Annotated in this window: 35 protein-coding genes and 1 tRNA gene (1 of these 36 cut by a window edge); 21 read left to right on the forward strand and 15 right to left on the reverse strand. The window is 36.0% G+C overall.

Going from position 1 to position 46,196, the window contains the following annotated elements; all coding sequences use genetic code 11:
- A protein-coding gene (locus EKL96_RS11760; protein WP_126462541.1) for a SusC/RagA family TonB-linked outer membrane protein crosses the window boundary here: on the reverse strand, positions 1-952 show its 5' end (the start). The gene continues 2,069 nt to the left of window position 1, outside the view; 952 of the gene's 3,021 nt are visible here — the first part of the coding sequence; the start codon lies at positions 950-952; its stop codon lies beyond the left edge, outside the window.
- 667 nt (positions 953-1,619) lie between these two features.
- Between EKL96_RS11760 and EKL96_RS11765 the strand changes: the two genes are divergently transcribed.
- The 3 genes from EKL96_RS11765 (at position 1,620) to EKL96_RS11775 (ending at position 5,447) form a co-directional block, all read left to right on the forward strand.
- A complete protein-coding gene (locus EKL96_RS11765) occupies positions 1,620-1,835 on the forward strand; it encodes a hypothetical protein (protein WP_126462544.1) in 216 nt (71 codons plus the stop codon).
- Between the two features lie 189 nt (positions 1,836-2,024).
- Positions 2,025-4,553: a serine hydrolase gene (locus EKL96_RS11770; protein ID WP_199739621.1), complete on the forward strand. Its 2,529-nt coding sequence runs from the start codon at positions 2,025-2,027 to the stop codon at positions 4,551-4,553.
- A gap of 42 nt (positions 4,554-4,595) precedes the next feature.
- Entirely contained in the window at positions 4,596-5,447 is an 852-nt protein-coding gene (locus EKL96_RS11775) for a cyanophycinase (RefSeq protein WP_126462550.1), read from the forward strand.
- 645 nt (positions 5,448-6,092) lie between these two features.
- Here the strand turns inward: EKL96_RS11775 and EKL96_RS11780 are convergent.
- Positions 6,093-6,878 (reverse strand): pseudouridine synthase, encoded by a 786-nt coding sequence (locus EKL96_RS11780; RefSeq protein ID WP_126462553.1) that lies wholly within the window; start codon positions 6,876-6,878, stop codon positions 6,093-6,095.
- 128 nt (positions 6,879-7,006) lie between these two features.
- Positions 7,007-8,542, reverse strand: a complete 1,536-nt coding sequence (locus EKL96_RS11785) for a YifB family Mg chelatase-like AAA ATPase (protein WP_126462556.1) — start codon at positions 8,540-8,542, stop codon at positions 7,007-7,009.
- Between the two features lie 233 nt (positions 8,543-8,775).
- Between EKL96_RS11785 and EKL96_RS11790 the strand changes: the two genes are divergently transcribed.
- The 4 genes from EKL96_RS11790 (at position 8,776) to EKL96_RS11805 (ending at position 15,155) form a co-directional block, all read left to right on the forward strand.
- Positions 8,776-11,772 (forward strand): amidohydrolase family protein, encoded by a 2,997-nt coding sequence (locus EKL96_RS11790; protein ID WP_126462559.1) that lies wholly within the window; start codon positions 8,776-8,778, stop codon positions 11,770-11,772.
- Between the two features lie 44 nt (positions 11,773-11,816).
- Positions 11,817-13,121, forward strand: coding sequence for an amidohydrolase family protein (locus tag EKL96_RS11795; RefSeq protein ID WP_126462562.1), 1,305 nt, complete (start codon positions 11,817-11,819; stop codon positions 13,119-13,121).
- 8 nt (positions 13,122-13,129) lie between these two features.
- Entirely contained in the window at positions 13,130-13,507 is a 378-nt protein-coding gene (locus EKL96_RS11800) for a PH domain-containing protein (RefSeq protein WP_126462565.1), read from the forward strand.
- Between the two features lie 331 nt (positions 13,508-13,838).
- Positions 13,839-15,155, forward strand: a complete 1,317-nt coding sequence (locus tag EKL96_RS11805; protein WP_126462568.1) for an ammonium transporter — start codon at positions 13,839-13,841, stop codon at positions 15,153-15,155.
- A 250-nt stretch (positions 15,156-15,405) separates the two neighbouring features.
- Here EKL96_RS11805 and EKL96_RS11810 read toward each other — a convergent pair whose 3' ends face one another.
- A complete protein-coding gene (locus EKL96_RS11810; protein ID WP_126462571.1) occupies positions 15,406-17,253 on the reverse strand; it encodes a CocE/NonD family hydrolase in 1,848 nt (615 codons plus the stop codon).
- 495 nt (positions 17,254-17,748) lie between these two features.
- On the opposite strand from EKL96_RS11810, the gene EKL96_RS11815 reads away from it, so the two are divergent.
- The 5 genes from EKL96_RS11815 to EKL96_RS11835 are packed head-to-tail and all read left to right on the forward strand — an operon-like array spanning position 17,749 to position 23,011.
- Complete coding sequence (locus tag EKL96_RS11815; protein ID WP_126462574.1) at positions 17,749-19,221, forward strand: sodium:solute symporter; 1,473 nt, start codon at positions 17,749-17,751, stop codon at positions 19,219-19,221.
- Positions 19,202-19,636 carry a GNAT family N-acetyltransferase gene (locus tag EKL96_RS11820; protein ID WP_126462577.1) on the forward strand — a complete coding sequence of 145 codons (435 nt, stop codon included), beginning with the start codon at positions 19,202-19,204 and terminating at the stop codon, positions 19,634-19,636. Before EKL96_RS11815 ends, EKL96_RS11820 begins: the two co-directional genes overlap by 20 nt.
- 6 nt (positions 19,637-19,642) lie before the next feature.
- Entirely contained in the window at positions 19,643-20,797 is a 1,155-nt protein-coding gene (locus EKL96_RS11825) for an amidohydrolase (RefSeq protein ID WP_126462580.1), read from the forward strand.
- A complete protein-coding gene (gene alr, locus EKL96_RS11830; protein ID WP_126462583.1) occupies positions 20,787-21,938 on the forward strand; it encodes an alanine racemase in 1,152 nt (383 codons plus the stop codon). Before EKL96_RS11825 ends, alr begins: the two co-directional genes overlap by 11 nt.
- Positions 21,938-23,011, forward strand: coding sequence for an alanine/ornithine racemase family PLP-dependent enzyme (locus EKL96_RS11835; RefSeq protein WP_126462586.1), 1,074 nt, complete (start codon positions 21,938-21,940; stop codon positions 23,009-23,011). The genes alr and EKL96_RS11835 overlap by 1 nt, the downstream gene beginning before the upstream one ends.
- Positions 23,012-23,183: 172 nt before the next feature.
- Here the strand turns inward: EKL96_RS11835 and EKL96_RS11840 are convergent, their stop codons facing one another.
- From EKL96_RS11840 to EKL96_RS11850, 3 genes are read right to left on the reverse strand one after another with little or no spacing between them, the layout of a single operon-like run.
- A complete protein-coding gene (locus EKL96_RS11840; RefSeq protein WP_126462589.1) occupies positions 23,184-25,217 on the reverse strand; it encodes a protein-disulfide reductase DsbD family protein in 2,034 nt (677 codons plus the stop codon).
- The gene (tilS, locus tag EKL96_RS11845) at positions 25,217-26,527 is read right to left on the reverse strand and encodes a tRNA lysidine(34) synthetase TilS (protein WP_126462665.1); all 1,311 of its coding nucleotides are present in this window, start codon (positions 26,525-26,527) and stop codon (positions 25,217-25,219) included. Before tilS ends, EKL96_RS11840 begins: the two co-directional genes overlap by 1 nt.
- A gap of 27 nt (positions 26,528-26,554) precedes the next feature.
- Positions 26,555-27,841, reverse strand: coding sequence for an anthranilate synthase component I family protein (locus tag EKL96_RS11850; RefSeq protein ID WP_126462592.1), 1,287 nt, complete (start codon positions 27,839-27,841; stop codon positions 26,555-26,557).
- Between the two features lie 142 nt (positions 27,842-27,983).
- Between EKL96_RS11850 and EKL96_RS11855 the strand changes: the two genes are divergently transcribed.
- Both EKL96_RS11855 and EKL96_RS11860 read left to right on the forward strand, forming a co-directional pair.
- Entirely contained in the window at positions 27,984-28,388 is a 405-nt protein-coding gene (locus EKL96_RS11855; RefSeq protein ID WP_126462595.1) for a VOC family protein, read from the forward strand.
- Between the two features lie 36 nt (positions 28,389-28,424).
- On the forward strand, positions 28,425-28,805 hold the full coding sequence (locus EKL96_RS11860) for a DoxX family membrane protein (RefSeq protein ID WP_126462598.1): 381 nt from the start codon (positions 28,425-28,427) through the stop codon (positions 28,803-28,805).
- Positions 28,806-28,882: 77 nt separating this feature from the next.
- Here the strand turns inward: EKL96_RS11860 and lpdA are convergent, their stop codons facing one another.
- From lpdA to EKL96_RS11870, 3 genes are all read right to left on the reverse strand, one after another.
- Complete coding sequence (gene lpdA / locus EKL96_RS11865) at positions 28,883-30,286, reverse strand: dihydrolipoyl dehydrogenase (RefSeq protein WP_126462601.1); 1,404 nt, start codon at positions 30,284-30,286, stop codon at positions 28,883-28,885.
- Between the two features lie 127 nt (positions 30,287-30,413).
- Positions 30,414-30,569 (reverse strand): hypothetical protein, encoded by a 156-nt coding sequence (locus EKL96_RS14230; RefSeq protein ID WP_156063275.1) that lies wholly within the window; start codon positions 30,567-30,569, stop codon positions 30,414-30,416.
- Between the two features lie 416 nt (positions 30,570-30,985).
- Positions 30,986-31,444, reverse strand: a complete 459-nt coding sequence (locus EKL96_RS11870; protein ID WP_126462604.1) for an Lrp/AsnC family transcriptional regulator — start codon at positions 31,442-31,444, stop codon at positions 30,986-30,988.
- Positions 31,445-31,724: 280 nt separating this feature from the next.
- Here EKL96_RS11870 and EKL96_RS11875 point away from each other — a divergent pair, with 280 nt between their 5' ends.
- The gene (locus EKL96_RS11875; protein WP_126462607.1) at positions 31,725-32,930 is read left to right on the forward strand and encodes an aminotransferase class I/II-fold pyridoxal phosphate-dependent enzyme; all 1,206 of its coding nucleotides are present in this window, start codon (positions 31,725-31,727) and stop codon (positions 32,928-32,930) included.
- Positions 32,931-33,034: 104 nt separating this feature from the next.
- Here the strand turns inward: EKL96_RS11875 and EKL96_RS11880 are convergent.
- The 4 genes from EKL96_RS11880 to EKL96_RS11895 all read right to left on the reverse strand — a co-directional run bounded on the left by EKL96_RS11880 (position 33,035) and on the right by EKL96_RS11895 (position 35,467).
- Positions 33,035-33,110, reverse strand: a tRNA-His gene (locus tag EKL96_RS11880).
- A gap of 74 nt (positions 33,111-33,184) precedes the next feature.
- Positions 33,185-33,901: a bacillithiol biosynthesis deacetylase BshB1 gene (bshB1, locus tag EKL96_RS11885; RefSeq protein WP_126462610.1), complete on the reverse strand. Its 717-nt coding sequence runs from the start codon at positions 33,899-33,901 to the stop codon at positions 33,185-33,187.
- A gap of 52 nt (positions 33,902-33,953) precedes the next feature.
- Positions 33,954-35,030, reverse strand: a complete 1,077-nt coding sequence (locus EKL96_RS11890) for a chorismate-binding protein (RefSeq protein ID WP_126462613.1) — start codon at positions 35,028-35,030, stop codon at positions 33,954-33,956.
- Positions 35,030-35,467 carry a PaaI family thioesterase gene (locus EKL96_RS11895; protein WP_126462616.1) on the reverse strand — a complete coding sequence of 146 codons (438 nt, stop codon included), beginning with the start codon at positions 35,465-35,467 and terminating at the stop codon, positions 35,030-35,032. The genes EKL96_RS11890 and EKL96_RS11895 overlap by 1 nt, the downstream gene beginning before the upstream one ends.
- A 115-nt stretch (positions 35,468-35,582) precedes the next feature.
- On the opposite strand from EKL96_RS11895, the gene EKL96_RS11900 reads away from it, so the two are divergent.
- The 6 genes from EKL96_RS11900 to EKL96_RS11925 all read left to right on the forward strand — a co-directional run bounded on the left by EKL96_RS11900 (position 35,583) and on the right by EKL96_RS11925 (position 45,965).
- Positions 35,583-37,109, forward strand: a complete 1,527-nt coding sequence (locus tag EKL96_RS11900; RefSeq protein WP_126462619.1) for a hypothetical protein — start codon at positions 35,583-35,585, stop codon at positions 37,107-37,109.
- Positions 37,110-37,260: 151 nt separating this feature from the next.
- Positions 37,261-39,036 carry an endonuclease gene (locus tag EKL96_RS11905; RefSeq protein ID WP_126462622.1) on the forward strand — a complete coding sequence of 592 codons (1,776 nt, stop codon included), beginning with the start codon at positions 37,261-37,263 and terminating at the stop codon, positions 39,034-39,036.
- Between the two features lie 311 nt (positions 39,037-39,347).
- A complete protein-coding gene (locus EKL96_RS11910) occupies positions 39,348-41,183 on the forward strand; it encodes an endonuclease (RefSeq protein ID WP_126462625.1) in 1,836 nt (611 codons plus the stop codon).
- Positions 41,184-41,274: 91 nt separating this feature from the next.
- Positions 41,275-45,027: a phosphoribosylformylglycinamidine synthase gene (purL, locus tag EKL96_RS11915; RefSeq protein ID WP_126462628.1), complete on the forward strand. Its 3,753-nt coding sequence runs from the start codon at positions 41,275-41,277 to the stop codon at positions 45,025-45,027.
- Positions 45,028-45,300: 273 nt separating this feature from the next.
- Positions 45,301-45,654: a type II toxin-antitoxin system RelE/ParE family toxin gene (locus EKL96_RS11920; RefSeq protein ID WP_126462631.1), complete on the forward strand. Its 354-nt coding sequence runs from the start codon at positions 45,301-45,303 to the stop codon at positions 45,652-45,654.
- A gap of 5 nt (positions 45,655-45,659) precedes the next feature.
- Positions 45,660-45,965, forward strand: coding sequence for a helix-turn-helix domain-containing protein (locus EKL96_RS11925; protein WP_126462634.1), 306 nt, complete (start codon positions 45,660-45,662; stop codon positions 45,963-45,965).
- Between the two features lie 5 nt (positions 45,966-45,970).
- Here the strand turns inward: EKL96_RS11925 and EKL96_RS14235 are convergent, their stop codons facing one another.
- Positions 45,971-46,126: a hypothetical protein gene (locus EKL96_RS14235; protein WP_158615229.1), complete on the reverse strand. Its 156-nt coding sequence runs from the start codon at positions 46,124-46,126 to the stop codon at positions 45,971-45,973.
- Positions 46,127-46,196: the final 70 nt, after the last annotated feature.

Genomic DNA, 46,196 nt, shown 5'->3' on the forward strand with positions numbered 1-46,196 from the left:
CTAAATCTTGCCAATCCGTATCAACTTCATTAATTCTCCAATTTTTACCATTCCCCTGTTGATCAAAAACACCTCCAGGTTCCGTTAACCATAAATCCGCAGCTCCATAACTATTTGCAGAAGCTTCGGTAAAAAGCTCCGTATATTGTGCTGTATTTAACCAGCTCATTTTATTGGTTGCTTCGCTCCAACCTGCAGAGGTGTTCAAAGAGATTTTCGTTTTCCCAGATTTCCCTTGTTTAGTTGTAATCAAAACAACTCCATTCGTTCCTCGAGCTCCGTAAATGGCGGCAGATGAAGCATCTTTTAATATTTGAATAGATTCAATATCATTAGGATTTAATGAAATTAAAGGATTAATAGGGGCGCTTCCCGTACTTTCATTATCATTTATCAATGGCAACCCATCGATTACGTATAAAGGCTCTTGAGACGAAGAAATACTAGAAATTCCTCTTATTCTCATTTTCACACCACCTTCTACTTTACCATTTATTTGAGTAATTTGGACACCCGCAGCTTTACCAACAAGTGCATTTTGCAAATTTGCTACTGGAATTTGATTAATTTGATCAGAAGAAATAGAAGCGATGTTATCCGTTAATTTACGCTTGGATTGTTTTCCAAAACCAATTACTAGAACTTCTTTTAGCTCAGCCGAATCTTCTTTTAAAATTAAATTTAGGGTACTTATCCCTGCTACACTTAATTCCTGAGTTTTTAATCCAATGTAACTAAAGATTAAAACGGCATTAGAGCCAACATTTTTAATCGTAAAATTTCCATCCATATCTGTAAGTACGCCATTGGTTGTTCCTTTAACTAAAATAGTGGCTCCTGGAAGGGGACCATTAGAATCCGACACTCTACCAGAAACCTCTTGTGAATAGGTCATAGTAGTACAAAACATCGTTAGAAACACCATCAAGCCTTTGAGTAGACTATTTTTCATAAATAATAAATAAGTTAGTTAATACCTGTTGTTATTTGTTATAATTTTAACAAATATACACAAATAAGTTAAGAAAATATTAATTGATAGCTGATAATAATCAAAAGAGAAGGAATTAAATTTAAAATAGGAAATCATTTACCATGCGTTAAAGAGTATCGCTTTGAATGAAAAAATTTAAGCAATAAAGCCTAAAACATTAAAAATCATAACTTTAGAATACAAAACAAGGAGGTGATAATTTGTTTTTATAAGGTATAAAAATCTTAAAAAATTATACTCATTTTTAAAAAAAATGAATATAATATAGGTTAGCACGTGTTAAAATAATAAAATATGAAATTAAAATTTGGTATTCATACAAAAAAAAGAAAATATCGTTTACATTTTTTAACAAAAAACAAAGTACTATTAAATAGTAAATTTCCGTTTTTCCGTGAGAATTCAGAACAAGAGAATAATCAGTCATAATGTAAATCCCTTTCTTTTTGAATCGATTGCAAAACTGACTGTATTCTCTAATTTATTTTTAATTTTATGCTCTACAAAACCATAACTCTTATACTCTTTTGGAACATAAACCAGAATTAAATGTTTTTTAAAGCGAATAATCTCTGTTGTTTGTTTTAAAACGGAAATATTTATTGCCTAAACCAAAAGATATCGGATGCCTTACATCCAATACATTTTCTATGACTATGCCGATGAAAGTGGACATTCTATAACATCTCCACGAATTGAGGCTGAAATGGTTGTGTTTTTTGCTTTTTTACAAACTGCAAAACGCTATTTTAATTTCACATCGAATCCTGTTTTTTTGATTACTTTTATCATTTTCTCATTCGAAAAGAATCAATGCAGGCTTTTAAACTTGGAGGAATAGAATCCAATAATTACAAAAAAAAATAAAATATAGAAAAAATAATGTTCACTTTCTTTAAACATCAGTTTTTCTACTTGAAAGCTAGTCTTGTATTAAATTTAAAAGTCTTGTATTAAAAAATAAATTGTATTTTGGATCAATTCGATAGTTAATCCCATAGAAATTAATTGTAATTTTTTAACTAAAAAGATGAAAAATGTTGTAATAAACTCGATACTGATTATGAAAAAACTGTTATTTCTTCTACTGTTTCTTGTTCCCATTATCATTTTTTCACAAGAATCCAAAAAAATTGCTCATATTGATTCAGTACTGAATTATTTGCATCAACGACAACTTTTTAACGGCAGCCTATTGATTGGAAAAGAAGGAAAAATCCTTTATAAAAAAACATTTGGCAATGCAGACCCAAAAAATGACACTCCCTTAAATAATTCTTCAGCATTCAACCTTGCTTCTGTCTCCAAGCAGTTCTTTTCGATGATGATTATGATATTAAAAGAACAAGATAAATTAAATTATGACGAATCTGTACAAAAATATTTACCAAACTTTCCATACAACAACATCAGCATTCGTCAACTGATGAATCATACTTCGGGACTTCCCGATTATTTCGAAATAGCGAAAGGCGACATGACATTGCTCGATACACTCAGCAATAAATCGCTGTTGGAATTACTAGCCCTCAAAAAACCAAATCTTGTTTTTCAGCCAGGAGAAAAATGGCAGTACTGCAATACTAATTATACAACGCTTGCCTCTGTATTGGAAAAAGTTTCTGGTACCACATCAGACAAATTCTTTCAGCAATATATAGCGGTTCCTCTTCAAATGAACAACAGTTATATCTATAATTTGAAGATGAAAACCTATCCGCCATCACGTGTTTTTGGCATGCGTTATGAAGGAGGAAAGCCTGTGTCTAATGACCTGATTCGGTTTGATGGCGTTGTTGGCGATGGTAATGTGTATGCTTCGGCAGAAGATCTATATAAATGGGATCAGGCACTCTACACCGAAAAACTTTTGAAGAAATCAAGCTTTGCAGAAGCAATTACAGCCGGAAAACTGAATAATGGTGCCGAAACTAAATATGGTTTTGGCTGGAGCATAATAGAACCCGGAAAAACGGTGGCACACACCGGTAATTGGGTTGGTTTCAATACTGCCATCATTCGATACATCGATAAAAATCAAACGCTAATTGTACTTGATAATTCTTCCAATTCTTTTGCAAATAACTTGATTCGGGATATTTGGGAAGAAAAAACTATACGACTTCCCGTTACACAACTTATCACCAATGTAAAAGTAATTGATGGAACGGGTCTTCCGGCTTATGCCGCTAATGTTCGCCTTGTGGATGATCGCATACAAGACATCGGATCACTAAAGGTTTTCAAGAATGAAAGTACTACCGACGGAAAAGGAAAAGTACTGGCTCCTGGTTTTATTGACAGCCATAGTCATCATGCCTCAGGACTTGATGAAAAACCTGAAGGAATCGCAGCAACAAACCAAGGTATTACAACTATTGTAATAGGGCAAGATGGAGAATCAGTACCCATCGACACAATACTTTCATCGATAAAAAAAATCCCCGTAAGTATAAATATCGCTACATACACCGGACAGGCTTGGTTACGCGAAAAAATAATGAAGGATGATGTAGGTAGAAAAGCTACTACTCTTGAAATTGATGCTATGAAAATTTTGCTAGCATCTGAGATGGATAAAGGTTCGCTTGGACTTAGCACTGGACTTGAATACGAGGCAGCTTATTACAGTAGTCGCGATGAAGTAGTTGAACTTGCCAAAGTAGCTGCCTCCAAAGGCGGGCGTTACATTAGCCACATTCGTAGCGAAGATATGCATCTCGATGAAGCTATTGATGAAATTATTGATATTGGAAGAGAGGCAAAAATTCCTGTTCAAATCTCTCATTTAAAAATTGCCATGCGTAGTAGATGGGGCAATTCTGGTCTTATTCTTAAAAAATTACAACAGGCACGACTCGAAGGTATCAATATCACAGCCGATGTATATCCTTATACCATGTGGAATTCTACGCCGAGGGTTTTATTTCCAGAGAAAGATTTTGACAATCTCGCCAGTGCTGAATTTGCAACACAAGAATTGTTTGATCCTGCTAATTCAGTAATGGTCCGTTACGCACCAAGTCCTACTTGGCAAGGAAAAACGGTGACCGAAATTGCTGCAATAAATAATGAAACTGCTGCGCAGGCGCTCTTGCGCATCATTCGCGAGACATCAGCAATCGGTCAGGATGGAACTATTGTGGCAAAATCAATGAGTGAAACTGACATCAGCAATTTCCTCAAGTGGCCTTTTAGCAACGTCTGTTCTGATGGGTCGATGGGTGGACATCCTCGTGGACATGGTTCTTTCTCCCGAGTGCTGGGTCGCTATGTCCGTGAGCAAAAACTGATACCACTAGAAACGGCCATACAAAAGATGACTAGCTTATCTGCAGAAAACGTAGGCATAAAAAATCGCGGACTCATTGCCACAGGTTACTTTGCCGATTTAGTCTTGTTTGATCCTAATACTATAATGGATAATGCCACAGTAAGCAATCCTACGGCTCTTTCCACAGGAATACAGAGCGTATGGGTAAATAGAAAACTAGTTTATAACGAGCAAAAATCAGTTCCGAATTTTACGGGTAAGTTTATTAAAATGGAAAAAAATTAAATACAAAAAAGCAATCAAAATAATTATAAAACACCTAAAACCATGAACAAATCTATTTCAATTTCTAAATTTCATTTTATAATTTTTCTATTATTGGCCTTTTGTTCCATTCAAGCTCAAACTCCAAAAGGAACCTTATTTATCATTGGCGGTGGAAACAGATCAGATAAACTGATGACCTGTTTATTGTCCCTTTCTAAATTAGAAGCAAAAGATTATATCGTCGTATTACCCATGTCCAGCGAAGAGCCAGACAGTGCCTACATTTACTTCAATGATCAGCTAAAAAGGCTAACGCCAAATCCCATAGTGATGCTCAATTTTGATAAAAAAACCGCAACTAATCCAAAATGGATTGACTCTCTTCAAAAGGCAAAACTCATTTTTATAAGTGGAGGCGACCAAACCCGATTCATGGATATCGTCAAAAACACTCCCATTAAAACAGCCATTCATCAAGCCTACAAAAACGGAAGTACCGTTGCCGGAACAAGTGCTGGAGCAGCGGTAATGTGCGAACACATGATCACCGGAAATCAAAAATTAAATCCGGTATATACTGGAACTTTTGACAACATACGCCACAATAATCTCGAAACAACAGAGGGTTTAGGCTTAATGAAAAACGTGATTATTGATCAGCATTTTCTAAAAAGAAGTCGATACAACCGTTTATTATCTGCTATGGTAGAATTCCCTTCTCACGTCGGAATAGGAATTGATGAAGCCACAGCTATCATTGTTCAAAATAAAACTATAGAAATTACAGGAGAAAGCGAAGTTATCGTAATCAAAAATCCAAAAGGGATTCAAAAGTCAGGTACAAATAATCTTATATCCATAGAAAGTCTGGAAATGAGTATTTACAATAATGGTCAAAAATTTAAAATATAAAATTATTATCCAATTATAAAAACGGTCTGAAATTTATCTTACTTACGCTTATGTAAACTCTCCGGTATTTATCAGAATTCCAACTACTAAGAACACAACACCACAAACCGCACCAGCAATAACAGTTTTGGTCCAAGACGCCCGAGTCAAAATAATGATCGACGTTAAACTAAATAATAGTTTAAGAAAATACATTTTTTTTAGGAGCAGAACGAGTTCGTTTTTTAAGAACGTATTTCCCGTTATACATTAAAATCCTTATTAGGGCTGAACACCAGCCCTAATAAGGATTTTCATTTCTATCGGGGCTATTTAGAGCGTTTTTATTTTTATCATAGCATTTTGTATTCAACTCTTTGAAAAACAAAGTCGAGCTCGTTTCCCGCTGCCCGCTACGCAAAGTCTCCGACTTTGAGTATGTGTTTTTCAGTCTCCGACTGATCTTAAATTCAAAGATTCAAAAAACAAAATCGGTTAAAAACCGAAAGTCACTTCCTCAAAATCCGAGATTTTGTGGAACGTTGTGATAAACATCTGAAATTAAAAATTGTTGATCAAAAACCCCAACTCTGCTCCACTTTACACTGAAAACTGTTGTTTCCAAATACAACAATAATTTAAAGCTTTATTTTACAAATAAGTATTCTATTCATATGTAGATAATATTTGTTTTTTATAGGAATATGGTATCGCCAGATCTTCATTGGTGTTTGCGACAGCTTCTGTCATGGCGATTTCATACGTATTCAAATCTAGCTTAAGAATAGTACCTACTCTGCTAAACTCTTCATTAATCTTTGCATTCAAGATTAGTTGTTCATTTGTTATTGGATGATTAAAAATTAACTGATGTGCATGAAGCATCATTCCTTTCAGTTCAAAATTCTCCAACCATAATTTATTTTGCTTGTTACAACCATGTGGCCGACTTCCTAAAATGGGATGAAAAATATGTTTGAAATGTTTTCGTAATTGATGCATACGTCCAGTTTCAGGAATCGCTTCTACCAAACAATATCGTGACGTTGGTTGATTGTTAAATTCTAACTCAATTTCGGTAGTTTGCAATCGATGAAAGTAGGTTATTGCATTTTGTATAACACCATCATTATTTGTTAAATCATAATCAATCGTTAGTTCTTCGGGTGACCAACCACGTAAAATTGCTAAATACTTTTTTTCGACTTCGCGCGTGGCAAAACGATCATTCATAATTTTTAAAACCTTTTTATCCAACGCAAATAACAAGACACCAGATGTTTTGCGATCTAACCGATGAATAGGATAAACGTGTCGCCCTCCTATTTGATTTCTCAATTCTTGAATAGCAAAAACTTTTGCATCACGCGCATAGAATGATTTGTGGACCAACAAGCCACTTGGTTTATTAATTGCTATAATATATTCGTCTTGGTAAAGAATTTCTAACATTTGGCAAAAATAAAAGAGATTTCTATCGAAATCTCTTTTTTAACTTATTTATTTCTATTCTTTTCTTTTTCCCCCGCTAGCGCGAAGGTATTCTCATTTTTGCAGCCGTGAAACATCTGAAATCTATTTTAGCCCAACCACCCATCACGATCCAAACTTCTATACTGAATCGCTTCAGCAATGTGGCTGGAAACCACTATTGGAGCCGCATCGAGATCAGCGATAGTTCTAGCCACCTTCAAAATTCGATCATAGGCCCGAGCCGAAAGATTCAAGCGTTCCATCGCTGTTTTCAATAATTGTTTTGAAACATCGTCCAAGGCACAATATTCCCGAATGTGTTTGGTATTCATTTGGGCATTGTAATGGATATTTTCCATTTGCTCAAAGCGTTCGGTTTGAATTTCACGAGCCGCAGTCACTCTTTTGCGAATGTCTACACTACTTTCTGCTTTTTGATCATCCGATAATTTTTCGAAAGGGACTGGTGTCACTTCGATATGAATATCAATTCTATCTAATAAAGGTCCCGAGATTTTACTCAAATACCGCTGCATTTCATGTGGTGAAGAAGTTTGTGGCGAATCCGGATCGTTGAAAAAACCACTTGGACTCGGATTCATACTTGCCACCAGCATAAACGAGGATGGATAAGTAACTGTAAATTTAGCTCTGGAAATAGTCACTTCTCGATCTTCCAGCGGTTGGCGCATCACTTCCAGAACATCGCGTTTAAATTCCGGCAATTCATCCAGAAACAAAACGCCATTGTGCGCCATTGAAATTTCGCCGGGTTGCGGATAACTGCCGCCGCCAACAAGCGCCACATTCGAAATAGTATGGTGCGGGCTACGAAACGGACGCTGATTCATCAAACCTACTTCCTTCAATTTTCCGGCAACACTGTGAATTTTTGTGGTTTCTAATGCTTCACGCAACGTCATGGGAGGCAAAATACTGGGCAATCGCTTAGCTAACATGGTTTTTCCGGCACCCGGTGGACCAATCAAGATAATATTATGCCCGCCGGCAGCCGCAATTTCCATACATCTTTTTATAGACTCCTGCCCCTTGACATCACTAAAATCAAATTCAGGAAAGTCTAATGTTTTATAAAATTCGGCTCTAGTATCGATTGTTGTTGGTTCCAAAGTCCCTTTTCCTTCTAGAAAGTCAATTACTTCCTGTATGTTTTCTATTCCATACACATTTAATCCTGCAACAATTGCTGCTTCTTTCACATTTTGCTTTGGAAGAAAAAAACCTTTAAAACCCTCTTCTTTTGCTTTGATAGCAATCGGCAAAGCGCCACGAATGGGTTGCAAACCTCCGTCAAGCGAAAGCTCTCCCATGATTACATACTGGTCAATTTCATCGGCTTTAATCTGCCCAGAGGCTACCAGAATACCAATTGTCAAAGTCAGATCATACGCAGAGCCTTCTTTACGTAAATCCGCAGGAGCCATATTGATGGTGATTTTTTTGCCGGGCATCGCATAGCCATTGTTTTTAAGCGCAGCCGCAATGCGGTAACTGCTTTCTTTAATAGCATTATCTGGTAATCCAACTAAATGGTATCCAATCCCTTTATCAATATTTACCTCAACGGTAATTGTTGTGGCTTCAACTCCAAAAACTGCACTTCCAAAAACTTTAACTAGCATCTGTTTTTATTTGATTTTAAAATTAATGAAACTTTTCTTATTATTATTATAAATCTTACATAAATTCCAATAAAATAATGAACAGCAAAGATTTCATCAAAAGACACTCAAAATACTTTGGTATACAGCTCTATACGATACATTTTTCGCGAAAACAAAATGTTAAAATTAAAAAAAGTGAAGGTATAATATTAACATTTTTCTACTTTTAGAAAATAATTAGAAACCACACTATGAAAAAAATCCTACTCCTACTCTGTTTGAGTTTTTTGGTACCAAAAACCTATGCTCAGGAATACTTTCCTAATAACGAAAGTGTTCAAAACAAAAACACCAATTTCACTGCTTTTACCAATGCCAAAATTTATGTTACCCCAACACAAATTATTGAAAAAGGCACTTTATTAATTCAAAACGGAAAAGTAATTGGTGCCGGTGCTACCATTACTATTCCTAAAAATTGCGTTACTATTAATCTGGAAGGAAAATCAATATATCCTTCTTTTATTGACATTTATACCAGTTTTGGAATTGAAAAACCAAAAGAAATAACAAGTACGGAAAGAAATCCTTTGTACGATACTAAAAGAGTGGGATATTATTGGAATGAAAATATTCGCTCAGAAGTAAATGGATATGAAAGTTTTAAATACGACCCAACTAAAGCAGAGGAGTTGTTAAAAGCAGGATTTGGTGTTGTAGGTACTCACGTTCCGGATGGAATTGCCCAAGGATCCGGAATGTTAATCGCTTTGAACAACGCTGATAAAAGCACACAATTATTATCTGACAAAATCACTAATCACTTTGCATTTACAAAAAGTGCCACTACAAATCAATCCTATCCTAGCTCATTAATGGGAATGATGGCCTTATTACGCCAAATGTACTTTGATTTAGATTGGTACAAAAAAGGGAATGCTGCAACCAAAGATTTATCATTAGAAGCCTTATCAAATAATGAAAAATTAGTTCAAATTTTTGCTTCGGAGGATAAATTAAATAGTGTTAGAGCTTCTAAAATAGCAAAAGAATTTGGATTGAACTATGTATTGAAAGGCATAGGAAATGAATTTGAAAGAATTGAAGAAATAAAAAAAACAAATTCTAAATTTATTATTCCAATCAATTTCCCCGAAGCTTATGATGTGTCTGATCCGTACCAAGCCAATCAAATGGAATTGAAAGATTTGCGTTTCTGGAATCAAGCCCCTACTAATCTAAAGGTTTTGTCAGATAACGGTATTGTTTTCGCCTTGACTACAGACAAATTAAAGAAGGTGGAAGATTTCAGAACCAATCTTCTAAGAGCCATTAAATATGGTTTTGATACAACCAAAGCATTAGAAGCACTGACAACAATTCCAGCATCAATTTTAGGAAAAAGCAACGAAATTGGAAGTTTAAAAACCGGAAGTCTAGCTAATTTTGTGATCACCTCCGGAGAAATATTCGAAGAAAAAACCATCGTTTACGAAAACTGGGTTCAAGGAAGTAAGTATGTCATCAATGATATTATGGTTAAAGACATTCGTGGTAAGTATGACTTAACGGTCAATAACACCAAATACAAATGGACTCTTGACGGCGACATAGCTGCACCAAAATCAGAAATCACAAGTGTTGATGCTAAAAAAATAAAGTCTAAACTTACTATTGCTAATAACTGGATTTCAATAATAATCAAACCCAATGATTCCACAAAAACCAGCTTTACAAGAGCAACAGGATACATAGACGATATTGAGAAAATTTCTGGAAAAGCAATTTTATTCAATGGAAATGAAGTGAAATGGAGCGCTGTAAAAACGGCTCCTTTTGTAAAAGCGGTTGATTCTTCAAAAATTGAAAAAAACAATATGATCCTCCCTACAACATTTCCAAATGTTGCCTTCGGGACGGTAAAAAAAGCAACACAACAGACACTTTTATTCAAAAATGCCACGGTTTGGACCAATGAAAAAGAAGGTGTATTAGAAGAAACAGATGTTTTAATCAAAAATGGAAAAATTGCTGCTATCGGCAAAAACCTTTCTGATGCTTCCGCCACAGTTTTAGATGCAAAAGGCAAACATTTGACCAGCGGAATAATCGATGAACATTCCCACATAGCCATTTCAAGAGGTGTCAATGAAGGGGGACACAACTCCAGTGCTGAAGTAACAATTGAGGATGTAGTCAATTCCGAAGACGTTAATATCTATAGAGATTTAGCTGGTGGTGTAACAACTTCGCAATTATTGCATGGTTCTGCTAATCCTATCGGAGGACGCTCTGCCATTGTAAAATGGAAATGGGGCGCTTCTGCAGAAGAAATGCTTTACAAAGACCAACCAAAATTCATTAAATTTGCTTTAGGTGAAAATGTGAAACAAGCCAACTGGGGAATTACCAACCCTACTCGTTTTCCTCAAACAAGAATGGGTGTGGAACAGGTTTTTACAGATTATTTTCAACGTGCAAAAGAATATGACTTGGCTTGGAAAACTTATAATTCAAGTGGTAAAAAAGGAAAAGGGAAAGCGCCAAGGGTAGACTTAGAACTACAGACTCTAGCTGAAATCCTTAATAAGGAACGTTTCATTTCCTGCCACTCTTATGTGCAATCTGAAATTTTGATGTTGATGAATGTTGCCGAAAAATTTAACTTTAGAGTAAATACCTTTACACATATCCTTGAAGGATACAAAGTAGCCGATGAAATGAAAAAACACGGAGTAGGAGCCTCGACGTTCTCGGATTGGTGGGCGTATAAATTTGAAGTGAATGATGCCATTCCGTTCAACGGTCCAATCATGCACAATGCGGGACTTGTAGTAGCCTATAACTCTGATGACGCTGAAATGTCCAGAAGATTAAATCAAGAAGCTGCAAAAGCAGTGAAATATGGAAACATTTCAGAAGAAGAAGCATGGAAATTCGTGACTTTGAATCCTGCAAAATTATTGCACATTGATGATAAAGTGGGAAGTATAAAAATAGGAAAAGATGCTGATGTAGTACTTTGGAACAACAATCCTTTATCTATTTATGCTAAAGCTGAAAAAACAATAATTGAAGGTGTCGTTTATTATGATGTGCAAAAAGATGAAGCACAAAGAGTAGCAGTTGCCAAAGAAAGAAATGAGTTAATAGGCCAACTATTGCAAGAAAAAAACAAAGGAATGATCACTCAAGAGCCTAAAAAGAAGGAAAAAATAGAATATCATTGTGATTCTTTGGAACATTAAGCTCAAGAAATCTACGTTTCTTAAATCTAAAACAACAAAATAGGATGAATAAAAATATATATATTTTACTATTGGTATTTAGCATATCAATACTTACAAAGGCACAGCAAGCTCCTGCTTCAAAACAATCAAAATCTATTTTAATTCTAAATGCAACAGCACATTTAGGAAATGGCGAAATAATCGAAAACAGTGCTATAGGATTTGTAGAAGGCAAAATTACATTAGTGGCAGATGCCCGATTAATAAAACTAGCTCAAGGAGCGTATGATATTACCATTGACGCCAGCGGAAAACACGTATATCCAGGATTTATAGCGCCCAATTCTACCTTGGGCTTAGTCGAAATAGATGCCATAAAATCTTCTGATGATGAAAGCGAAATAGGAAATATGAATCCTCACGTAAGAAGTATTATTGCCTATAATGCTGATTCAAAAGTAATTGAAACCATTAAACCAAACGGAATTTTGATGGCGCAAATTACCCCACGTGGCGGAAGAATTTCAGGCACTTCATCCATCGTTCAGCTTGATGCCTGGAACTGGAAGGATGCACTGATAAAAGAAAATGATGGGATTCATCTTAATTTCCCTTCTAGTTTTAAAAGAAGTGGTTCCTGGTTTGAACCCGGAACAATTGAAGCAAATAAAGACTATAGCAAACAACACTCAGAGATAACTACTTTTTTGACTAGCGCAAAAGCATACTTAGCAGATAGCCCCAAAGAAAGAAATTTGATTTTTGAGGCTACAAAAGGATTGTTTGACGGAAATCAAACCTTATTCATACACGCAAATGAAGAAAAACAAATTATTGATGCTATACAAATGGCAAAAGAAAATGGAGTTAAAAAAATAGTAATTGTTGGTGGTTATGAAGCGTATAAAACGGCTGACTTACTTCAAAAAAATAACATTGGAGTATTATTAAAAAGAGTGCATGATATGCCTGAAAATGAAGATCATGACATTGATTTACCGTACAAAAACGCTAAATTATTGACAGATAAAGGCGTTGTTGTAGGCTTGGAAAACAGTGGATCCATGGAGCGTATGAATACCAGAAACTTACCTTTCCTGGCCGGAACATGTGCTGCTTATGGACTTGACAAAGAAAAAGCGCTACAACTAATAACCTTCAATACTGCCAAATTATTAGGGATCGATAAACAATGTGGTACTTTAGAACAAGGAAAGGATGCTACCTTATTTATTTCTGAGGGTGATGCTTTAGACATGAGAACGAACAAACTAACTAATGCTTTTATTCAAGGCAGAATGATCAGTCTTGAAACACACCAAACAAAAATGAACGATATTTATAAAACAAAATACAATCAAAAATAACAAATACAATGGGACTATTTAACGCCATCCTGGGCAATGCCTCTGAAGTAAACATTAAAGATGTTGCTACTGAATTTGAGCCAATCCTAATTGATGGAGAAACAATCGAAAAAGCATATAAATTAATTCGGGATATGTTTGTTTTTACCAATAAAAGATTGATTCTGGTCGAAAAACAATTGGTTGGAACCAAGGTTGATTATATGTCAATTCCGTATTTGAGTATCAAAAAATTCTCTAAAGAAAGTGCTGGAATATTAGATATGGATGCCGAGTTGAAAATTTGGTTAAACAATGACGCAACCCCAATTGTAAAACAATTTGGTAAAGGTGGTAATAACATTAATGAAGTTTACAAACTTTTAAGCAAACATCTTTTAAAATAAGGAGATCCTTTAGTTTTTGAAAAATGCATCACTTGTAGCTATACAATTGGTGCATTTTTTATATATCAAATTTTGTCTTAATGCTAAGTGCATTAAAATTCCCAGATTGGAAGTCTAATTTTTTACCACAAGACCCCAAGTATTCACTAAATTGGTGATTTTATTTAACTAGATTTTAATAAAAAACAAATTTTGTCTTTAAAATATAAAATACCCATAAAAAAATAGGGGTTAGATTGTAAAAATCATAAAAATAAAACATTAATATACTTTACTATAGGGGTATGTTGAACAATTTTATATTTTTATAAAAATTTAAAACTGAAAAACGATGCGAAAAATTATTCTAAGTGTGATATTGATCACGATTTTGGTATTAACCCTTTGTTCAAATTATTTCTTAGCCGAAAGTCCAGCTCCTACAGAAGCAGTAAAATTTGATACCGGCGATACCGCTTGGATGATCGTTGCAACTGCACTTGTATTAATCATGACACCCGGTTTAGGTTTCTTTTACGGTGGAATGGTAGGTAAAAAAAATGTCATTAGTACCATGCTTCAAAGCTTTATGGCAATGATAATCGTTACCGTGTTGTGGGTTGTCATCGCTTTCGGATTATCTTTTGGTCCAACTATTGGCGGAATAATAGGGAATCCAATTCCAAATTTATTTTTTCAAGGCGTAAATACAAATACATCTTGGGGTCTAGCTCCAACAATTCCATTTATGCTCTTTGCTTTATTTCAAGCAAAATTTGCCATCATTACACCCGCTTTAATCACCGGTGCTTTTGCAGAACGAATTCGTTTTTGGGCGTACTTACTATTTATGGTTTTATTCATACTGCTCGTTTATACCCCACTGGCTCACATGACATGGCATCCAGATGGTATTCTCTTTAAAATGGGCGTATTGGATTTTGCTGGTGGAACTGTAGTTCATATGAGTGCTGGTTGGGCTGCTCTGGCTGGTGCCATTTTCTTAGGCAAAAGAAAAGCAGAAAAAGGAAATCCCGCACGTATAACATACGTAATGTTAGGTACCGGATTGTTGTGGTTTGGATGGTTCGGGTTCAACGCTGGTTCCGCTTTAGGAGCTAATGGGCTTGCCGTACAAGCACTGGGGACAACTACTATTGCTGCTGCTGCTGCTGGAATGGCTTGGGTATTTCTTGATAAAATTCTTGGTCATAAATTGTCGGCAATGGGAGCTTGTATTGGCGTAGTGGTCGGATTAGTTGCCATTACTCCTGCAGCTGGTTTTGTTAGCATTCCTCATGCTTTGTTCATAGGAATTTTTGCAAGTATTGTGAGCAATCTGGTGGTTAGAAGTTTCCACAAATGTAAAATTGATGATGCTTTAGATGTATTTGCCTGTCACGGTGTAGGTGGCATCATTGGAATGCTTTTGACAGGTGTATTTGCTTCAAAATCAATAAACGCGGCAGTTGGTGATAACCAAGGACTTATTTTTGGAGAAACAACATTATTCTTAAATCAATTATTTGCTATGGTTGTCGTTTCCATATTTGCATTCTCAATGTCTTATTTCCTTTTCTATATTGTAAACAAAATAACTCCTTTAAGGGTAAGTGAAGAAAAAGAAGAATTAGGGTTAGATATTTCGCAACACGGCGAATTTCTATAAATCTTCGGTATAAAGTTAGAGACGCTCTGAAATTTCAGAGCGTTTTTTTGCTCTTATCCGTTCTAAATACCCATAAACTACAAAGCAATTCTTATTCTTTAAACAATAAACTAAAAACTTTAAAAATAGCGTAGTACATATTAATTTTGCCTGCATCCTTTAAAACTAAAATCCCAATCTTTAAAAAAGATTGGGATTTTAGTTTTAAATATAGTCGAATGCTTTTATGGCGCACAACCCGATTGCCGTTTTATTTTAAAACAGTACACTCAATTTTAGAGTCGTTATAAATCTTGTGCGTTTGTTTCTTAAAATCTTCAGGTTTTGCATAAAAGATATTGTCAACAAATGTCTGTGGATTCAAATCTATAAATGGAAACCACGTACTTTGAACCTGAATCTGGATTTTGTGTCCTTTTTTGAACGTATGAAATACATCTTGTAACTTAATATTAACTGCTGTTTTCTCATTGGCTACAAAAGGTTCTGGTTTTGAAAAACTATTTCTAAAACGGCCTCGCATAACTTCACTTCGTACCATCATGTGGTAATTACTCATCTTTAGATACGGAGCTACTTCTTTTGTTTCCGGTTCGTCATTTGGGAAAACATCAATCACTTTTACAATCCAATCCGCATCAGTTCCTGTAGTAGAAACTTGTAATTTAGCCAAGATTTCTCCGGCTAATGTGGTATCATCATTCAATACTTCTGTTTCAAAAACAATCACATCCGGACGTCGTGCAGCAAAACGCTGGTCATCGGTCATGTATTTCCTTGGCGTAAGTCCGTTTTGTTTAATATCCTCCGAATAGGGTACCGGTTTCTTAGGATCACTAATAAATTCTTCAAAAGAAATATTTTGCTTAGCCAATTTTGTCAATTTACTCCCTTGCAAAAAGAAATCTTGTTTTTCAGTATTTACGGGAGGCCAGGCATCATAGGTTTTCCACTCTTTTCTTCCGGTGTCAAAAACATAAGCTTCAGGCAATTTATTAGCTCCTTTTCCATTATTTTTCAAAAAATGACGAAAGAAATTAGATTCAATATTTTTTTGATAAAAACCAGAAATACTATCTCCAAAATTAATATTACCAATCACTTGCTTTGCTGAATTCCTAGCCCAATCACCATGACTCCAGGGTCCCATAACAATTGTGTTGTAGTTTTTACTGCTCTTTTCTATCGTACTGTAGGTATTCAAAGGACCGTATAAATCTTCGGCATCAAACCAACCTCCTACTGTCATTACCGCTGGTTTAATATTATTCAAATGCTGTAAAATTCCACGCTTTTGCCAAAAATCATCGTAACTGGAATGGTCTTTCAGCTGTTGCCAAAACTCATTCTCTTTTCCATAATATTTGTCTAAATTAGAGAGTGGTCCTGCATCCAGGAAAAACTGATAATCATCGTTTGTACCCGCATTCGTAAATTTGTACCAAGGTTCCGTAGTACGTTTTGTTTTTTGAGGGCCAAATAACGGAGTGACTTTCCAATAACTCAACAAATACGCTCCATTGTGATGAAAATCATCAAAAAAGAAATCAGCGATACATGCCTGAGGCGAAACGGCCTTCAAAGCTGGATGATTACTCAATAAAGAATATGTAGCGTAAAAACCTGGATATGAGATTCCCCAAGTTCCAACATTTCCATTATTGTTAGCCACATTTTTTACCAGCCACTCTATCGTATCATAAGTATCCGAAGCTTCATCCGTATCTTTCTTGCCTTTTTTATTTGGAATAAAACCACGCATGTTGTCATACAAACCATCACTCATAAATCGTCCTCGAACATCTTGATAGACTACAATATATCCTTCTTTCATCATCGTTTCACTGGGAGAAATGCTTTTCTTGAACTGATTTTCTCCATAAGGCCCCGAGTTATATGGTGTTCTTTGCATTATAATTGGATATTTTGTAGAAACATCTTTGGGAGTATAAATGGCAGTAAACAACTCTACTCCATCACGCATTTTAATATGCACTTCCTTTTTAGTATAATTTTCAGACACATAATTGGCTTTATTGTCTTGGGCAAACAGAACTGCACCAATAAAAAAAAGCGAAATACCTAATAGTTTTTTCATGAATTTTTTTGAGTTAAAATAATTTTTAAAGATAAAAAATCTCTTCGAATATTGCATCCATATTCCTTCTTTTTTGAAATTTATGAATTTTAGTTTATCAAAAAAACACCAAATATGTTAAAAAAAATAATCGTTTTTAGGATCTTTTTAAAGAAAACTGCACGGTCAGGTTGGCATTTTTCATCAAAAATTTCATTCGATTTTACTTCTATAAAACCAATACTATTAATGCAAAAAGTGGCCGTTATTTGTTGCAAAAAAGACAATATCTGCATTTTAAAAGGATTTTTTAGATAATTTGCCTTACATTTGTAAAATACCAAATTATTTTTTGTGGTTAATAAAGTCTTTTTTTTGCACTTTTAACCCAAAGCTAAGATCCCTTATTTTAGAAAATATTCTAAAAAAAATCATCTTTTTTTTGCAGTTTACTGCACCTTTTGCCTTTTGGAAAAATTCCATGTACAGGCTATTAAATAATCGAAAATTAATAATATGCACCTAATAGATTATGCAATCTTTGTTGTTTACATGCTGGTTATGCTAGGCGTTGGCGTTTATTTTTTCAATAAGAATAAAACCGCGGAAGATTTTTACGTTAGCGGAAGAAATATGAATAGCTGGCACATTGGTTTATCCGTTGTAGCCACAGATGTAGGTGGTGGATTCTCAATAGGATTGGGCGGTCTGGGTTTTACGATGGGAATATCCGGTTCTTGGATGCTGTTCACCGGACTGCTGGGCGCTTGGCTGAGTGCTGTTTTTCTAATTCCAAAAGTAAGTGCATTAGGACATAAATATAAGTTTTTCACTTTTCCCCAAATATTTGATCATTTTTATAATGCTAAAGTAGCGCTACTGGCCGGAATTATTTCGGCTATTGGATATCTTGGATTTACAAGTTCTCAGGTTTTGGCTGGAGCCAAATTAGCTTCGGCAACCATAGAAGGACTTAATTTACAAACAGCGCTAATTGTAATGGGACTTATCGCGGTAATTTATACGGCTATTGGAGGATTAAAAGCCGTTATTTATACCGATACAATCCAGTGGTTAGTCCTTATTGGCGGATTGGTTTTTATAGGAATTCCAGTTGCCTACAATGCCGTGGGAGGGTATGAGGCGATCAAGACTACCCTGGCACCTGAATATTTATCACTGACCAATGTAAAATGGTATCAGATTTTAAACTGGTCCATAACCATTATACCCATTTGGTTTGTAGGAATGACTTTATACCAGCGGATTTATGCTAGCAAAGGAGAGAAAGAAGCTAAAAAAGCATGGTTGATTGCGGGTGTTTTTGAATGGCCTATAATGGCATTTATGGGAGTGATTCTGGGAATGCTGGCTAAAGTGGCTGCAAACAAAGGAATGTTTGACGGTATTACAGATGCAGCCAATATGGATAGCGAAATGGGATTGCCTATTTTACTGGCCACCATACTCCCCGTTGGATTAATGGGGCTGATGCTTTCTTCCTATTTTTCGGCCATACTTTCTACCGCGGACAGCTGCTTAATGGCAGCTTCCGGAAATATTGTCACTGATATTATTGCTAAATTTTCAAAAAAAGAATTGAGTCATAAAAAAGAGCTTCGGCTCTCACAATTGGTCACCTTAATTGTAGGTCTTCTTGCTATTTTAATTGCTTCCCAAATGCAAAATGTACTGGAACTGATGCTCTACTCTTATGCTTTTATGGTGTCGGGCCTTTTCGTTCCGGTAATAGGCGCTTTATTTTGGAAGAAAAGCCATCCAACAGCTGCTTTTTGGAGCATGTTATTTGGGGGTGCCACCACAATCCTGCTAATTGTTACAGAGAATAAACTACCTTTAGATTTAAAATTACCGGAACATTTAGATGCAAACCTTTATGGAATAAGTATTTCTCTTATTTTATTCGTTACAATATCACTTTATCACCATAACAAAAAAGAAAGACAAAATGGAATTCAAACAAATTAATGACACAACCGGAGAAGATACAATTTATACCAATCAAATTATAGCATTATTCCTTTATACCCATTTAGAACAATATGGCGATACGATTGAAGACATTCGAAAATGTATTGATTACGTTATGAATCCTACAAAAGGAGGCAACATTGTAGTGGGAATCGAAGATCAAAAAATCGTAGGAGTTGTCATCTTGAACAACACGGGAATGAAAGATTTTATTCCTGAAAATATTTTGGTATACATTGCCGTGGACAACAGCCAACGGGGAAAAGGGTTTGGAAAACAATTGATGCAAAAAGCAATATCAATTGCCGAAGGAAATATTGCCCTACATGTAGAACCTGATAATCCTGCCAAAAAACTATATGAAAAACTAGGCTTTACAAATAAATATTTGGAAATGCGCCTCATAAAATAGTCCAAAATGGAAAATTCAAACCAGTTTACCGATTCACTTGTGCAGTTACGAAAGGAATTACACAAACACCCAGAGGTTTCGGGTAAAGAAAATCAAACAGCAAAACGCGTCCTATCTTTTCTCGAAAATTACCCTCCGGATGAATTGATTACCGGAGTAGGAACAACTGGTGTGATTGCAATTTATAAAGGTAAAAAAAATGGGAAAACAGTATTATTCCGATGTGAATTAGATGCTTTGCCAATTGAAGAAACGAATCGTTTTGAACATCGTTCACTAATTGATGGTGTCTCACACAAATGCGGACATGATGGACACATGGCTATTCTTTGTGGTTTGGCAGCTGAATTGCATCAGAACAAACCGGACTCAGGAACCGTCATTTTGCTGTTTCAACCGGCTGAAGAAGATGGTAGTGGTGCTCAAAAGGTGTTTTCAGATACTAAATTCACTTTGATTCAACCTGATTACGTCTTTGCGCTGCACAATTTACCAGGGTTTCCAATGCATCAAATTGTAGTAAAAAACGAAACTTTTACCTGCGCCGTAAATAGCATTATCATAAAATTAAAAGGAAAAACAGCCCATGCCGGTGAACCTGAAAGAGGAATTAATCCTACTCTGGCAATAGCCGCCATTATCAATCAATTTAATGCTACTATTCAGACCGATATTACCAAAGAAAACTATTGCCAGATAACTCCCATTTATACCAAAATAGGTAAAAAAGCATATGGTGTAGCAGCTGGTGCGGGAGAAATTCATTTTACAGTACGAAGTGATAGCAATTTACAGATGAGAAAGATCGAAATAGCTTTAGAAAATGCAGCCCAATCAATCGCAAAAGAATATCAACTGAAGTGTAAAACGCAATGGACACAAAGTTTCCAAGCCAATGAGAATGACAAAACTGCTGTAGCATTCATCAAAAAGGCAGCAGAAATTAATGGTTTTGAACTATTCGAAAAAGAGAAACCATTCACTTGGGGCGAAGATTTTGGTTTGTTCACACAGCACTATCCCGGCGCCATGTTCGGACTGGGAGCTGGGGTAAACACTGCCGCACTACACAATCCTGATTATGATTTTCCTGACGAAATTATAGCAACTGGAGTGGCTGTTTTTCATCACATCAGCAAACAAATTACAAATGCACACTAACTCAATAATAGAGCTTAATCGCTCCGCGTATCAAAAGAACATCGATTTTCTAAAAAAAACCTTTGGAAAAAAAGTACTGATTTCCTCTGTCGTAAAAGGAAATGCGTATGGTCATGGAGTACAGCCGTTTGTGGCTATGGCTTTTCAATGTGGTGTAACTCATTTTTCTGTTTTTGATGTTCAGGAAGCCAAAGTCGTAAAAACAACACTACAGGACAAAGCAACTATTATGGTTATGGGACTCGTTCAGGATGAAGATATGGAATGGGTAATCAAAAATGATATTGAATTTTTTGTCTTTGATAAAACTCGACTGACGAAAGCTATGAAAACAGCTAAAAAACTCGAAAAAAAAGCAATTCTGCACATTGAAGTAGAAACCGGAATGAACCGAACTGGTTTTGATAAGAACGAACTGAATACTGTTATTACTTTTTTAAAGAAAGAAGAACAACATCTTACTTTCAAAGGGCTTTGTACTCATTATGCCGGGGCCGAAAGTATAGCTAATTATTACAGAGTGGATCAGCAAATCAAGAAGTTTGAAGAAATTTATGCCTTTTTTTGTAAAAATGATCTGAAGCCACAAATGAGACATTCTGCTTGCTCTGCAGCATCAATAATGTTTCCACAAACCAGAATGGATATGGTGCGAATCGGAATAATGCAATACGGATTGTGGTCCAGTCCGGAAGTATTTGTTACCTATCTCAATTCTAAAAAAAATAAAATAGATCCGCTGCAACGCGTTATCACTTGGAAAAGTGCTATAATGAGCGTAAAGAAAGTAAATATTGGTGATTTTATTGGGTATGGAACCAGTTTTATGGCCAAAAGAAAAATGAAAATTGCTGTTATCCCTATTGGTTACTGCCACGGATACAGTCGCTCGTTGAGCAACCAAGGTCGTGTACTTATTCATGGACAACGCTGTATTGTAGTGGGTTCCGTAAACATGAACATGATGACTGTCGATGTTACTGATATCGACATGGCAAAAAAAGAAGATGAAGTGGTCTTGATAGGCACACAAAAAGAGCTATCCGTTTCTGTAGCTTCCTTTAGTGATTTCAGCAACCAACTCAATTACGAATTATTAACTCGGATTTCCAAATCAATTCCACGTAAAATCATAGAATAATGGCTTTTATAAAACTATATCGCAAAAAACTTGAAGAAAATTATGCCTTTCTGGATACTATTTTTAAATCCAGAAATATACAATGGGGCGTGGTTTCCAAACTATTGTGTGGAAATAAAATTTATCTCAAAGAAATCATCGCTTTAGGAGTACGTGAAATTCATGATTCCAGAGTAAGTAATTTGAAAAAAATTAAAGCCTTGGATCCGGAAATTCAAACCGTGTATATTAAACCACCTGCTAAACGAAGTATTGAAAGTATTGTGCGGTATGCTGACATCAGTTTTAATACTGAAATCTATACCATACAATTACTTTCAGAGGAAGCCGTAAAACAAAACAAGACCCATAAAATCATCATTATGATTGAAATGGGAGACCTTCGTGAAGGTGTAATGGGTGAAGAATTGATCGACTTTTATGGCACAATTCTAAAAATGCCTAATATTGAAATCTCTGGAATTGGTACCAATTTCAATTGCCTTAGCGGTGTAATGCCCACGCAGGACAAATTGATTCAATTGAGCTTATACAAACAGCTAATTGAAGCTAAATTCAATATCAGTATTCCATTTGTCTCCGGAGGAACTTCTGTTACTGTACCGCTACTCCTAAAAAATGCCCGACCAATGGCCGTGAATCATTTTCGAATAGGGGAAGCCCTATTTTTCGGGAAAGATTTGTTTACAGGAAATACCATAGAAGGAATGCACAATGATGTTTTCAAATTATACGCTGAAATCATCGAAATTACAGAAAAACCAAATACACCAACAGGGGAGTTAGGCGAGAATGTAGCCGGAAATTCCTTTTCGATGGATGCTGTCACTGATTTAGGCGATACTTCCCTTAGAGCTATTCTAGACATTGGTTTGTTAGACATGCAACCACAATACATCGAATCTGATGATACGGATATCACTATAGTAGACGCCAGTTCTGACATGCTGGTTATAGACATTTCAAATTCTAAAAAAAATTATAAAATTGGGGATTTAGTGGCGTTCAAAATACGATATATGGGCGCATTGTATCTTTTAAACTCTGCTTATATCGAGAAAATAATCGAATAAAAGGCCATTTTGTACCCTATCTTGAATATGCATCTCACGCATCAAAACCGAGTAAATTAAGTCTATAGTATTAAATATAAACACAAATTACACGAATTTCCACGAATTGAATCGTAGAAATTAGTGCAATTCGTGTTTAATATTAGATCTAGTATTTTTCCAGACGTACCTGTTATTCTACCTTTTTAAATCTATCAATCCCTTCTCTCAACCATCCTTTGTAGGCATTGATATCTGAGTTATAACTTTCTGGTTTATCAGACAGCATATTCTCTTCTACATCTAAAACAATGTAATACGGTTGCGCATTGGCTTTGTACCTTGTAATTTGGAAATCGCTCCATTTATTACCCACACTTACAATTTCTTTACCCGTTTCTTTAGATACGTATTGCTCGCTTTTTGGCAATTCTCTTTTATCATCAACATATAAAGATATTAAAACCACTTCTTCTTGTAATATTTTTAAAATCGCAGGATCTGACCACACATAATCTTCCATTTTTCTACAATTCACACAGGCATAACCCGTAAAGTCAAGTAAAATAGGTTTGTTTACTGATTTGGCATAAGCCAATCCTTTTTCATAATTATCAAAAGCAATAAGATCATGTGGCCCTAAATGTGCGCCTTCCGGCAAAATTTGGGCAGATGCATTTGAGCCACCTTGGGAGTTTCCTACTCCGTAAGGACTTTCGCTATAGGTCATTGGCGGCGGGAAACCAGAAATTAATTTTAATGGCGCTCCCCAAATCCCAGGAATCAAATAGATGGTAAAGGCCAAAACTACTAATCCAAAGGACAGTCGTCCTACTGAAATATGTGTCATCGGGCTATCGTGCGGCAACGTAATTTTTCCGAATAAATAAAAGGCCAATGTTCCAAAAATAGCGATCCATATTGCCAAGAACACTTCTCTTTCCAAGAAATGTAATTGCAAAACCAAATCAGCATTCGACAAAAATTTAAATGCCAAAGCCAATTCTAAAAAGCCTAAAACTACTTTAACTGTATTCAACCAACCACCGGATTTTGGCAATGAATTCAACCAACCCGGAAACATCGCAAACAACATAAAGGGTAAGGCTAGAGCCAATGAAAACCCAAACATACCCACAATTGGAGCTATTCCGCCTTTAGAAGCCGCTTCGACTAATAGGGTTCCTACAATCGGTCCGGTACACGAAAACGAGACAATCGCTAACGCTAAAGCCATGAATAAAATTCCAACTATCCCACCTCTATCCGCTTGATTATCCACTTTATTTGCCCAAGAATTAGGCAGCATAATCTCAAAACCACCCAAAAATGAAGCTGCAAAAGTGACTAACAAAACAAAGAAAATAATATTGAACCAAACATTCGTGGACAACGCATTCAGCGCATCGGCACCAAAAATCCACGTCACTAAGAATCCTAAAACTACATAAATGAATATGATAGCTACTCCATAAATAATGGCATTACTAATCCCTTTTGCTTTTGTTTTGCTTTGTTTAGTAAAAAAACTGACTGTCATAGGAATCATTGGGAAGACACAAGGCGTAAGCAATGCGGCAAATCCAGATAAAAAAGCAATGAAGAAAATAGACCATAATCCTCTTTTTGTAGCTGGTTCAGAGTCTAGAGAAACGACTTTTTCAGGAGTAACTGTTTCTTCGTTATTTACATCCGGACTTACAGCTGCTGTATCAACTTTAGCCGTATCTATCACCGGTAAAACGGGGACTACAGCAGCTATTTCTGCTATTTTTGATGCCGAAGGAATTTTAAACGTAAAATTCTTCTCCATGTTAATACAAACATCTTTGCACACCTGGTAATTGAAATCGACTTTAATTTCAGTCAGCTTAGGATTTGTTAGTGTAATTTCCTGCTGGATTTGACCTTTCTTTTCGAAGAATGTTTCGTTAACTTCAAATATATCATTGTAAGCGGTTCTCGTTTTACTTTCTTTGGCTTTGCCCACTAGAATGAAGTTCCCTTTTTGGTTTTTGAAAATGATTTCCAGTGGCAACGGCCCTCCGTCTGGAGTAAATTGAGAATACAAATGCCAATCCTTTTCTATGACAACATTAAAAGTAAGGATATAATTAGTATCTGATTTTTTTTCTATTTTAGTAGTCCATTTGGCGGGATCCAGAATCTGGGCATTTCCATTGGCAAAAGCCAAAAAAGCAATAAGTATAAATAGTAGTTTCTTCATTATTCTGATTGTATTTTAAGTATATTTTTAGTTGTGTTGTCTATTCTAAAGCGTTCATCCTGACGTAGACCAATTATCCAGACTATTTCATCATTCGAACATAAAAGCCAAGAATTTTCTTTTTCTAGCAAGGATAATTTTTCATCTTTAAAAAACTTGCTCACTTTCTTTGACTTACCGTTCATCCCAAAAGGCTGAAAACTATCGCCTTCGTTCCAATGGCGTAAAATTAATGGATACTGCACTTTATCACCATCTACAAAGATAGTTTTATTTGAAACGATACCAATGTCGGCTACTTTGCAAAACGTAAGATTTAAGGGAATATTAACTTCTTTTTGATTTTCATCTATAAAATATTTGTCCTTTACATTTACGAAATTTATCGGACTTAGGATTAAGTAATCCCTGTCTTTTAATACTCTATATTCTGGAGAAAAAACATGTTTCCCAGATTGACTATCAACCAAATCATAAATATCATCCCAAGCTTTGAATCCAAATTCTTTCAGCCATTGGTACAAATAAGATTTGTAATTGGGTAATTTTTTTAGTTTTTTTAAATCAAAATAAATAGTCTCATTCTCTTGCTTTACCACTTGCTGATAAATCATAATTGAAGCATCTTCAGCCATAACTTGCGCGTCTTGCAAATACAGTTGTGTTTTGTGAAACGAGGAAAGAAAATTAGAATTCAATTCTTTTAACATCGGAACCAGATGATGCCGAATTTTATTCCGAAGGTATTTATCGGATGCATTACTGCTGTCCTCGCGCCATTTAATGTTATTTAATTTGGCATAATCTTCCATTTCTTTTTGGTTAAAGGCCAAAAGTGGGCGAATTACTTTATCGTTCTGCTCCGGAATTCCTGTCAAACCTTCTAATCCTGTTCCACGACTCAGATTGATTAGGAACGTTTCCAAATTATCATCGGCATGATGTGCTGTGAGAATATAATCGAATTTTTCAGTCTCTAATAACTCATAAAACCAGTTATATCGCAACTCGCGGGCTGCAACTTGTGTCGAAATTTTATAATCTTCAGAAAAAGCTTTGGTGTCAAATTGTGTTATAAATACTGGAATAGCATTTGCCGCAGCATATTCCTGGACAAAATTTTGGTCTTCAAAACTTTCCATTCCACGCAATTGAAAATTACAATGGGCCATTCCTATTGTATATTTCAATTGCTGAAACAAATGCACCAATACCATACTGTCTTTCCCGCCACTTGTAGCAAGAAGTATTTTTTTTCCGTTCAAGAACTGGAAATTATGAAGAAGATGGTTTTGGAATTTCTGTAGCATATTCAAATTTAATTCATTCATTTTGATTTAACTTAAAACTTCTCGCATCGCTTTTGCTTTAAGCAAACATTCTTCATACTCCTTTTCAGGAATTGATGGCGACGTGATAGCGCTTCCAACTGAAAAAGAAACATATTTTTTTTCTTGATTGTACAAAATGCTTCGGATAACTACATTAAAATCGAAATCACCATTTGGTGTAAAATACCCCACAGCACCGCTATATAAACCGCGTTTTGTTTCTTCCAGTTTTTCAATTATTTTCATCACCGAAATCTTTGGTGCACCCGTCATACTTCCCATTGGGAAAGTTGTTTTTAAAGTATCTACTATAGAATAGTGCGCCTCTAACTTTGACGTAACCGTTGATATCATCTGATGCACTTGCAAAAAAGAATAAATTGTACACAACTCTTGTACTTCAACGGATCCTTTTTGTGCTGTTCGAGACAAATCATTGCGCACTAAATCCGTAATCATAATATTTTCGGCTCGTTCTTTTGGGTCTAAAGCCAATTGCATTTTCGATTTTTCATCTTCAATTGGGTCTGAAAATCGTTTTGCAGTTCCTTTAATCGGTTGCGAAATAATAAGTTCTCCTTCTTTCCTTAAATAACGTTCCGGTGTCGCCGAAAGTAAAAAGTGATTGTTGTTTTTAAAAAAAACGGCAAATGGCGGCTGAGAAATTTCGTTGAGTTTTATAAATTTTTCTATGGGATCAATCGTTGCATTTTCAGCAAAAAATTCCATACAGAAATTGGCTTCATAAATATCGCCCTGATGAATGTGTTCCAATATTTTTGAAACTTTTTGAAGATAATTCTCTTTCGGAATCCGTTGTTGGATCGTTATTTGTGAATTTTGAACGCTCAACGCTGAACACTGAACACTAATTTCTTTAAAGTCTGCCTCCACTTCCTCCACACACATATTGAGATATTGAATTTCGAGTTGATTTCCTTTCAATAAAAACAGTTTCTTAGGTTGGAAAAAATACAAATCCGGAAAATCCAGCCCGTCAAAATTAGCAGATTGCAACTGCTCAATATCATTTTTTAAATCATACGATAAATAACCAAAAAGCCAGTCTTTCGTATTTTGCTGGTACTGTTTCAAATCCTCAAAGGCATTGTAAACATCTGTTTTGATGGAGGTAAAAGCATCTACGGCAAGAATACAATCGCAACTGGAGTACTGTTGCGGATACTCATTACTATCCATAAAAACAACTTCACGAAATTGTTGTGACCAAAGTAAAAGTTGTTGTTTGAACAATTTTGAATCAGAAATAGACTTATAAATTGAAGTTCTCAAAAAGTTTTAATGTTTAAAAATTCAAAATTACAACAAAAAAAATTCTTCAATAACTGGTTATGCTAAAATTAGCTTATTTTTTTGTAAATTTGGTAGTGCGTGATCAATTTTGGATTTTTTTAATCGTTTAATCATTCCCGTTATGGCTTCAAAAATTTTCCTTAATTTAGCAGTTAAAGACCTTAAAAAATCCATTGTTTTTTTTACACAACTCGGATTTTCTTTCAATCCTCAATTTACTGATGAACAAGCCACTTGCATGATTACAGGAAAAAACATTTTTGTGATGCTGCTTACTGAGCAACGATTTAGAGACTTTACCAAAAAAGAAATTTGCAATGCCCATAAAAATACCGAAGTATTAATCGCAATAGATGTTGAAAGCAAAAAAAAAGTGGACGAAATAGTACAAAAAGCGATATTTGCGGGTGGTACAACGTATATGGAGCCACAAGATCACGGATCGATGTATGCCCATGGTTTTGCGGATTTGGACGGACACCAATGGGAAATTATGTGTATGGATGAACGTGCAATTCCCCAATAATTATTCTCAAATATGTAACCAATAAAACCATATACTATGAAAATTGTAATTATTATTATCCGAACTTTAATTGGAATTTTACTTCTTTATGCATCAATTAGTTTTTTTCTGAAACTAGCTCCAGAACCGGAGGTTACCGGAAATTTCAAGGCTTTTAATGTGGGCTTGGTTGCCTCTACTTACATTATGCCATTAGCCAAGTCTATTGAGTTGTTATGTGGCCTAGCCTTTTTGACAGGGCGTTATGTTACTCTTGCCAGTATTTTGATTTTACCAATAACCATCAACATTTTATTCATAAATTTTTTCTTGTCTCCAGAGGGAATTCCTACTGCCCTTTTCTTATTCTTGGGAAATATGTTTCTAATTTTTAACCATTGGAACAATTATAAAAGTTTATTTATTGCTAAAGACTAAATAAGTGCACCTCATAACAAAAAAACCCGCTCAATGTAGCGGGTTTCTTTATTCTAAAGCAAAAATTTATTCTTTAATTACACATGCAACGCTCTATTGTCAGTAGCGGCTAGTGCTGCTTCTTTGATCGCTTCTGCAAATGTTGGATGAGCATGAGACATTCTGGAAATATCTTCAGCAGAGGCTTTGAATTCCATTGCAACTACTGCTTCAGCAATTAAATCCGCACAACGAGCCCCAATCATGTGAACGCCTAGTACTTCATCTGTTTTTGCATCAGCAAGAATTTTTACAAATCCGTCTAAATCTCCACCAGCTCTTGCGCGTCCTAAAGCTTTGAAAGGAAAACTTCCTGCTTTATACTCAACTCCGGAAGCTTTCAATTGCTCCTCTGTTTGTCCTACAGCAGCCACTTCTGGCCAAGTGTACACAACTCCGGGAATCAAATTATAATCGATATGTGGTTTTTGACCTGCTAATATTTCAGCCACCATGGCTCCTTCTTCTTCTGCTTTGTGTGCTAACATTGCGCCACGCACCACATCGCCAATTGCATAAATAGTAGGAACTGAAGTTTGCAAATGATCATTTACTTCTACCATTCCTCTATCTGAGATTTTCACACCTGCTTTATCAGCATTTAATCCGTCAGTATACGGACGACGACCTACAGAAACTAAGGAATAATCCCCTTCCAGCGTAATTGTTTCTCCTTTTGTATTTTCAGCTTGAACTACAACGCCTTCACCATTTCGTTCTACGGATTTCACTTTGTGTGAAACATAGAATTTCATGCCTTGTTTTTTTAATACTTTAGTCAATTCTTTAGACAATGAAGCATCCATTCCAGGAATAATTCGGTCTAAATATTCTACAACAGAAACTTGTGATCCCAATCGCAAATACACTTGACCTAATTCGATCCCGATAATTCCACCACCAATAATTACTAAATGTTTTGGTACTTCTTTAAGTTTCAATGCTTCGGTTGAAGTGATGATTCTTTCTTTATCAATTTTGATAAAAGGCAAAGAAGATGGTTTTGAACCTGTAGCGATAATGATGTTTTTGGCTTCGATAGTTTCAGAAGTTCCGTCTGCTTTTGCCACCGCAACATGCGTAGCATCAACAAATGAACCCAATCCTTCCAGAACTGTAATTTTATTTTTGTCCATTAAAAATTTCACACCACCAGAAGTCTGATCTACAACTGCTTGTTTGCGCGCAATCATTTTTTCAAGGTTTACTTTTACTTCCCCGGAAACTTCAATTCCGTGATCTGCAAAATGTGCAATTTCACTGTAATGATGAGAAGAAGCAAGCAGTGCTTTTGAAGGAATACAACCAACATTGAGGCAAGTTCCTCCAAGAGTGGAATATTTTTCGATAATTGCTGTTTTAAAACCCAGTTGTGCACAACGAATTGCTGATACATATCCGCCTGGTCCAGAACCTATAATGACTACGTCAAATGAACTCATAGTATTTTTTTTTATTGTGTTTTTATAAAATGTTCCACAAAATTAAGGAATTAAGTTTTGTTTGAAGTTTAATTCAGAAGGTTTTTTGTTATGAAAATGACATAACCAATATTCATCAAAAAATTATTTATGGCTTTTTAGAAGGATCTCTATAAGTATGAAAATCAGAGTAAATAATAATTTCATCATTAAATACTTCATAAATAATTACAAAAGGGAATTTTTTAAAGGATAATTCTCTGAAAAACGGTTCTTTTTTTAGTGGGAATAGTTCAGGATTCATTTTTAATATTTTTAAATATCCTTTCAGGTAAACAAAAAAACTTTCCCTAATCCCTTTTTTTACTTTTATAAATTTCAATAGCCTCAATTATTTCAATTTCTGCTAATTTTGAAATAACTATTTTAAAAACCATATTAGGCATTTAATTGCTTCTCCAAATCTTCCCAAGAAGTTGATAAACTATTCCCGGAATGATAGACGGTTCTGGCTTCTTCCACTTTTTGATACTGATTATCCGAAACTAGGGAAGCTTTTTCTCAGTTTAAAATAGCGTCAAATATTCCTTCCAAAACGACTAATTTTGAATCATCCTGGATAAGTTTTCCAAAATTCACAATACCCTTTTGTCTAATTTCTTTAGTTTTCATGGAGCAATTGATTTATTCTAAATTTAATGACATTAAAACAATCAACATTTATATATCAACGACAGTCGTGCTTTTTACTTCGCTAATCATAAATGTGCTGTGCGTACTTCCTATATGTTGTAATGTCGTTAGTTTCGTTACTAAAAACTCTCGATAAGCTTCCATATCTTTTACCACAATTTTCAGGATATAATCATAATCACCGCTCACATGATGACATTCTAAAACTTCTTTTAGTTTCACCACTTCACTTTCGAACTTCGTGAGAAACTCTTTGGTATGCTGTATCAATTTGAGGTGACAAAAAACCACAAATCCTTTCTCGGCTTTGGAGCGATTAATCAACGCAACATACTTGTCAATAACCCCTTCTCTTTCTAATTTTTTAATGCGTTCATAAACGGCAGTAACGGAAAGATTGAGTTTTAAGGACAATTCTTTGGTTGTTTTCTTACTATCATTTTGTAATAAAAAAAGTAATTTTTTGTCTGTTGAATCTAATGTCATTGTGTTGCAAATTTCAAATTGATAGATAATCTATAAAAATCCTGATTACCGAACTAATTTAGTGAAAAAAATTGATTATTTAGTGTTATATAGTTTTATAATCTAATAAAACTACAGACTATTGATTTTTAATCTTAAAATATTTTGTTTTGAATAGGATTTCTTGACATACCGGAATGTCCAAGCCCTGATAGCAACGGCATCCTTTTACTTTTTTCTTTAAAAAGTAAAAGATAGAGTGAATAGCAGGAATAGCTTCAAATAACAATAAAAAATAATTATGAAAAATTTCAATCCCGCAGACAACATTCAGGATTTGCAGTACTTTGGCGAATTTGGTGGTGTGAATCCCTCTATTTCTGACTCCTCAACCTACACTTTTTTATCGGCAAAAACGATGTTCGATACTTTTGAAGGCAATATGGAAGGCTGTTATTTGTATTCACGTCATTCCTCGCCGAGTAATTTATACCTGGACAAAGCCTTGGCAGCCATGGAAGGCACGGAAACAGCGAACGTTTCGGCATCCGGAATGGGAGCGATTACGCCTACTTTGTTGCAATTGTGCGGTTCCGGCGACCATATTGTTTCTAGCAGAACCATTTATGGCGGAACGTATGCATTCCTGAAGAATTTTACACCTAGATTAGGTATCAAAACCACATTTGTTGACATCACAAAACTTGAAGTTGTAGAGGCTGCTATTACTGCTGAAACTAAAGTTTTGTATTGTGAGACGGTGAGCAATCCTTTATTGGAAGTGGCTGATATTGAAGGTTTATCAAAAATTGCAAAAAGACATAATTTGAAATTAGTTGTTGATAATACTTTTTCGCCACTATCCGTTTCGCCTGCTAAATTAGGAGCTGATATTGTGATTCACAGTTTGACAAAATACATCAACGGAAGCAGTGATACGGTGGGCGGAGTAACATGCGCCTCTCAGGAATTTATTGATAGTTTAAAAAATGTAAACAGTGGAGCCAGCATGTTATTGGGGCCAACGATGGATAGTCTGCGATCTGCCAGTGTGATGAAAAACTTGCGTACGCTGCACATCAGAATGAAACAGCACAGCCATAATGCGATGTATCTGGCGGAACGTTTTGAAAAAGACGGAATCAAAACAGTCTATCCGGGGTTAAAAAGCCATCCCAGTCATGAGATCTATAAAAGCATGATTAATCCTGAATATGGTTTTGGCGGGATGATGACGCTGGATGTTGGAACTTTGGTGAAAGCCAATGCTTTGATGGAGTTGATGCAGGCCAAAAATCTAGGGTATCTGGCGGTGAGTTTAGGGTTTTATAAAACCTTATTCAGCGCGCCGGGAACCTCAACTTCCAGCGAAATCCCTTTGGAGGAACAAATTGAAATGGGATTGACAGACGGTTTGATTCGGTTTTCTATCGGATTAGACAATGATATTGAAAGAACGTATCAAAGTATGAAGGTCTGTATGATGGAATTGAATCTGCTAAAATAAGGAGCCATAGTCATAGAATGATTATCCTTTAGCCGCGTATCATTTTTAAGGAAAACTAGAAAACACAAAAAAAGCTTCGAATTTCTTCGAAGCTTTTGCTTTCTGGGTGGAAGACGGGGCTCGAACCCGCGACCCTCGGTACCACAAACCGATGCTCTAACCAACTGAGCTACAACCACCATTTGCTTAGCGGTTGCAAATATACGATATAAGTTTATTTCTGCAAATATTTATTTCAAAAAATTACATGAAAATTAGATCAAATCTACTAAGCTATTGACTGCCAAATATCTTTCAGTCGTAAAACCTTCTGCATGATCCAGTCCTGCAATCCTTCCTAAATCTCTGGAGCGATAATTCAGGCTTTCCAGAAAGTTTTTGCTTGTTATTGGGGATTCCGGTTCCTTTGAGTTGGCATCATAAAACTGGGAACTGTAGGCTAAAATTGCTTCAATTTTTTTATCGGTAAAACCTGTAATGTCGACTACAAAATCCGGCTCTATATTTTTCCATTGAATGTAATGGTAGACAATTTTTGGCCGCCAAGGCGCTTGCTTTTCGCCTGCTAATGAAGTTTCTATCTTGATCAACCCGGATAAAAAACAAGCATCAGACACTAATTTACTTCCTTTTGCATGATCAATATGGCGGTCATCAATAGCATTGCATAGAATAATTTCCGGCTGGTACTTGCGAATCATTTGTATAATTTCTAATTGGTGTTTTTCGTCATTGACAAAAAAGCCATCCCGCATTTTTAAATTCTCACGCACTGAAACACCCAGTATTTTTGCAGCAGCATTCGCTTCCTGATCTCTGATATCAGCGGAACCGCGAGTCCCTAATTCGCCACGTGTCAAATCAATAATCCCAACTGTTTTTCCTAAGGACATTTCTTTTAAAATGGTTCCCGCACAACCCAACTCTACATCATCAGGATGCGCACCAAAAGCCAATATATCTAATTTCATTATTTTCTGTTTATTTTATTTAAAGTTATACTAACTCGCCTTCATCTAATATTTATAATACTTTTTTCATTGTCATTGATTTATGGACGCTTTCCTCCCACTCTTTTTCAGGGACGCTATCTTTTGTGATACCACAACCCATATACAAATATGCGCTAGTCAATGCGAGATTCGAATCAAAATCAATTTGCATGCACCGCAAATTTACAAACAAATCAGAACTTACGGTATTGGTCGTGAAACTGCTGTTCAATTCCCCCAGAAAACCGGTGTAAAAACTCCTGTCGTACTGCTCGTTTTCTAGAATAAAAGTCTTAGCACTTTCTTTTGGCAATCCACAAACGGCAGGTGTGGGATGCAATAACTGAATTACTTTTTGCAAGCTGGAATCGGAATTTAAACGTCCAGAAATATCTGTTTTTATATGCCAGATACTTCCCGCTTTGACGCTGTACGGCTCCGTCACCAAAACTCCGGAAGCCACACTTTCCAGTTTTGAAACAATATAATCCGTTACAAACTGCTGTTCTTCTTTTTCTTTTTTGTGCCAAGTAATTTCGGATAAACCCAAATCTTTCTGCGTTCCCGCCAAAGAAATCGTTTCAAAAACGGCTTCAGTTGCTTTCAGTAATTGCTCCGGTGTAGCGCCCAACCAAGTTCCAATTTTTGGATGATAAAAACAATACACAAAAGTAGAAGGATAAAGCTGTACTAATTTTTCGAAAGTGGAAACCAAATCAAAATCTGCTACTTCAACGGTTTCTTTTCTGGAAAGCACTACTTTATTACATTCGTTATTCTTTATGGACTGGATCCCTTTGGAAACTAAAGCTTCAAAATTATTTTTAGCCAAGGCATCTACAATCGTAAATTCATTTTTAGAAATAGCATTTTCTTTTTTTTTCAAAGTAACCCGCACCATTTCCGATTCATTTTCAGGAATCAAATGCGTTTTTGCTCCATCAAAAGAGGCAAAAACAAACCCTTTTTCGGTAAAATCAACAGCTGAAAATACCGTATCATTTTGTTGAAAAAAACCAATTACCTCTGCTGAATCAGGCTTACAATACAAAACAAAAGGTAGTTTTTCCTGAAACTGTTTTTTGGCTTTAGCTATAATTGCTTCCATTATTTGTTTTCGCTTTTTCTTTTTGGCAAAATCATATTAGTCAATTTACAAAGCGATATTAAGGTATTATTTTCATCCGTAATTCGTATTTCCCAAAGATGAATGCTTCGTCCTTTGTGCACGATTCGAGCTGTTGCCGTTACAATTCCGTCCCGCTTTGCTTTCAAATGATTGGCAGAAATCTCGATTCCGCGCACTTCACTTAGCTCAGAATTCACATACAGCATTGAGGCTGCACTGCCCACACTTTCTGCTAAAGCTACTGAAGCACCACCATGCAACAATCCCATTGGCTGATGTACGGATGGATTAACAGGCATTGTGGCTACTAAAAAATCTTCTCCTGCATCAGTATATTCAATATTCAACGTTTGCATTAAGGTGTTTTTAGAAATGTGATTGCAATATTGAAGTATTTTTTCTTTGTCGAATGTCATGTTATTGGCTTTAGAAATGTAAAAATAAATAAAAGATAAGTCACAAAACAGTAATTGCAATTGTTATTCTGATTTCGAAATAGATTTTTCCTATTTTTACAAAAAATACAACTAGATGCGTGCCAAAATAGTCTTGCTTTTTATTGGAATAGTATTCTCCATTTGTTCCTGCCGATCTGATTTTGAGACCGTAGCCAGCACCGGTGATTTAGCTTTTTCCAAAGACACTATTTATCTCGACACTGTTTTTTCAAACATTGGTTCCAGCACGTACCGACTCAAAGTATTCAACAAAAGCAAAAATGACATTACCATTCCAACCATTAAATTAGGAAAAGGATTAAGTTCTAAATACCGAATGACCGTTGACGGAATGCAGGGAACGGAAGGTAAAATTTTTACTAATGTGGCTCTTTTAGCCAAAGACAGTTTGTATATTTTCATAGAAACCACTGCAAATAGTACTGATGCTAACCCAAACGATTTTTTATACACCGATCAAATTCAGTTTGACAGTGGCGAAAACCGGCAAAATGTAGAACTGGTAACGCTCATTCAAGACGCTGTTTTTCTTTATCCAAAGCGTTTTACTAATGGAACTACTGAAACACTACCTATTGGAGACCAAAAAATAGATGGCTTTTATCTGGATGAAAACGATCCTGTAAATGGAAATGAATTACAGTTTACCAATGACAAACCCTATGTAATTTATGGATATGCAGCAGTTCCTTCAAATAAAACAGCCACTTTTGAGGCGGGAACCCGAGTTCATTTCCATGCTAATTCTGGGCTTATAGTAACCAATGATGCCTCCATCAATATTAATGGAACAGTATCTATAACGGATAAACTGGAAAACGAAGTCATTTTTGAAGGCGACCGTTTAGAAACTAATTTTTCGGATGTTCCGGGACAATGGGGAACCATTTGGCTTACTGATGGCAGTACGAATAACACATTGAATCACCTGACGATTAAAAATGCCACTATCGGATTATTGATTCAAAATAATGATGGCAGTACAGTTTCTATCAAAAACACTCAAATTTACAACAGCAGTACCTTTGGAATTTTGGCGCAGACCGCAAAAATAAATGGAGAAAATATAGTCATCAATAATGCCGGATTAGCCAGTTTAGCCTGTACGTATGGCGGAAATTATTCCTTTACACATTCAACCTTCAATAACAACTGGAACAGTTCCCAACAAGTGGCGGTTTTGATAAATAATTATATTTTGGGAGCAATTCCGGAAGTTAAAGATTTAACCGCAGCTACTTTTAACAACTGCATTATTTACGGTTCCTATTCAAACGAAATGAGTTTAAACAAGAAAACGGGAGCCACTTTTGAATACCAATTTAATAATTGCCTGATTAAATTTGATAACACATCGAATCAATTTGCAACGAATCCTGATTATCAATTCAGTACGGATACGGCACATTACAATGCGATACTTTTGAACAAGGATCCAAAATTCTTTAATATAACACAGAACAAATTTAATATTAACGAAACTTCGGCTGCTTTCGCAAAAGGGAATTCGGCATACCTGATTCCGTTAGATATTACAGGAAACACCAGAAGTTTACCCCCCGATTTAGGCGCATATCAAAACAAAGTATTCCCAAAATAAACAACTTTGAATGACAACACAAACTAAGACAAAACGCCTCCTATAATTAACTATTTAGTAACCTGATACACCGATTTAAAGAGTAGTTTTATCAAAAATTTTACTCAAAAATCCAATCTATTTTAAAACCAATTTAATCTATTATCAGACTATGAAACAAATCTACTCACTTCTCTTTTTATTTCTTTTCACGGCAGGTTTTGCGCAAGCGCCAGCAGGATATTATACCAATGCCACAGGAACGGGCTACACGTTGAAAACTCAATTATACAACATCATCAAAGACCATACAGTACAAACGTATGCAGGCTTATATGTTACTTATGAAACTTCCGATATTGATAATTTCTTTGAAAAGGACGGAACAGTTTTAGATATGTACTCTGAAAATCCTGCCGGAGCTGATCCATATACGTACACTATTGCAACTACGCAACGATGCGGAAGCAGTGGTTACGCAAAAGAAGGAGATTGTTACAATCGAGAACACATTATACCGCAATCTATATTCAGCGAAGCCTTACCAATGGTTTCTGATGCGCATTTCATAACGCCTACTGACGGAGAAGTAAATGGAATCCGATCTAATTACCCGCATTCTGTAGTAGCAACCGCTACTCAAACTACCCTTAACGGAAGTAAACTTGGAGCCAGTACAACAGCAGGTTATACAGGTCCTGTTTTTGAACCAATAGATGAATTCAAAGGGGATATTGCCCGTATGTATTTCTATTTTGCCACTCGTTATGAAAATACAGTTGCCGGATACAATTACCCAATGTTCAACAATTCAACTAGTAAAGTATTTACCACCGCATTTTTAAATCAACTGCTGGCTTGGCACAATCAAGATCCGGTAAGTGCCAGAGAAATTGCCCGTAACAACGCTATTTATGCGCGCCAGAACAATAGAAATCCTTACATTGACAATCCTAACTATGTAACGGCTATTTGGAAAACTGAAGCGGTTGATATTGAAGCTCCCTCTGCTGTTACAAACTTAATAGTAACCGAAACAACTTCAAACTCGGCTACTTTAACATGGACAGCAGCAACAGATAATGTTGGTGTTACCGGTTATGATGTGTATGTAAACGGTACATTAAAATCTACCGAAACAGGGTTAACTGCTACAGTAAACGGTTTAGTTGCATCTACCACTTATTCCTTTTATATTATAACCAGAGATGCTGAAAGAAATTCTTCGGTTGCCAGTACATCAGTAAATGGAACCACTAAAGCACCAGCTGCCGGTACCACTTTTTGTGCCTCTGAAGATTTTCAAACTATTCCTGCAAATGCAAGTTCTTATGCTACACAAACGTGGACTAACGCAGGAATAACATGGACCTCTACTGATTCTCGTACCGACCAAACATTAAATTCAAGAGCAATAACAATACGAAATGGCGCTCTTACCTCTTCATCTGTTGCTAATGGTATCAAGGATTTGACAGTTACCACCCAGCTTATTTTTTCTGGATCTGCAGGATCTTTTAAACTGAATGTCAATGGAACAGAAGTTGGCACTATCCCTTACAGCAGTACGTCAACGACGACGACAATACCAAACATCAATGTAACTGGGAATGTGATTATTACCCTTTCTGGAAACAGCACAGCATCAAATCGTGTTCGATTTGATGATCTTTCTTGGACTTGTGCCGCTTCACTTGGTGTTGATCAATTAGAAACAAAAAGTTTTGAAATTTATCCCAATCCATCCAATGGAAATATCAAAATAAATTTCAATAATTCAAATGAAAAATACTCGGTTCAAGTATTTTCAGTATTAGGACAAAAAGTTTTTGAAAAAGAGTATACCAACAGTTCTTCTGCAGCGGTTAACAATCTTCAAAAAGGAGTTTATTTAATTAAAATAACCAACGATTCTAAATCAGTTACTAAAAAACTAATTGTAAACTAATTTAAGCACGAACCATTTCTTTTAAAGCGGCATTTATTGCCGCTTTTTTTGTTTTATTTTAGACTTGTTTTATACATAAAAAGAAAATTTTTAGCTCCTTTACAACTTAGCGCTACAGGTTTCCTGTTTATTTTTCTAAAAAAAATGCAACCTGTTGTACTTCAAATGTTACTAATTATGTTAATAAAAATGCAAATACCTTCATAATTTCATAACATATACCATCCAAAATGTTATAAATTTGTGAGTCTTCAGTATTTTCCCATTTGGAAGCCTGAGACTAACCCCAATAACCAAAACAAATTTAAATTATGAAAAAAATCTACTCTACATTATTATTACTGTTCGTCACAGCAACGATAGCCCAAATACCAAGTGGTTATTACAATACCGCCACAGGAACTAGTTACACACTCAAAACACAATTATACAACGTCATCAAAGGGCATACGGATAACGGATATGGCGGTTTATATACCATATATCAAACCTCGGACAGGGATTATTACTTTGAAAATGACGCCACAATTTTAGACATGTATTCTGAAAATCCTGCCGGAACAGACCCTTATAACTACTCCGCCGGAACAACCCAAAGATGTGGAAATTACAGCGTAGAAGGCGATTGCTATAATAGAGAACACATCATTCCGCAATCTACTTTTGGTTCTGCAGCCCCAATGGTTTCAGATGCCCATTTCATCACACCCACAGACGGAAAAGTAAACGGTCAGCGTTCTAATTATCCGCACGGTCCGGTGACTTCTGCGTCTTGGACTTCCTTAAACGGAAGTAAACTTGGAACGAGTACAACTTCTGGTTATTCAGGACCTATTTTTGAACCTATCAATGAATTCAAAGGCGATATTGCCCGAATGTATTTTTATTTTGCCACCCGTTATGAAAATACAGTTGCTGGTTATTCCTATGCAATGTTCAATGGATCGAGTAATCAAGTGTTCACGACCGCTTTTTTAAACGTATTGATTACTTGGCACAACCAAGATCCTGTCAGCACTAGAGAAATTGATCGCAACAATGCCATTTATAATTCTCAAAACAATAGGAATCCTTATATTGATCATCCTGAGTATGTACAGGCAATTTGGAACCCAAGCGCTGATGCACAAGCCCCAACTACTCCAACGAATTTAGTTGCTAGCGGAACAACATCAAATTCCGTTTCATTAAACTGGACGGCTTCCTCTGATAATAGTGGAGTAACTGGCTATAATGTGTATATGAACAGTGCTTTAAAAACAACCACAACCGGAACAACAACCACTATCACTGGGCTAACCGCTTCTACTGCCTACTCTTTCTTTGTAAAAGCTAAAGATGCTGCAGGAAATATCTCTGGCCCAAGTAACACGGTGAATGTGACAACTGCTGCAGCAAGTGGTTCAACTGCAACAGATTTATTATTTTCAGAATATATTGAAGGCTCTTCAAACAATAAAGCTTTGGAAATTTCGAACGCAACTGGCGCCGCGATCAGCTTATCGATTTATAGCATAAAAAAACAAACGAATGGTTCCGGTGCCTGGAGTACAGGATTAGCCCTAACAGGGACTTTGAATACCGGCAGTAAATTCACAATCGTAAATAGTTTAATGGCGTCTAGTTGTTATCCTACAAGCTCAGCAAACCTTTCTACATCAGCAACTGAAATGACTTTTAATGGGAATGATGCTGTAGGTTTATTCAAAAATGGCGTCTTAATTGATATCATTGGAACTTTTAACGGTGGAACTGCAAACTTTGCGGCGGATCAAACCCTGAGAAGAAAATCAACCGTTACGGCACCAACAACTACTTTTAATAAAACAACCCAATGGGATTCCTTTACATCAGATACGTGTAACAATTTAGGAAGTCGTACGATTGAAAAAACACCAAAAACCAGTGTGGCTTTAGATATAAATGATATTGCCCTCTATCCAAATCCATCCAATGGAACTTTCTCTATCAATAATTCGAATAAAAGCTATGCTATCGAAATTTATTCTATAATTGGTCAGAAAATTTACAGCGACGAAAACAGCACCAAATCAGAAATTACGCTGCCAAATAGTGTAAAAGGAACGTACTTGGTTCGAGTGACTATTGATTCCAATTCAGTCCTCAAGAAATTAATAATCAACTAATTAACAAAGCGGCAAATTGCCGCTTTTTTTTTACTCCAAATTTAATCTTAATTGACTAAATTTGCACCGCAATACAACAAACTACATAACAATGATCCATTTCTTTGAAAACCAAAGCAAGACTGTTTATGCCGTACATACGCAAAACGCATTGAGCGAAGTCGAAATGTCAGCTCAAGACATTTCAAGACTCAACTGGCTTTTTGCCAATTCAAATAAAATAGAAAAATCCGTACTGACGGATTTTTTTGTTGGTCCTCGCGCCACAATGATAACCCCTTGGAGTACTAATGCTGTAGAAATCACCCAAAACATGGGAATATCCGGCATCATTAGAATCGAGGAATTTCATAAAGCGACCGCTGATTTTTCTGATTTTGACCCGATGCTTTCGCAAAAGTACACCGAGTTGAATCAAGATATTTTTACTATCAATGTACTTCCGGAAGCTATTTTGGACATCGATGATATTGCTGCTTACAACAAACAAGAAGGATTGTCTTTGAGTCCGGAAGAAGTAGCATATTTAGATAATCTAGCGCTTAAATTAGGGCGAAAACTAACGGATTCTGAGATTTTTGGTTTTTCACAAGCCAATTCAGAACACTGTCGCCACAAGATTTTCAACGGAACTTTTATAATTGACGGGGAAGAAAAAGAATCTTCTTTATTCAAATTAATCAAGAAAACATCCCAAGAAAATCCGAACGATATTGTCTCGGCTTACAAAGATAACGTTGCTTTTGTAAAAGGGCCTCGGGTACAACAATTTGCTCCAAAAAGCGCTGATAAACCTGATTTTTATGAAGTCAAAGAATTTGATTCGGTTATTTCATTAAAAGCAGAAACACATAATTTTCCAACAACGGTAGAGCCTTTCAATGGGGCTGCAACAGGTTCTGGCGGAGAAATTCGGGATCGTTTAGCAGGTGGACAAGGTTCGTTGCCAATGGCAGGAACGGCTGTTTACATGACTTCATACTCTCGTTTAGAAGCCCCATTCGACTCCGCTCAGGGTAGCAGACCATGGGAAAATGGTATGACCGAAAGAAAATGGTTGTATCAAACGCCAATGGATATTTTGATCAAAGCGTCCAACGGAGCTTCTGATTTTGGGAATAAATTTGGACAACCGTTAATTACAGGTTCTATCCTGACTTTCGAACACGAGCACTTCGATACGCTCAGTGTGACGGGTCGAAAATTAGGGTACGACAAAGTAATTATGCAAGCGGGCGGAATTGGGTACGGAAAATTAGATCAAGCGATTAAGAAAAAACCACAAACAGGCGATAAAATTGTGATACTTGGTGGTGAAAATTATAGAATTGGAATGGGTGGAGCTGCAGTTTCTTCAGCAGATACCGGAGCTTTCAGTTCAGGAATTGAGTTGAACGCCATCCAACGTTCGAACCCAGAAATGCAAAAACGTGCTGCCAATGCCATTCGTGGTTTGGTAGAAAGCGATATTAATCCAATTGTTTCGATTCACGATCACGGTGCTGGCGGACATTTAAACTGTCTTTCGGAATTAGTGGAAGAAACTGGCGGATTAATTGATTTAGACAAATTGCCTGTGGGAGATCCTACCCTTTCGGCAAAAGAAATCATTGGTAACGAATCTCAGGAAAGAATGGGATTGGTTATTGCAAAGGAAAACATCGATTTATTGCAAAAAATTGCCGATCGGGAACGTGCTCCAATGTACCAAGTGGGTGACGTAACTGGAGATCACCGTTTTACTTTCCAATCAAAATCAACAGGTGCTAAACCAATGGATTTCGCTTTAGAAGACTTTTTTGGAAGTTCTCCAAAAGTGGTCATGACAGACGAAACAATTGAAAGAAATTATACTGATTTAAGTTACGACAAGAAAAACATTTCAACCTATTTAGAGCAGGTACTTCAATTGGAGGCTGTAGCTTGTAAAGACTGGTTGACCAATAAAGTAGACCGTTGTGTGGGTGGTAAAGTTGCCAAACAACAAAATGCCGGACCCTTGCAATTGCCTTTGAATAATTGTGGAGTAATGGCCTTGGATTATCAAGGAATAGAAGGAGTTGCCACTTCGATTGGGCACTCGCCTATTGCTTCATTAATTGATCCGGTGGCAGGAACAAGAACGGCTATTGCTGAATCTTTATCAAACATTGTTTGGGCACCAATAAAAGACGGATTAAAGGGAATTTCACTTTCGGCAAACTGGATGTGGGCGTGTAAAAACGAAGGCGAAGACGCCCGTTTATACACAGCTGTTCAAGCCTGTTCGGATTTTGCAATCGAATTGGGAATCAACATTCCAACCGGAAAAGATTCTCTTTCCATGAAACAAAAATATCCAAATGAAGAAGTAATTGCGCCGGGAACGGTGATTATTTCAGCAGGTGGAAATTGTACCGATATTAGAAAAGTAGTAGAGCCTGTTTTACAAAGAGATGGCGGTTCTATTTATTACATTAATTTATCTCAAGATGATTTCAAATTAGGCGGTTCTTCGTTTGCACAAACGTTGAATACTATTGGACAAGAAGTACCCACGATTAAAGACGCTGCATTTTTCAAAAGAGCGTTCAATACCATTCAAGAATTAATTTTAGAAAACAATATTCTTGCAGGACACGATATTGGGAGTGGTGGTTTGATTACTACTTTATTGGAAATGTGTTTTGCCGATGTGAATTTGGGAGCTAAAATAGATTTCTCTCCCGAAGCTTCGGGATTCGAAGAAAAAGACATCATTAAATATCTTTTTGCTGAAAATATCGGAATTGTTTTCCAAGCAAAATCGGATGCTGAAGTAGAATCTAAATTGAATGCTAATACCGTTTCTTTCTATAAATTGGGAATCCCCTCCCCAGCCCTCCCCGAAGGAGAGAGAGCCAAACTGGAAATAATCAGTTCTTCTCCTGAAATTTTGACTTTCGACATTGCTAAATACAGAGATATTTGGTTCAAAACTTCTTTTTTATTAGACCAAAAACAATCGAAGAACGGAATGGCTCAAGCGCGTTTTGATAATTATAAAAATCAAGCGTTACACTATACTTTCCCTGCACATTTTACAGGAAAAAAACCTGTAATTGATGCTTCTAAACCGCGTCCTAAAGCAGCTATTATCCGTGAAAAAGGAAGTAATTCGGAACGCGAAATGGCAAATGCCATGTACTTAGCCGGTTTTGATGTAAAAGATGTTCACATGACCGATTTAATTTCAGGTCGTGAAACCTTGGAAGACATTCAGTTCATTGGCGCGGTTGGTGGATTCTCGAATTCAGATGTATTGGGTTCTGCCAAAGGTTGGGCGGGAGCATTTTTATACAATGAAAAAGCAAAAACCGCTTTAGACAATTTCTTTAAGAGAGACGACACCTTGTCTGTTGGAATCTGTAATGGTTGTCAATTGTTCATGGAATTGGAAGTAATTAATCCGGAGCATGACGTACATGGAAAAATGCTGCATAACGAAAGCAACAAACACGAAAGTATTTTTACATCAGTGACTATACAGGAAAACAATTCAGTGATGCTTTCTTCATTAGCAGGAAGTACGCTTGGAGTTTGGGTTTCGCATGGCGAAGGAAAATTCAACTTGCCAATGGGGGAAGAAAATTATACTATTGTTTCTAAATATGCCTATGAAGGTTATCCTGCTAATCCAAACGGATCGGATTACAATACGGCCATGCTTTGCGACAAAACAGGACGACATTTAGTAATGATGCCACACATAGAGCGCTCTACATTTCAATGGAACTGGGCACATTATCCAAAAGATAGAGACGATGAAGTTTCGCCTTGGCATGAAGCTTTTGTCAATGCCAGAAAATGGGTTGATAAAAAATAATTTATTCTATACTTTCTTAAAGCGTTCCTTTTCAGGAACGCTTTTTTTATGGAAAAGAATTTAAAAGCCATTTTGATGATTTGTAAGAAAATTTTAATATATTTGAAAATAGACAAAGTGAAACAAAACTTCGCCAATCTAGTCAATTTTAAGTGTATGTGAGAAGGTTTGTATCGCCTATTGACTAGTTGGCGGGAATACCAAAGAACTGCAAAGTTGAAAATTACCAGTCAAAAACTTTGCTAAAGTTATCTAATTGACTAACTTTGCCCAATGAGTCAGAAATTTATAAGAGAAGTTGTTTATTACGAAGACTATTATCTTAATTTTTTTAACGCTCAAAAAGAAGACGTTAAGAAAAAATTTAACTGGACTTTACAGTTAATTTCAACTCAACAAAGAATCCCCGAAAAGTTTTTCAAACATTTGACTGGTGCAGACGGAATATTTGAAGTTCGTGTTGAAGTCGGTTCAGATATTTTTAGAGTTTTTAGTTTTTTTGACAAAGGAAAGATTGTTGTTTTAGTAAATGGATTTCAGAAGAAAACACAAAAGACCCCGAAATCAGAAATCAAAATAGCTGAAAAACTAAAAGCAGAATATTTAGAAAATAAATATAAAAAGTAACGATTATGAAAACTGAAAATAAAAAAATTACAACATTTGCCGAACACTTAGATGCTCAATACGGGAAAACAGGAACCGAAACCCGTGAAAAATACGAAGAAGAATACGAGACCTTCGAACTTGGTGTTATGTTACAAGAAATGCGAAAAGAACGTGGAATGACACAAGAACAACTGGCATTAAAATGTGGAACAACAAAATCGTATATATCTAAAATTGAAAATAACACCAGCGATATAAGACTTTCTACATTAATGAGAATAATTAGACTAGGTTTAGGTGGACACTTAAAGTTAAGTTTAACCGAATAAAGGTACTACCCCGCCAATCGAGTAGACGGCTCCGCCAGAAACTGACGGAGTGCGCCTCTCACACCACCGTACGTTCGGGTCTCGTATACGGCGGTTCGCAAAGTGATGGGTTGAGTTCCATGTAAATCTCCAACATTGATTGATAGCCTTTCTTTGGACATGCTAACTTAGCCATCACATTAAGTTAAGAAATAATCTTAATTTTAGCCTATGAAACAAGTCCGCAAAATT

Origin of the sequence: Flavobacterium sp. LS1R10, assembly GCF_003968825.1 — a bacterium.
In the GTDB taxonomy this organism is placed as follows: domain Bacteria; phylum Bacteroidota; class Bacteroidia; order Flavobacteriales; family Flavobacteriaceae; genus Flavobacterium.

Bases quoted from the DNA above. Each gene is read 5' to 3' on its own strand.
- EKL96_RS11765 (WP_126462544.1), top strand. From the start codon at position 1,620: ATGCCTTACATCCAATACATTTTCTATGACTATGCCGATGAAAGTGGA.
- EKL96_RS11770 (WP_199739621.1), top strand. From the start codon at position 2,025: ATGAAAAATGTTGTAATAAACTCGATACTGATTATGAAAAAACTGTTA.
- EKL96_RS11775 (WP_126462550.1), top strand. From the start codon at position 4,596: ATGAACAAATCTATTTCAATTTCTAAATTTCATTTTATAATTTTTCTA.
- EKL96_RS11780 (WP_126462553.1), bottom strand. From the start codon at position 6,878: ATGTTAGAAATTCTTTACCAAGACGAATATATTATAGCAATTAATAAA.
- EKL96_RS11785 (WP_126462556.1), bottom strand. From the start codon at position 8,542: ATGCTAGTTAAAGTTTTTGGAAGTGCAGTTTTTGGAGTTGAAGCCACA.
- EKL96_RS11790 (WP_126462559.1), top strand. From the start codon at position 8,776: ATGAAAAAAATCCTACTCCTACTCTGTTTGAGTTTTTTGGTACCAAAA.
- EKL96_RS11795 (WP_126462562.1), top strand. From the start codon at position 11,817: ATGAATAAAAATATATATATTTTACTATTGGTATTTAGCATATCAATA.
- EKL96_RS11800 (WP_126462565.1), top strand. From the start codon at position 13,130: ATGGGACTATTTAACGCCATCCTGGGCAATGCCTCTGAAGTAAACATT.
- EKL96_RS11805 (WP_126462568.1), top strand. From the start codon at position 13,839: ATGCGAAAAATTATTCTAAGTGTGATATTGATCACGATTTTGGTATTA.
- EKL96_RS11810 (WP_126462571.1), bottom strand. From the start codon at position 17,253: ATGAAAAAACTATTAGGTATTTCGCTTTTTTTTATTGGTGCAGTTCTG.
- EKL96_RS11815 (WP_126462574.1), top strand. From the start codon at position 17,749: ATGCACCTAATAGATTATGCAATCTTTGTTGTTTACATGCTGGTTATG.
- EKL96_RS11820 (WP_126462577.1), top strand. From the start codon at position 19,202: ATGGAATTCAAACAAATTAATGACACAACCGGAGAAGATACAATTTAT.
- EKL96_RS11825 (WP_126462580.1), top strand. From the start codon at position 19,643: ATGGAAAATTCAAACCAGTTTACCGATTCACTTGTGCAGTTACGAAAG.
- alr (WP_126462583.1), top strand. From the start codon at position 20,787: ATGCACACTAACTCAATAATAGAGCTTAATCGCTCCGCGTATCAAAAG.
- EKL96_RS11835 (WP_126462586.1), top strand. From the start codon at position 21,938: ATGGCTTTTATAAAACTATATCGCAAAAAACTTGAAGAAAATTATGCC.
- EKL96_RS11840 (WP_126462589.1), bottom strand. From the start codon at position 25,217: ATGAAGAAACTACTATTTATACTTATTGCTTTTTTGGCTTTTGCCAAT.
- tilS (WP_126462665.1), bottom strand. From the start codon at position 26,527: ATGCTACAGAAATTCCAAAACCATCTTCTTCATAATTTCCAGTTCTTG.
- EKL96_RS11855 (WP_126462595.1), top strand. From the start codon at position 27,984: ATGGCTTCAAAAATTTTCCTTAATTTAGCAGTTAAAGACCTTAAAAAA.
- EKL96_RS11860 (WP_126462598.1), top strand. From the start codon at position 28,425: ATGAAAATTGTAATTATTATTATCCGAACTTTAATTGGAATTTTACTT.
- lpdA (WP_126462601.1), bottom strand. From the start codon at position 30,286: ATGAGTTCATTTGACGTAGTCATTATAGGTTCTGGACCAGGCGGATAT.
- EKL96_RS14230 (WP_156063275.1), bottom strand. From the start codon at position 30,569: ATGAATCCTGAACTATTCCCACTAAAAAAAGAACCGTTTTTCAGAGAA.
- EKL96_RS11870 (WP_126462604.1), bottom strand. From the start codon at position 31,444: ATGACATTAGATTCAACAGACAAAAAATTACTTTTTTTATTACAAAAT.
- EKL96_RS11875 (WP_126462607.1), top strand. From the start codon at position 31,725: ATGAAAAATTTCAATCCCGCAGACAACATTCAGGATTTGCAGTACTTT.
- bshB1 (WP_126462610.1), bottom strand. From the start codon at position 33,901: ATGAAATTAGATATATTGGCTTTTGGTGCGCATCCTGATGATGTAGAG.
- EKL96_RS11890 (WP_126462613.1), bottom strand. From the start codon at position 35,030: ATGGAAGCAATTATAGCTAAAGCCAAAAAACAGTTTCAGGAAAAACTA.
- EKL96_RS11895 (WP_126462616.1), bottom strand. From the start codon at position 35,467: ATGACATTCGACAAAGAAAAAATACTTCAATATTGCAATCACATTTCT.
- EKL96_RS11900 (WP_126462619.1), top strand. From the start codon at position 35,583: ATGCGTGCCAAAATAGTCTTGCTTTTTATTGGAATAGTATTCTCCATT.
- EKL96_RS11905 (WP_126462622.1), top strand. From the start codon at position 37,261: ATGAAACAAATCTACTCACTTCTCTTTTTATTTCTTTTCACGGCAGGT.
- EKL96_RS11910 (WP_126462625.1), top strand. From the start codon at position 39,348: ATGAAAAAAATCTACTCTACATTATTATTACTGTTCGTCACAGCAACG.
- purL (WP_126462628.1), top strand. From the start codon at position 41,275: ATGATCCATTTCTTTGAAAACCAAAGCAAGACTGTTTATGCCGTACAT.
- EKL96_RS11920 (WP_126462631.1), top strand. From the start codon at position 45,301: ATGAGTCAGAAATTTATAAGAGAAGTTGTTTATTACGAAGACTATTAT.
- EKL96_RS11925 (WP_126462634.1), top strand. From the start codon at position 45,660: ATGAAAACTGAAAATAAAAAAATTACAACATTTGCCGAACACTTAGAT.
- EKL96_RS14235 (WP_158615229.1), bottom strand. From the start codon at position 46,126: ATGTCCAAAGAAAGGCTATCAATCAATGTTGGAGATTTACATGGAACT.